Genomic DNA, 57,671 nt, shown 5'->3' with positions numbered 1-57,671 from the left:
CCACCAATCAGCCGCCGCCGCAGGAGTAAAGGCGTCAATAAAAAATAATACGGCACTGACCACTAACACACCGCGCAACGCACCAAATACCAGCCCAAGCAACCTATCTGTGCCAGATAAGCCGGTAGACTGGACGAGTTTGCCAACGACATAGTTGATCAGCGCGCCCACAATAAGCGCACAAATAAATAGAATGGCAATAGCTGAAGCATTACGCAGCGTGGGTTCAGAAATATTTGTGAAAAAACTGGCTAGATGGGGGTAATACGAGCTGGCAATAAAGAAAGCCGCGATCCATACGGTCAAGGAAATAGCTTCTTTTACAAAGCCTCGGACCAGACTGATCACAGCGGAGAGAGCTATGACCGCCAAGATGACAAAATCAACCCAACTCATTTGCTACCAAAGGTTGCCTAACGACGGGGCGCATTCTAACAAATTGCCGACCCAAATAGCTAGGGAATGTTCATAAACAAGTGATCCGTTTGTTTATTACAAACGGAAACAGCTCGTGTCGATCAAACTCAGTTGATTTCCGTAGGTTGATAATTACTGATCGTCAGCTTTGCAATACCGGTTAATTGTTGCAGCTTACCCAGACCTTGCTCTAGACGCTCGCGTCGCACTTCAGGGCCAACAAAAACACTGGTTAACGGCTGGCCATTGCTGTTAGTAATGCTGCGGGTAAAGGTGGCAAAACCGGCTTGTCTTAATTTTGCTTCTAACGCACTGGCGTTTTGCGGATTACTAAAACTACCGACTCGTACCACCCATGCAGCTTGATTAAGCGCTACGGCCGTTTTCGTTGGCGTTGTGCTTGGGGTAGCTTCAACAACTTTAGTGGGCGTAGCGACTTTTTCAGTTTCTGTTGCGCCGGCGGTAACTTGGGCATATTGTTGCGAGGGTAAGTTAGCACTGTCACTGCTATTATCAGCGTCATCCAAGACATCGGCATCGTCTATCGGCTGGCTGTTAGCGGCTTGTTGTTTGGCCGCAAACTCATCATCAGGAAACGGCTGAACCTGTTGTACACCAACGAATTCTGGGCGATCGGGAATGACTTTAAAATCATCTTTGACGACTTGTTTTTCACCATCGAGTAAATCTGGCAAAAAGATAATGCCGGCCAACACCAAAATACTGGTACCCAATAACCGATGTTTAAATTTTGCTATCATTGCCCCTCCTACTGAAGCGCCAATACCGCAGAAACGGTAACAAAAGAGCCGAAAATAACCAAGAGATCCGTAGGCTGCAAGGTACTGACGATAGCCTGATACGCCTGAGCAACAGAGTCATGCTCAATAGCGTTAGATGCACTGGCCTGATCGACACTGGCCAATGCCTGCTGTAATTGCGTACTGCTAGCGCCGCGGTTACCCGGTAAGCTAACAAGATGCCATTGCGTCACACAAGACGTCAAGGGCTGTAATGCTTGGCGCATGTCTTTGTCTTTTAACATGCCAACTAAGGCAATAATTTGCCGATAGCGCGGCTGTAATAATTGTAACTGCGTCGCTAAATAAGCCGCCGATTGCGGATTATGCGCTACATCTAACAAAATAGTTGGGTTTTGTTGCAACTGTTGCATACGCCCGGGCAAGGTTAACGTGCTTAAGCTGTGCTTTAACACGGTTTCGTTTGGCAGCTGCCCTAATTGTTCTAACACCGCTAAACTGGTGGCAACGTTTTGTACTGGCACTTGTGGTAAGGGTAAGTCACTAAACTGCTGTTGGTAGCCTTGCCAATGCCATTGCTGTGCACTAACTTGATAATGAAAGTCGCTACCAACTTGTTTAAATAAGGCACCGAGCGCGGTGGCCACCTCATTCAAACTTGCTGGAGGCAATAACTCGCCGGAAATAGCCACTTTACCCGAACGAAACACGCCGGCTTTCTCTCGACCAATACTTTCACGATCTGGGCCAAGCCAATCTTGATGGTCTAAATCAATTGTGGTGATGACGCTGATAGTCGGTTCGACAATATTTGTTGCATCTAAACGCCCACCTAGCCCAACCTCAATTAAACAGTAATCGGGTTGCTGAGCACGTAAAATGGCAAAAGCCACCAAGGTCGTAAACTCAAAATAACTTAAAGGAACATCCAGCCGTAATTGCTCAACTAACTGAAAAGCGGCCAGCCAATCGGCATCAACCACATCGGTACCATTGAGGCGTAAGCGTTCATTAAACTGCAGTAAATGCGGTGAGCTGTAAACACCGACCGTAAAACCTTGGGCCAGCAGCAAGTGCTCTAAGGTACGAGCGGTGGTACCTTTACCATTGGTACCGGCTATCAACACAACCTTTCCAGGCAGTTGTGCTAAATTACCGCGAGCAGCCACTTGCCGCACACGATCTAAGCCAAGCTCAATTTTATCAATCGGATGACTTTGCTCTATATAACAAAGCCAATCGGCCAGGGTTTGGCACGATTGGCTATTTAATTGTTGGACCGACATAAATCCCTAGGATGCATCACGCTCCGCCACTGGCGCAGGTAGTCGCATAAACTTAGCCATAAGTCGGGCAATTGTATCGCGCATTTCACGGCGGTCAACAATCATATCAATTGCACCGTGTTCTAATAGGAATTCACTACGTTGGAAGCCTTCTGGCAGCTTTTCACGAACGGTTTGCTCAATAACCCGAGGACCGGCAAAACCGATTAACGCTTTAGGTTCACCGATGTTGATATCGCCCAGCATCGCTAAACTGGCAGACACACCACCCATAGTTGGATCAGTTAATACCGAGATATAAGGCAAGCCTTGCTCGCTCATTTTCGCTAATGCCGCACTGGTTTTCGCCATTTGCATTAAAGAAAATAAGGCCTCTTGCATGCGAGCGCCGCCACTGGCAGAGAAACAAACAAAAGGGACTTTATGCTTTAAAGCATATTCGACACCGGCAACAAACTTGGCACCAACTACCGACGCCATGGAGCCACCCATAAACTCAAATTCAAAGGCTGCGGCAACAATAGGGTTACCGTGCAAGGTGCCATGCATGACAACCATCGCATCTTTTTCATTAGTGGCTTTCTGGGCAGCAACAATACGATCTTTGTAGCGTTTGCTGTCTTTAAATTTTAGCAGATCTTGTGGTTCAAGCTCAGCGGCTAACTCATGAGTGCTGCTCGCATCAAAAAAACTTTGTAAACGCGCACGAGCCGATACACGCATATGGTGATCGCATTTAGGACAGACACCTAGATTGCGGTCTAGATCCGCTTTATACAGCACCGCGTCGCAAGAAGTACATTTAGTCCAGACACCTTCTGGAATATTGCGGCGACCAGAAGACGATGTTCTAGGTAGAATCTTTTCTAACCAACTCATAGAGGTTTCCTAATCTGTCATAGTCGATAACACAGGGCTAACGACGGAAAAATACGTTAAAAACACTGATATAGCGTAAATGCAGCTATTAAAACACATATTGAGTACTGTCGAATACAGAAAACTGGTCTTAGTAGTCAGTGCTATCTGCCTAGGTAGCCGGTAAAAACAGCGGCCCTAGTGCCACTTTCGGGATCGCAAACTGCTCAGGGTAATCGACTTCGACTAAATACAAACCACCCGGCTTCGCCGTTGCAGCAGCAAGATTACGATCTTTACTGGCTAACAATTCAGCTAACCAGCTTACAGGGCGGCGGCCCATACCAATTTCCAATAAACTGCCGGTAATATTACGCACCATATGATGCAAAAAGGCATTGGCTTTAATGTCTATGACAATGAAATCGCCTATTCGTGCGATTCGCAGGTGATGCACATTTCGAAACGGCGTATTTGATTGGCACTGCATAGCGCGAAAAGCGCTAAAATCTTGTTCGCCCAGCAAGGCAGGTGCCGCTTGCTGCATTAAGGCTATATCAAGATCTTGATGGTAATGACTCAAACCCGCCCGCAAAATGGCCGGTCGATATTTATGATTATAGATGACATAACGATAACGACGCGCCGTTGCGCTAAAACGGGCATGAAAATCATCAGGAACCTCTTTGGCCCAGCGCACAGCAATTTGATCAGGTAGCTGAGCATTAGTACCCATCACCCAGGCTTTCATATCGCGATCAGCACTGCAATCAAAATGCACGACTTGACCGGTAGCATGCACACCGGCATCGGTGCGACCAGCACAAAATAATTCAATCGGCTGATTAGCCACCTTGGCTAATGCCTGTTCCACTTCTTGTTGCACGCTGTTGACTTCGCGCTGACGCTGCCAGCCATAAAAGCTGGCACCATCATACTCAATACCTAACGCAATTCGCATCACTGGCCCTCTGTTAACTGCGCGGATTATAACGCAGCTAACCGATTATACCTACTCTGCTCTGAGCGCTTTCACTTCAGCTTTTATGTGTTCAGGCGCGTTGGAAGTGAGGATTTCTTCAATCAGCAGTTCTGCACTTTCGGCTTCATCCATTTCTAAGTAAGCGCGAATCAAATCCAGTTTGCCGGCAAAACCTTCATCTTCTTTATCAACGTCCATCTTAGTATGTTCGCCAATAATACCGGCATAATCCTCTAAGCCAACATCCACATTTAATTGATTGAAACGCTGCTCATCTTCATCAGCATGCTCCATGGCAGATAACAAATTATCAATTTCGACAAAGTCATCATCTGAAATGGCCGGCTCATCGCTGATCTCCGCGGCTGTAGATTCGGCATTAGGAATAGCTAAAGCATCGTTAGCCAGCTCAACATCGTTATCTGCTTGGGTAACGTTTTCATCTACCGCTAACTCATTTAATAACGAATCGAACTGACTGTCTTCCAGCTCGGTTAGGTTAAATTCCTCTGGGCTGAGTTCTGGGATAGCATCTTCGTCTTCGTTTTCACTCTGCTCAGCTAAGGCTGCAGCTAATTCTTCATCGCTGAATTCTGCAGCAGACTCATTGGTTAATTGCTCAATTTGCTCGGCAAGCTGACTAAACTCATCGTCATCCGCAGTATCGTCTGACATGGCTAATTCAGGATAGCTGTCCAGTACTTTACTGGGGTTTTCTACAGACAGTGCTGCTTCTGAAGGGCGCGTGACCGAATTATCTTCATCTGAAGCTAAGTCTAGTGATAATTCTGCATCGCCTTCTGGCTCGGCATCACTCTCTAAAGCGACATCAGGGAAATGCTCTGACGATTCCGCTGTTAAAGCATTGTCATCCGCCTCTTCGTCAGCCGATGTGTCGGGTAGGGTTGGTTCTGCCGCAGTTTCATCAGTATCCGTTGTCGCAGCATCATTAAGCGCTGTGGGTTCAGGCTGATCTGCTAAATCATCGGCAGTCGCGTCATCAGGTTCAGTTAATAAGTTCGTAAGATTATGGCTAAACTCGTCTTCTGCCGTTAGCGTCTGGGCAATATCAGACTCCGCGTCTTCGTTCAGCAAATCGGCTATCTGCTGCGCGGATGCCGCGTGCTCTGTGGCTTTTCGAGCAGCGCTGCTTTCGCTGCTATCAGCGGCGGTCTGCTCATTCAGCTGCTCGTCGACAGCAGGTAATGCGGTGTCTTGGGCTAGGCTTAGTTCGTCACTTAACTGCTCAGCAGCGGCGAGCGCCAAGGCTTCATCAAGCTTGGGCTCATCGTCTATTAACGCATCGTCTGCTGCCAAATCGGCTACGTCATCAAGTTCGGGCTCATCGTCAATTAATGCATCATCAGCTGCCAGATCGAGTGCATCATCAAGCTCGGGTTCATCATCAATTAACGCATCGTCTGCTGCCAAATCGGCTACATCATCAAGTTCGGGTTCATCGTCAATCAACGCATCGTCTGCTGCCAAATCGGCTACGTCATCAAGCTCGGGCTTATCATCAATTAACGCATCGTCTGCTGCCAAATCGGCTACGTCATCAAGTTCGGGCTCATCATCAATTAACGCATCGACTGCTGCCAAATCGGCTACGTCATCAAGCTCGGGCTCATCATCAATTAACGCATCGTCTAATGCTAGATCGGTTTCTTCAGGCAGCTCAAACTCTGTCACTAACTCATCATCAGCCGCCTGCTCAGTAATAACGTCATCAACGTCGTCTTGTGCAGCGGTGTCGATTAAATCCATGTCATCGAGCGCTTCACTGGTTAATTCATCGACATCCGCATCGCGGACCTCAGGGGCTGTCGCTTGTGATTGCTCCGCTGCCGCTTGCTCTAAGATATCATCAAGCTCGGCATTCAATTGCTCTTCATCTGCAGACAAGCTGTCTGCATCTTCCGCTTCAATGGATTCTGCAGCCAACTGCTCGGCAAAGTCATCTAAATCAGAATTATCAAAACGGGCTTCTGAGGCTAATAAACGTTCGCGCTCATTATCTAACAGTAACTCGTCAATATCATCAGCATCGAGTTCGTCTGTTGCGGCATCGATTGCCTCGTCAGCAGACCTATCCAACACATCGTCAATCAGCTCTGCGGGTTCGTCTAGCTCATCATCCATTGTCGGCATGGTAGCGTCTGGTTCATCGTCAGGCAGCTCAACTTCAATTTCTTCAATATGATCGTCAAAATCATCTGCTGTCTCACGCTCTGGCGTAGTAGGTTCTGCGGCTAACTGAGCTGTTTCTGCCTCACTCGGATCCGCTAACTCAATAACCTCATCGTCATCATCATCAGCCATTAATAAGGCCGATAAATCCGTATCCGACAAAATATTATCCGGGTCGAAATTTAATTCTTCCGCGCCTTCTAATTGAATATCGTGTTCTTCCCGCACCGGCGTTACAGGATCTAAGGCGTCGTCATCAACATCTAAACGATCATCATCCATGCCATCTAACATGTCCGTGCGCAGTGGATCTGGCTCAACTAACTCGTTAATTAAAATATCGTCACTGAAATCCGGTAATGTATCATCTTCAAGGCTATCATCCAGGGCACTGACAGCACTTGGGCTGGCTTCATCAAAATCGTTACTAAACAGATCGTCATCCATATCGAGCAGGCTTTCGTCAAAATCCTGACTATTGTCGATAGGTGGCACCGGTGATTTATAACCTGCCGAGGTCTGCGGCTCTTTGATCGCATTCGCTACCGCTTCTTCGGTTTGCCGCCCAAGCCGTTTAACCCAAGCGATAAAGCCCATCAATAACAAAATAGCAGGTAACGACGCAGCAAGCGCCCACGTAATAGGATTATTAAGCCAGTTGGAGGCTTCTGCTTCAGCTGCGGCGGCGGCGAGTTGCGCCGCTTCTTCCGCTTCGCGTCGGGCTTGTTGCTCTGCCAAGATTTGCTGCTGTTGCTGCAGCAACTGATTAAGCTGCTGTTGTAATAAACTGTCTTCGGCTAATTGCGCCTTTAAGCCTTCAAGCTCTTGCTCTACCCGTCCTAGCGAGCCACGTAATTGCTGGTTTTCCAGCGCAATGCCTTCAATAAGTTGAATAGAGTCTTGATACTGATCTTTTAAAGCATTTAGCTCTGCGGCGGTTTGTTGCTGCACCACATTAGGCTTATTGGCTTTTTCGCGGGCTTTAGCGCGTGCCGCGGCATCACGCGCGACTTTTTTCGCCCACTCAGCATCATCGCTATCCGCTTTACGCCGAGCGACTTCGGGATCAACCAAACGAATTTCACGCAACTCAGGGACAATTAAGATGGCACCAGGCCGTAAATGATTGAAGTTGGCGTCATTAAACGCGCCAGGGTTTTTCATGAAAAGTGCGTACATCACTTGGAATGTGGTCACACTGTCGCTAGGTTTGACCTGCTCGGCGATACGCCACAGAGTGTCGCTGGGCGTTAAAGGGCCAAATTGCTTTTGCAATAGCACACTATCCGCGTTTTTCGGGCCACGGATCTGCGTCGGCGCAGACTGAGCCAGCACCATCGACGAAAAATTGACTAACAGCAAAAGTAAAATTATACGAACAGGCATCAGGATTCCTTAGCCGAGCACCTAGACTCACGTTAAAGCAAAATCATATGATAATGTTATGCAAGCAGTGTTCCATTATTACTGCTGCTGACTCAACAAATATAATGCAGTTAGCTTCGGCTTACCAGTAAATAGCAACAAGCACTGCTGTTTACCGCCATAAATAACACAGAGCGCCCTAAGGCGCCCTGTGATTTGTGACCTAATTAACCCGCCAAAACGGCGTTATAAATAATCACGAATTAAGTGCTCAGCAATTTGAATACTGTTGGTGGCAGCACCTTTGCGAATATTATCCGCCACAACCCACAAGTTTATGCCGTTTTCATGCGTAATATCTTGCCGTATGCGCCCAACAAACACCTCATCTTTGCCTGTTGCGTTACTGACCTGCGTTGGAAAATCAGCGTTATTTTCAAATAACACCACGCCAGGGGCATCCGCTAAGAGCACTTTAACTTGCTCAACGGTAATCGGCATCCGCGTTTCTATATGTATCGCTTCAGCATGACCAAAAAACACCGGCACTCGCACCGCTGTTGCATTAACACCAATGCTGTTATCACCAAGAATTTTTTGTGTTTCCCAGTGCATTTTCATTTCTTCTTTGGTGTAACCGTTATCCATAAACACATCAATTTGCGGGATCACGTTAAAAGCGATTTGCCGAGCGAAATGGCCCCCCTCTTCTAAAGGCCGACCATTTAATAACTGCGCCGTTTCTTGGGCTAAAGCTTCAACTGCCGCTTGGCCAGCACCGCTTACCGATTGATAAGTCGCCACATTAATACGGCTGATCCCCACGGCATCATGAATGGGCTTTAAAGCGACCAACATTTGGATCGTAGAGCAGTTTGGGTTAGCAATAATATTACGATTACGATAATCAGCAATGGCTTCTGGGTTCACTTCAGGCACCACTAACGGAATATCCGCTTCATATCGATAGTGTGAGGTGTTATCAATCACCACACAGCCTGCATCTGCGGCTTTTGGCGCATAAATAGCTGACACGCTACCACCGGCTGAAAACAAACCAATTTGAGCTTGGCTCCAATCAAAGGTATCCGCATCTAGCACAGTAATTTTTTTGCCTTTAAAGGTAACAGAGCCACCGGCAGAGCGGCTGCTTGCTAAAGGAAATAGCTGGGCAACAGGGAAATCGCGCTGCTCTAATATTTCAATTAAATGTTGGCCTACCAAGCCCGTCGCGCCTAGGACTGCGACATTATATTGTGACGCCATCTGATGCATCCTCTTAAATCTGACTATTAAAGCCCAATTGGCCAAGCCAGGCCGGTACGGCCTGACCGACAAGCTGCAGCGCGCTGTATTCGCGCCGTGCGGGATATGACTTTCTTAGCCAGTCAAACCCATGTTGTTGCAGGTGTTGCCGCAATAAAGCGTCATCACGCCGCACATCATATAACATTCTTGCGACACTTTGGACATCCGGAAGCCCAAAATTAGCAGAAATTTGTAATTTTTCTACAGCAGGCCGAGGTAACAAGGCCGCTAACGCGATTTCTGGCGTGACTCCCAGTAACTCACAACAGCGTTGATACAACATTTCAGTGCCGCGCGCTTTACCTTCAACACTGTGACCAGCAATATGCGCGGTTGCGATATCACAGTAAGGCAATAACGCTTGCAGAATATCAGGTTCTTGCTCCCATACATCGAGGACCAAAGGGCGACGATGCTGTTGCTGTGCCGCTAATAACGCTTGGTTATCAATAACCCCGCCGCGAGAGGCGTTAATCAAGGCACAGTGCGGTTTTAAACTGGCTAGCGTGGCATCATTAAACAGGTGCCAGGTAGCATTGGGCCCTTGTTTTTGCATGGGGGTATGCAGGCTAACAATATCGGCTTGCTGACAGAGTGATGTAAAGTCGGTGTGTGGAAAATCCGGCTCTTGCGCTGCACGTATTGGATCACAAAGTAAAACCGGGATCCGTAAAGCACTTAACGCCTGCGCTAAGCGCCCACCGATATTGCCTACGCCAACAATACCGACCGTTTTATCGGTTAACTGCCATTGATAACGCTCGGCTAAACACCAAATACTGCTGAGCACATATTCCACTACCGACTGTGCATTACAGCCCGGTGCAGCACTAAACGCAATATTTTGACGCTGCAAGTAAGCCTGATCAATATGATCTGTGCCAATCGTCGCGGTACCCACAAAACGCAACTGCTGATTGTCAGCGAGTAGCGTAGGCCCTACTGGCGTGACTGAACGCACTAACAAAATATCTGCCTGACTCAGTTGTACAGCCGTGACCTTGCGCCCATCAAAGGTTGTGACCTCGCCTAACTGCGAAAAAAACTCATGCACTAACGGCATATTTTCATCAGCATAAATCTGCATTCATCGGCACTCCACTGGTTTTGACGTTAAGTGTAACAAAATTACACCGCTAACAAAGCAAAAGGCGCCATCAAGGCGCCTTTTAAATCAACCTATTAGCTTATTTTGCGTCGTTATAACGCTGTAACACTAAGGTCGCATTGGTGCCACCGAAACCAAAACTGTTCGACATCACCGTATTTAATACTGCATCACGTGCTTGAGTCACGATATCTAAACCTTTGGCCGCATCATCTAATTCACCAATGTTGATCGATGGGGCAATAAAGTTATGCTGTAGCATCAGCATAGAATAGATGGCTTCGTGCACACCGGCAGCGCCTAAAGCATGGCCTGTCATGGCTTTAGTTGCACTAATAGCAGGCGTTTTACCGGCAAAGACTTCTTGGATCGCGCCTAACTCTTTGACATCTCCGACTGGAGTACTGGTGCCGTGAGTATTCACATAATCAATGGGTGCGCTAACATCTTGCATCGCCATCTGCATACAGCGAATGGCGCCTTCACCACTGGGGGCAACCATGTCATAGCCATCTGAAGTAGCACCATAGCCGACGATTTCAGCATAAATGGTCGCGCCACGCGCTAGCGCATGCTCTAATTCTTCAACCACCACAATACCGCCGCCGCCGCTGATCACAAAACCGTCACGGTTAGCATCGTAGGTGCGCGACGCAAGTTCTGGCGTATCATTGTAACGAGAAGATAAAGCGCCCATGGCATCGAATTCCATCGCCAGTGTCCAATGCACTTCTTCACCACCACCGGCAAACACGATATCTTGTTTACCCAGTTGGATCAGCTCCATGGCATGGCCAATACAGTGCGCGCTAGTAGCACAAGCTGAACTGATGGAATAGTTAACGCCTTTAATTTTAAATGGCGTAGCTAAACAGGCTGAACAGGTACTCGACATGGTTTTAGGGACAGCATAAGGACCAACGCGCTTAACGCCTTTTTCCCGTAAAATATCCGCCGCTTCAACCTGTGTTTTAGAAGAAGCACCGCCAGAGCCGACGACTAAGCCGACGCGAGGATCTGAGATTTGCTCTAAACTTAAACCGGCATCTTCCATCGCTTCTTGCATGGCAATGTAAGAATATGCTGCAGCATCGCCCATAAAACGCATCGCTTTGCGGTCAATCAGGGTGGCAGGATCCAACTTAATGTCGCCCCACACTTGTGAGCGTAATCCCAGTGTAGCAAACTCTTCCGCCCGGCTAATGCCAGACTTGCCCGCTTTTAACGCGGCTAATACTTCTGCTTTATTGTTACCAATACTGGATACAATACCTAAACCGGTGATTACGGCTCTTTTCATTCTGTCTCCTAGACCTATTTATTTAGGCTCATTAAAAATTTGCGTCTTATTCTACGGCTTTTCCGCAAAAAACTGGTCTGCTTTCAGCGAACAGTTGTACTCTGTTTTCAATTTTGCTTGAGCCTGAGGTAAACTACAAGTTGAATTTTCTGCACAGGCTCCACCATGCAACCTTTATCCAACGCTCGCATTCATTTTAATCAGCAAGGCGCCCCCGTTGCCAGCGACTTCGAAGATATCTATTTTTCTGATGAAGGCGGCCTTGGCGAAACAGATTACGTGTTTTTACAGCAAAATGGCTTACCCGAACGCTGGTTACAACAGAGTAAAACGTATTTTCATGTGCTGGAAACAGGTTTTGGTACAGGTGCCAATTTTTTAGTTTGTTGGCAACGTTTTCAGCAATTTCGAGCCCAAAATCCAAGCGCACCCTGTCAGCGTTTATATTTTAGTAGCGTGGAAAAATTTCCGATCAGTGCCACCGATCTGCAAAAGGCACTGGCTTGTCATCACGAGTTAGCCGAATTTAGCCAAGCATTATTAGAAGCTTACCCGCCTGCGGTTGCAGGATGTCATCGCTTAGTGTTTGCTGAGGGCCAGGTTATTTTGGATTTATGGCTAGGTGACGCTAATGATTTATTACCCCAATTCCCGACAGACCATCAGGTTGATGCCATCTTCTTAGATGGTTTTGCGCCCTCGAAAAACCCTGAAATGTGGCAAGTCAGCTTATTTGAGCAACTCTTTCGGTTAGCCGCTCCTAAATGCACACTGGCCACCTTTACCTGTGCGGGCATTGTAAAACGCGGCCTACAACAAGCGGGCTTTCAGATTAAAAAAGTTAAAGGCTATGGCCGTAAACGCGAAATGCTCACCGCCAGTGTACCGGCAGAGCACCAGCTAGAAAAAGCCCACAGCATAAGCCAGCGAACGGCTGCCATTAGTCATATCACCATTATTGGTGGCGGTTTGGCAGCACTTTGCAGCGCAGCCGCTTTACTAAAGCGCGGTATCAAGGTGCAATTACTTTGTGCGGATGCGGATGTGGCACAGCGTGCCTCGCACAATCGTCAAGGCGCGCTTTATCCCAACTTAACAGTACAACCGACGGCCGCCTCGTTGCTGCACTGCCACGCCTTTCATTATGCCAAACAGTTTTATCAGCATTATCATGCTATCGGCTTAGACTTTCCATTGCAGTTTTGCGGCATGCTTCATCTCGCTACCACAGCGCATTTAGCCACGCGCCAGCAAAAAATGGCCGCGAAGGCGAGCTGGCCAAATAACCTGGTCAATTTTGTCGATGCCGCAGAGGCATCAAGCCTGGCCGGCATCGCCTTGCAGCACAGCGGCATATTCTTGCCAGCAGCAGGCTGGCTGGGCCCTCAAGCATTTTGCCAAGCGTTGCTGGCTCATTTGCAGCAACAACAGGGGTTTGAAGTGCGATTTAATTGCCATGTCACGGCTTTACACCCCTTGGCAACAGGCTGGCAAATCGAAACGGCAGAGCATACTTTTAACGCCGAGCATTTGCTGGTGGCAACCGGTGCCGATATTGGTCAGCTCGCACCACTGGCCGCATTACCCGTTAATCGTGTCCGGGGGCAAGTGAGTCATGTGCAGGCACCAGAGATCAGTCCGTTACGCACGGTGATCTGTCATAAAGGCTATCTCACGCCGGCTTGGCAAGGCGAGCACAGTGTCGGCGCAACCTTTGACCGTGATGGTCAGATCGCTCAAACAACCACAGAAGATGATCAGCAAAACATTGCCGAGTTACAACAGCAACTGGGGCAACCCGCTTGGAGTTCCGCCATAACGGCCATTTCAGCAAAGGCAGCCTTTCGCGCTACCGTACCTGATCGTTTACCTATAGTCGGTCAGATGGCGGCGCTGAAAAACCTATGGGTGATGACAGGTTTAGGGGCTCGAGGCTTATTATATGCACCGCTACTGGCGGAATTACTCGCCTGTCAGTTGTCGGCAGAACCGCTACCGCAGGGCAGCCATGCTATAGCACAACTGGCTGCTAATCGCTTTAACAAAGACTAGTATTGCAAGATAAAGCGAGTAAAGACGCTTTAGTTTAGCTTGGCCTAGGCGTCTGTGCATTAACATAAAAATACTCGCAACAGCCTAATGCCGATCAGTTAAGAACTTTTCAGATCGGTTGACCGATCCAGTGGTTGGTATATAAAGGCCTACAGAATAAACACTGTAGGCTTTTTTTATGCATATTGGTCAGGCTTTGGAAACGGTTTTAGTAAATAGTCACAACGTTAATGTTGAAAGTTTGTCAGATGTTTTAGACCCTGGACTTATTGAAACAGGGCTTAGTATTGCCGGTGTATCTACTATCAGAACTCGCCGTATACCAATGGAGCAGATGGTATGGGCAGTATTGGGGATGGCTCTGTTTCGTAATATGTCCATAAAACAGCTTGTATCTCAGATGGATATATTGCTGCCTGGCAAAGTACCTTATGTTGCGCCAAGTGCCATCGTCCAAGCCAGACAGCGCTTAGGCTACGAAGCGATAGAGCATATATTTAACCTCACCGCCGGACATTGGAATCAGCAAGCTGACCATCCCAATTGGTGCGGATTAACACTATTAGGTGTGGATGGTGTCGTGTTTCGAACCGAAGACACACCAGAGAACAGTGCCGCATTTGCCAGAACAAGGTCACAAACGGGTGAAGCCTGCTATCCGCAAATTCGAATGGTATGTCAGATGGAGTTAACGAGTCATCTGCTCACCGCCAGCCGGTTTGACAGTGTTGAGGCTAATGAAATGATTTTGGCTGAGGACTTAATCCCGCATACCAGTGATAACTCACTGACGTTATTCGATAAGGGGTTTTACTCACTAGGTTTGCTTTATAAATGGCAAAGTACTGGAAAGCAACGCCATTGGTTACTGCCATTAAAAAAGCATACGCAGTATGAAGTAATTCGCTCATTGGGCAAACAGGATCAACTGGTAAGATTGACCACAACGCCTCAGTCACGTAAGAAGTTCGCAGACTTACCGCATACAATTGAAGCGAGATTACTCACTAAAACCATTAAAGGCAAAGAAGTCAAAATACTCTGTTCTTTGGTAGATCCCATGCGTTTTCCTGCAGCTGACATTGTTGATTTGTACTCGACCCGCTGGGAAATCGAACTGGGTTTCAGGGAAATAAAGCAGTCAATGTTGCAGAATACCTACACACTGCGCTCAAGAAAACCAGATATGGTGAAACAAGAGCTGTGGGGAGTATTGCTGGCCTATAATTTGATCCGGTATCAGATGGTGCTTATGGCCGCTTCGTTAGGAAAAGATATCACGCCAAGTCAGCTGAGCTTCAAAGAATCAGCAAGTTACATCGTATTCCAGTTAGCGACATTACCCTACGTTTCGCCGGGAAGAGTTCCAAAAGTGGTGATGAATATTACCGAAATGGCGTCCTACTTCTTACTACCTGGACGCCGAGAGCGATGTTATCCTCGCTGCCTAAAGTCGAGTAAGCAGAAATACCCTGTCCGAAAGAAAAATGCCGGTCAGCTTAACTGACCGGCATTACGCAACAGCCTGTTTGCGCTCGCTAAACCCAGCCGCGCAGCAGGTACCACTGGAAATACTTCATCGCCAGTAGTAGTCAAAGCAGCGGAAACTTTGCTAAGGTTAATCAAGCTATTACTGATTAAACAAGGAAGCCTTATGAGAAGTTGGATTGTCACCTTAGGTTTGCTGCTCAGCGTCAGCGCAGGGCAATTAGCCGCTGCACCGGCTTTTCAGCAGATCCCGCTGCCAAATGATGCGCAAGAAATGGCCCGCCTAGAAACAAAGATGCCGGCGGTATTGCATTATTTTAGCCAACAAACTCAGCAAGACTTGTTGCTGTTTTATATCACCGCTTTAGGTGAGCCTAATCAGCAGAAAACCTTAGCAACGCAAAAGCAATTGTATTTCTTTCGCGAACAGCAGCAGATCCGCGTGGTGATTGCCGAGCGCAATGGCTGGCGTGAAGTGTCTGTGATGGTTCAGGGCCGCTAGGCCCTGCTTAAGGTTTTGCCATTTGTAACACGACACGACGGTTAACCGCCCGGCCTAATGAGGTTTCATTCGCGGCCACATGCCGACGCTCACCGAAACCTTCTATTTGTACTTTATCTTCAGTAACCCCAGCAGCAATGAAGAATTCTTTAATCTTTTCAGCCCGCTGCACCGACAATTGTTCGTTCATCCAACGTCCGCCATAGCTGTCGGTATAGCCTTGTAACTCTATCGATTCGATTTCACTGTCGTACTTAAGATATTCCGCTATCTGGGTTAAACGTCGACGAGATTCTCGGCTGAGTTGATCGCCGCCGCTCTCATAACTTAGTACCGTAAAGGCAATATCATCAAAGCTGTAAGGCAATAATGCTGCGATACAATGACTAAAGGCTTGGTATTGTGCGGGAAACTGCACTGGGTTTAACGCGGCCACCACTTTATCGTAAGGGCTGTACCAATCGGCGTAGTAGAACGTTGGGCTAAACCCCTGCTCTAATTCAGTGAGTAAGGTCCAAGCCACTTTTTTAGGCAGATCACCGTTAAATTGCTTTAACAGTTTCATACTGGCCACCGCTTTGGTTTTTTCACCCGCACGCCATTGCGGTGGTACCGACATCACTTCGGCGAGATCGTAATTATCTGGCAGGCGCAGCATGCTCAATTCAAAATCCATATTCAACGCTTTACCGGCTTGGCTACGAAAAATCGCTTTGCCAAAATTGGGGATCTCATGCTCTAGCTGACACTGCAATGGCGTATTTTTACTTAATAGCCAACTAGACTGCTCAATGCTGGCAGAATATTGACGCCATTGTGTCGACGCCGCCACACAGTTAAACGCAGTCAAACTCAGGCTAGTACAAAAAACATAGGCTAAAGCACGCATAGGCTTAGGTTAATCCCTTTAATTTATCGTTTAATCACAGCAAAAGACGCTTCTGTAGCATAATGTCAAACCGCGCCCTTTGAAAAACTAAGCAAGCATTGTGCCTAACACAAGACCTAAGCCGTATTTTTTGGCATAATAGCGCCATCTTTGGTAATTGACCTATCTGTGAACGCAACGATGCCCGCTCAAACCACTTCCTTATTGGCTCGCCGTTTTCGCGGTTACTACCCTGTAGTTATCGACATCGAAACCGCTGGCTTTAATGCTCAAACCGATGCCATGCTAGAAATTGCCGTAAATTTACTGACAATGGATGAAACGGGCCAACTGCTCCCGGGCGAAACGCTGCATTTTCATGTTGAGCCGTTTGAAGGCGCTAACCTTGATGCCAGCTCGTTAGCCTTTAATGGTATTGACCCTTTTAATCCGCTTCGTGGCGCGGTTAATGAACGCGAAGCCATTGGTGAGATCTGTAAAGCGGTACGCAAAGCCCAGAAAGCCGCAGGCTGCCAGCGCTCAGTTATTGTGGCGCACAACTCAGCGTTTGACCAAGGCTTTTTTAATGCCGCGATAAACCGGCTAAATTATAAACGCTCGCCGTTTCATGCTTTCGTTTCTTTTGATACCACCAGCTTAGCCGCGCTGGCGTTAGGCCAAACCGTATTAGCCAAAGCCTGTGCCCAAGCAGGTATAGCCTTTGATGCGAAAGAGGCTCATAGCGCCTTGTATGACACCGAACGTACCGCAGAATTATTTTGCTATATCGTCAATCGCTGGCAACAACTCGGTGGCTGGCCACTGGCTGACGCCTTAGCTGAAGAATCAACCGATGCTGAGAGTGAGGCCTTAACTGCGCCAACGGACGAAGCCTAAGAGTTAAGACGAAAGATGCAGAGGGATGTGGCAAAAGCAGGTGATTAGCCGCATCGCGAATAACATTGAAGCGGCCAACGAGGCCGCTTCGCATGCAGGCTATTATTCAGCGCTGGTTTCTTTTTGACGCGCGGCCGCGTCCTTGATCAACGGCTGTAATTCAGCACGTTGAAACATTTCTAATATGATATCGCAACCACCCACTAATTCACCTTCTACCCATAACTGTGGGAAAGTTGGCCAATTGGCGTATTTTGGTAATTCAGCCCGAATATCCGGGTGCAGCAGAATGTCCACAAAAGCAAATTGCTCACCGCAAGCTATCAGCGCTTGAGACGCCTGGGCAGAAAAACCACAGCTTGGGAATTTTGGTGATCCTTTCATAAATAACAGGATCGGGTTTTCAGCGATTTGCTGTTTGATTTTATCTAGCGTTTCCATAGTGTCCTCACGGTTTAACATGACTGTGTCAATATTTTACCCTGTATTAGGCCGCCAAGCACTTGAGTTTTTCAGAAAGAACCCAATATCTGCTAGACAGATAATAATGTCCCGGCAGCAGCCGAGTGGCAAAGCCCAATCGCTCAACGAATAAACTTGAGTATTTTAGTCAGGTTTTGTAGTCTAAGCGATGCAGACACATTTAACAACGTGAACGGAGAGCAACAATGGCCTTTGAATTACCAGCATTACCTTATGCGAAAGATGCGTTAGCCCCACATATTTCTGCGGAAACTTTGGAATACCACTACGGCAAGCATCACAATACCTACGTCGTAAAATTAAATGGTTTAGTTGAAGGCACACCTTATGCCACTCAATCGCTAGAAGAAATCATTCGTTCAAGTGAAGGCGGCGTATTTAACAACGCAGCCCAAGTTTGGAACCACACTTTCTATTGGCATTGCTTAGCGCCAAATGCTGGCGGCCAACCAAGCGGCGCATTAGCTGATGCCATCAATGCGAAATGGGGTTCGTTTGATGCCTTTAAAGCGGCATTCAACGACAAAGCCGTGAACAACTTCGGTTCAAGCTGGACTTGGTTAGTGAAAAAAGCTGATGGTAGTTTAGATATCGTCAACACCAGCAATGCTGGCACGCCAATCCAAGATGCGTCAGTGACACCGATCATCACTGTCGATCTGTGGGAACACGCTTACTATATCGATTACCGCAACGCACGCCCAACTTACTTAGACGCCTTCTGGGCCCTAGCTAACTGGAACTTCGCTGCAGAAAACTTCGCTAAATAATTTTTACGCAGTTTTTGCTCAATACCCAGCTTCGGCTGGGTATTTTTTTGTTTATGCTAATTACCGCCTCAGTACAAGCGTTGCATAAACTGTACAAGCTCGTGCAAAATCATTTTTGCTAAATAGGCTAATTTAAACAAAATTTCCTTACTTCTGCGCAAACCCTACGTTTAGTGTCTACCCTTAAAGTAACAGCTGATTGCAGTTTTCCCGATTATAGAGCTGGAGGGTTATATGAGCATATTCGAGCATTACAAAGCACGCTATGAAGCACACAAAGAGGAAGAGCTGACCATACAGGAGTATCTGGCGCTATGTAAAAAAGATAAAAGTTGCTATAGCAGCGCCGCGGAGCGCTTATTAATGGCGATTGGCGAACCCGAACTAATTGATACCTCGCAAGACACCCATCTCAGTCGATTATTCTCCAACCGCGTGATTGCTCGCTATCCGGCTTTTGCCGAATTTTATGGCATGGAAGATGCCATTGAGCAAATCGTTTCTTACCTGAAACATTCGGCGCAAGGTTTAGAAGAGCGCAAACAAATACTGTATTTATTAGGGCCTGTTGGCGGTGGTAAGTCGTCATTAGCTGAAAAACTTAAGCATTTAATGCAGCAAGTGCCGATTTACTATTTAAAAGGCTCTCCAGTACAGGATCATCCACTGTGTTTGTTTGATGTAGATGAAGACGGCGAGCTGTTACAAAAAGAATTTGGTATCTCAAAACGCTACCTACGCTCCATTATGTCACCTTGGGCCAGCAAGCGATTACATGAATTTAACGGTGATATCAGCCAATTCCGTGTGGTAAAACGCACGCCTTCGATTCTTGATCAGCTGGCTATCGCTAAAACCGAACCCGGCGATGAGAACAACCAAGATATTGCCGCACTGGTCGGTAAAGTAGACATTAGACAATTAGAACATTTCGCACAAAATGACCCCGATGCCTACAGCTATTCTGGCGCGCTATGCCGAGCTAATCAGGGTTTAATGGAATTTGTTGAAATGTTTAAAGCGCCTATTAAGGTGCTCCACCCGCTTCTTACTGCGACACAAGAAGGCAATTACAACGGTACCGAAGGCCTATCGGCACTGCCGTTTGATGGCATCATTTTAGCGCACAGTAATGAGTCAGAATGGCAAACCTTTCGCAACAACAAAAATAATGAGGCGTTTTTAGATCGGGTGTATATCGTCAAAGTGCCTTATTGTTTACGTGTTAGTGAAGAGCTAAAAATTTACCAAAAATTGTTAGAGCACAGCGAGCTGACTAAAGCACCCTGTGCACCTGGCACCTTGGCAGCGCTTGCCCAATTCGCCGTATTATCGCGGCTCAAAACCCCCGAAAACTCCAGTATCTATTCCAAGATGCGGGTCTATGATGGCGAAAGCTTAAAAGATACTGATCCTAAAGCAAAATCCTATCAAGAATACCGCGACTATGCCGGTATTGATGAAGGCATGACCGGTTTATCAACACGCTTTGCTTTTAAAATTCTTTCTCGGGTCTTCAACTTCGACAGTAGTGAAGTCGCGGCCAACCCAGTACATTTGTTTTATGTGTTAGAGCAGCAAATCGAGCGTGAGCAATTTCCTGCAGATACCGCTGAACGTTATTTAGAGCACTTAAAAGGGTTTCTAACGCCAAAATATGTCGAATTTATTGGTAAAGAAATCCAAACCGCTTACTTAGAGTCTTATTCCGAATACGGACAAAATATCTTTGATCGTTACGTCATTTATGCTGACTTCTGGATCCAAGATCAAGAGTATCGCGATCCTGAAACCGGTCAGTTATTTGACCGAGCAGCGTTAAATGCTGAGTTAGAAAAAATTGAGAAACCCGCAGGGATCAGTAACCCCAAAGATTTCCGTAATGAAATCGTTAACTTTGTCTTGCGCGCAAAAGCGAAAAATAATGGTAAAAATCCACTCTGGACCAGTTACGAAAAACTCCGCACCGTCATTGAAAAGAAAATGTTCTCGAGTACTGAAGAACTCTTACCCGTCATCTCGTTTAATGCCAAAACCAGTAACGACGATCAAAAGAAACACGATGACTTTGTTAACCGTATGATGGAGAAAGGGTATACCCGTAAACAAGTTCGGCTGTTGTCGGAGTGGTACTTGCGGGTTCGTAAATCTCAATAGCTTCGGAGGTAGTATGGCGCATTTTATTGATCGCCGTCTGAATGGAAAGAACAAAAGCGCGGTGAACCGCCAGCGCTTTATCCGGCGCTATAAAAAACAGATTAAACAAGCAGTATCTGATGCCATTAGCAAACGCAGTGTTACCGATTTAAGCCAAGGTGAAAGTATTAGCATACCGGCTCGCGATATTAATGAGCCGCTATTTCATCATGGTAAAGGCGGTAAGCGTGAGCGAGTGCATCCTGGTAATGATCAGTTTAGCCAAGGCGATCGCATCGAACGTCCACAAGGCGGTGCGGGAGGAAGTGGCCAAGGTGATGCCAGCCAAGATGGTGAGGGTAATGATGACTTTGTGTTCGCGCTTTCAAAAGATGAATATTTAGATTTGCTGTTTGAAGATTTAGCATTACCCGACTTAAAACATAATCAATTAGATAAGTTGATCAGTTATAAAACGGTTCGCGCAGGCTATCGCGCAGAAGGCGTTCCGGCAAATATTGATATTGTTCGCTCATTACGCGGTTCGTTCGCCAGGCGAATTGCGATGACGGCGGATAAGAAAAAACAACTACTCAGTATCGAACAGCAACTTGAAGAGTTAGAAAAAAGTGCAGTGCCGGATGAAGTGTTACGTCGAAGTTTGCTACAACAAATTACTGACTTAAAACAAAAAATTGCTGCAGTCCCTTTTATTGATAGTTTTGATCTGCGCTTTCGTAATTATCAAAAAAGACCCGAGCCCACCAGCAGAGCTGTAATGTTTTGCTTGATGGATGTTTCTGGTTCAATGGATCAAGCCACTAAAGAGATGGCGAAACGTTTTTACATATTACTTTATCTGTTCTTAAGCCGAACCTATAAAAATGTAGATGTTGTCTACATCCGCCATCACACACAAGCCAAAGAAGTGGATGAACAAGAGTTTTTCTATTCACAAGAAACCGGTGGCACCATAGTTTCTTCTGCGTTGAAACTGATGCTTGAGATCATTCAACAACGCTATAGCAGTCAGCAATGGAATATCTATGCAGCGCAAGCCTCGGATGGCGATAATTGGGCTGATGATAGCTTACCCTGCGCCCAACTGCTGTCAGAACAACTGTTACCCTTACTCCGTTACTATGCTTATATCGAAATTACCCCCCGTCCACATCAAAGCTTATGGGAGCAATATCAGCGTTTACTCAGTTCACACCCGAATTTGGCCATTCAGCATATTCGTGAAGTCAGTGATATTTACCCGGTATTTCGTGAGCTATTCAAAAAACAAGCAGCATAACAGGAGGTCATATGAGTATTGTGGTGTTGAAACCTGGCCCTTGTCTGTCCGATGGTCCTGACTGGACCTTTGATTTACTTAAAGACTATCAGCACGAGATCGCCCGCGTTGCTGCAAGTTATCAACTTGACACCTATCCAAATCAGATTGAAGTGATCAGCGCCGAACAAATGATGGATGCCTATTCCAGTATTGGCATGCCCATTGGTTATAATCATTGGTCTTATGGTAAAAAATTCATTCAAACCGAACAGCAGTACAAGCGCGGTCAGATGGGGTTAGCCTATGAGATTGTTATTAATGCCAACCCTTGTATTGCGTATTTAATGGAAGAAAACACCCTGCCCATGCAAGCTTTGGTGATTGCTCATGCTTGTTATGGTCATAATTCATTTTTTAAAAATAATTACTTATTCCGTACCTGGACTGATGCTAGTTCGATTATTGATTATCTGGTATTCGCGAAAAACTATGTGGCGCGTTGTGAAGAAAAATATGGCGTAGGCGAGGTAGAAGATTTTCTCGATTCATGTCATGCGCTAATGAATTATGGTGTTGACCGTTACAAGCGCCCACAGAAAATTTCAATGGAAGAAGAGCAGAAACGACAAGAAGAACGCGAAGCTTTTTTGCAATCCCAAGTTAATGAGTTGTGGCGCACCCTACCTGATAAAGCCATCAGTGCTGAAAAACGCCCTTGCTTCCCAACAGAGCCACAAGAAAATATCTTATATTTCATCGAAAAACATGCCCCTTTGCTACTGCCTTGGCAACGCGAACTAGTCAGGATCGTGCGTAAAATTGCTCAATATTTCTATCCACAAAAACAAACTCAGGTCATGAATGAAGGCTGGGCAACATTTTGGCATTACACGCTGTTGCAGCATTTATATAGCGAGGGACGTGTCAGTGATCGTTTTATGTTTGAGATCCTGCACAGCCATACCAATGTGGTATTACAACCGGAATACCACAGTAAATATTACTCAGGCATAAATCCTTATGCTTTAGGCTTCGCCATGTTTACCGACCTACGCAGTATTTGCGAACACCCCACTGCAGAAGATCATCAATGGTTTCCTGACATTGCGGGCAGTAACTGGCTAGAGACCCTGCATTTCGCCATGCAAAACTTTAAAGATGAAAGCTTTATCAGCCAATACCTCTCCCCAAAAGTCATGCGCGATTTGCGACTATTTGCAATCACTGATGATAGCCAAGACAGCAGCCTTGAAGTTGCCGCGATCCACAATAGCCAGGGCTATCAACAGGTTAGGCAGATGTTATCGGCGCAATATAATCTAAGCCAACTTGAACCGAATATTCAGGTGCAAAGCGTCAACCTGAACACGGATCGCGCTTTAACACTTCGATATATCCCGCACAATAATATCCCCTTAGCGGGTAATATTGATCAAGTCATGAAGCACCTGCATCGACTGTGGGGGTTTGAAGTTAAAATGGAGCAACTACAAGCGGATGGCTATGTAAAGTTGCTTAGCATGTGCCCTAAGACGTCAGACTAAGCCAGCAGAGCAGTTATGTCTCTGTATATAAGGTGACTCGATTGCGCCCCTGCTTTTTTGACTGATACAGCGCTTTGTCTGCAGTTGCAATCCACTGCACATAGGTTTGGATCGCGGAGTTGCGTTCCACCAACCCGAAACTCATCGTCACTTTAATCAGCTGCTGATTATACATAATGTCGAGTTGCTCAATCTTTCGGCGCACTCGTTCGGCTAAATATTGCGCCTGATCGGCGGTGGTATCGAGCAGTAAAATCGCAAATTCTTCACCGCCGTAACGCCCGGCAATATCGGTTGTCCGCAAACTTTTACGAATCACTTCGGACACCCGTTGGATAACCAAGTCGCCAGCGGCATGCCCGTAGGTATCATTCACATTTTTAAAATGATCGATATCACACATAATTAAACTGCTGTGATGTTGCGGATAACGCTGCAAACGATCAAACTCCAGTTTTAAGTGCTCTTCCCAATTACGGCGATTACGTATCTGCGTCAGGTAATCGGTACTGGATAACTCACGAAGTTGCTGATTAGTTTGCTGTAACGCTAATTTGTTTATTGCGGCATCGGTCACATCGTAAATCATAAAACACAGATGGCTCACTTCGCCGCGACTATCCGTGATCGGAAAGATGGTGCTGTTTTGATACATGTAATCAGCATTACCAGTAATGGGCCGATAATTTTTGAAACGAAAAATATAAGGGCGTTGTTCCCAAATGGTAAAGGCGCGATTTTTTAACAGAAACACCGGATCGCACTTGCGTCTTAACCAGTCTTCATCTATTTCGGGAAACAAATCAAACAAATAATGTTCACGCACTTGGCGTGGCGTTAGGCCGCTATGGTTTTCCATAAAACCGTTCCACAGCTGGATCCGATAATCTTCATTAACGATCACCAGCCCGACATCCACAGTTTGTAACATGTCCATCAGCCAATGAATATCTGCTACGCCAGCACTTTGCTCTGTCATAAAACATCATCCATTAAAAAAGCCAGTTTATAATTTAAGGTTTTCAAACTATCCTCAGTAAACAGCAGCAATAAATCACAATTAATATCAAAGTTTTCAATGCCGTAACTTAATTCTACTGTTAGGGTGGTTTTCCAACGCTTTGAATTCGCTTTAATTAAGTCATTAATTGCCGCGTGTTGGCCCAGCACCACCGGGTGGCCTTGGCTAAAGGTAATATCAATTTGCTCGGCAATGCCTTTGAGAACAGCACCAATCAGGATATTCGCAATATCCATCAATAGCTCTAATTCGATAGTGCTATTCATTTCACCGTGATAATTCAGCAAACGCGCAATATCAGCAAAACTCGAGTCAGTGAGAATTAATAACGCTTCACCAGCCACCCCACTGCCGATAAACCCTTGGCAAATAGCCGAGTTTTCACTGTTCGGATCAATCGATGCCAATGCCATCGTCAACTCACTGACTTCAATCACATTGACATTGGGGATCGGTAATTTCACAAACACATTCAGCAAACGCGCCAGTAAATCCCCCGCTTGTCCCATGGCGACGTTGGCGACTTCTTTCATGACATCGCGCAACTCGTCATTCAGTTGTAATGTATCGGCGACTATTGGTGCAACGCGTATTTTGGGTGTTGTCAATAACGCCGCATCGTTAATCGGCAAAAAGGCCGATAACTCAACAGCACTCATGGGTTTTTTTAAAAACGCCTTAGCGCCTAAGGCCATCACCCGTTCGTGCGCCTCAGGTTGCACATCACCAGAGATCACAATAACCTGCACCGGTAATTGCAATGCCTGTAGCTCAGTGAGTACCTGATAGCCATCCATCACCGGCATATTTAAATCGAGCAACAACCAATCAATCGACTGTTTCTTTAAGGTGGCCAGCGCATCAGCGCCGTGTCCGGCAAAATAAATGGTGGGTTGCCAATCCTGTGGTAAGATTCTAGCCAGTTGCTTTCGAGCCAGATTAGAATCATCACAAATCAAAATTGCAGGCGTCATAACTTTCTCGCATTGCCGCAGTTAGTCTTATCATAACGCTGATTAACCATTGGAGCAGCAAAATGTTTTTAAAAACCGTGAATAGTAATAAACTACTAGTTGCACTTTGCCTTACTTTTGGCAGCTTTTCAATTCAAGCCATCGACATCACCGAAAAACTCCCCGCCCGAGTCAGCACCGTAAAAGCCGGTGATCAACAAGTTGTATTATTAGGTAAGCCGTTAATTACGGGTAAAAAAGCGCCTGACTTTAAAGTAGTCGATAATAACTTTAAAAAAGTCAGCCTGGATGATTTCAAAGGTAAAACACTGATGATCAGTGTAGTACCCAGTATTGATACCGGGGTTTGCTCATTGCAAACCAAGCGTTTTAATGAAGAAGTGGCTAAATTACCGGAAAACGTGGTGCTGCTAACCATCAGCGCTGATCTGCCTTTTGCGCAAAAACGTTTTTGCCAACAAGAACAAGTAGAAGCGATGGCGGTGTTATCCGATGCCGTTTGGCGTGATTTTGGCAGTAACTATGGTTTACTGATTAAAGATATGGGCTTGTTAACACGCGCAATTATTTTAATCGACAATAAAGGCAAAGTGGCGTATCAACAATTGGTGCCTGAACTGGCCCAAGAGCCCGATTATGCAGCGGCACTGGCGGCGTTGCAGCAGCTTACGGCGTCTTAATGTTGCGCTAACCAGAGGTAAAATTAAAAAAACCGGCATAGCCGGTTTTTTTATGAGCCACGGAGCAAGATAAGCAATTAATCTAGCAATGTTACCAGTTGCTGACTCACCGCATCAACCGCCTGAGTACCGTCAATATGGTGATATTGCGTTTCACCGCGGGCTGCAGTTTGACGATAATAACCCACTAATAATTCAGTTTGCTCATGGTAAATCGCTAAGCGTTTACGCACGGTTTCTTCTAAGTCATCCACCCGTGTCACTAACTCTTCACCCGTTTCATCATCTTTACCGGTCACTTTCGGTGGATTGTAGACTAAATGATAAACACGACCTGAAGCGGGGTGCACACGGCGACCGCTCATGCGCTCAACGATCACATCGTCTGGCACATCAAATTCAATAACGTGATCCACACTAATGCCAGCATCTTTCATGGCATCAGCTTGTGGAATAGTTCGTGGGAAGCCATCTAATAAGAAGCCATTGGCACAGTCTGCTTTTGCTACACGCTCTTTTACTAAGCCGATAATTAATTCATCTGATACCAGCTGCCCAGCATCCATAATCTTCTTTGCAGCCACGCCGAGTTCTGAGCCCTCTTTAATCGCCGCACGTAACATATCCCCAGTTGAGATCTGTGGAATACCATATTTGCTCATTAAAAACTGTGCCTGAGTTCCTTTTCCGGCGCCAGGGGCCCCTAACAAAATTATGCGCATAGCGATCATCCTCGTCTTTTGGGATCAATTTGTAGTTTTTGTCAGGCTTGATCTTTGCATAATGCGCTCTTTGAAACAAGAAATTTGTCAACTGGTGCTACCTGAAACAGCGGTATGCCTAGCCTTTAGTCGATAGTCTAGCCAAAGCCGCCGTTACAAGGTGTTATTACTGAGTAAGCAGAATAAGTGACAAGGTTTTCAGCGGCTTTCTGGCTATTATCAGACTAAAGTCTGAAACGCTTCACTAATTCTTGTAGCTGCTCGGCGAGCGTGGATAAAGCATCACTGGCCTGTGAAGATTGCTGCACATTCTGGTTAGTTTGCTCTGCCACATCACTAATCGAATGAAAGTTCTGATTAATATCATGCGATACCACGGTTTGCTGTTCCGTTGCGGTCGCTATTTGATGCGTAGTGGCGCTGATCAGCTCAATAGCCTCATTAATCGATATTAAAGCCTGTTCGGCGCGAGTTGCGTTTTCAGCCGTTTTTTGTGCATTGTTTTCACTGTTTACTGTCGCGCTAACGGCTTTCTCTGTGCCTCGTTGCAGTTTTTCAATCATCTGTTTGATTTCAGTTGTAGAGTCTTTGGTACGGCTAGCCAGCGTTCGAACTTCATCCGCCACAACCGCAAAGCCTCGACCACTTTCGCCGGCTCTGGCGGCTTCTATAGCCGCATTTAGCGCCAGCAAATTGGTTTGCTCAGCGATACTTTCGATAACTTGTAAAATACTGCCGATCTGATCGCTATCTTGTTTTAATAAACGAATAATCGCCGCTGCCGAGCTGACTTCTTTTGATAGGTTAGATAAGTCGAGCACGGTGTTACTGACCACTTCTCGACCCTGTTTACTTTGTTGCTCTGCCTGCGTTGCCGCTTCGGCCGCTTGCTGGGTGTTCCGTGACACTTCTTGCAATGTACTGGTCATTTCATTCATGGCAACCGCAGCACTGCTGATTTCAGTACTTTGTCGCTGCATACCGTCGGTGGTGTGTTGATTAATTTGCGCTAACTCAGTGGCTGCTGCCGCAACCTGATCAGAATAATTTCCTACTTCACCGAGCATTTGCCGCAAGCGTTGCTGCATCGTGGCGATAGACGCTAATAAACTGCTGTTATCACCTTGGCTCAGTTGAATTGACGCAGTAAGATCGAACTGTGATACCTGATGCACCATTGCTGCGGCATACTCAGGCTCGCCGCCTAAAATGCGAGTTACCCCTTTTACAATAAAAATACAAATAAAGGTCGCGATGACCATGATGAACAGTGCGCCCATTAGCAAGGTGTATAGCATATTGTTCACTTCGGCTAAGGCTTCTTGTTGCCGGCTTTCTAGCACTAGGCTCCAGCCAAGCATGGGAATGTATTGATAGCTACCAATCACGGCCGTTCCCGCCGCATTTTGGTAGAGCCCGGTGCCACTTTGCTGTTGTCGGGCGGCCGCTGCGGCCTGCGTTTGTAGCGGATCTTTAGTGTTAATTGATGCCGCCGGCGATAAAGCTATACCGGCCGTATCGAGCAAATATATTTCGGTGTGATCGTTAAGCTTAAGCTCATTGACCTTACTAAAAATGGCTTCTAGCTTAACGGCACCGCGCATAACCGCCACAATTTGATTATTTTGCCGGATAGGAATAGCAACCGTACTGACGGTTTGGCCGGTAGCACGGGATACCACAGGCTGTGAGAATACATCCTGGCCGCCAACCGCTTGTTTAAACCAAGCGCGATCAGCCACGTTAAACGCGGCATTTTCAGCCGCCGATAACACCTTGACTTGGCCATCACTAAAACTGACACCCGCCTGACCGATACCGTCTAATCCAACCACAAAGATGGTGTCATATACACCCGAGTTTTGTGCCAGTTGTTGCATCAGTTGCGTGGCTAACGCTAAATCTAACTGTTGTATACTCGGCAAAGTAGCCAACAAGCGCATCTCATCTTGGCGCACTAATAACCAATCGGTAAAAACGTCTGCGTTCGTGCTAGCGGCACTGCTTAGTGCCATGATCTCATCAGTGGTTTTTGAAGATTTATATTTCACAAAGACCATACTGCTTAACGAGACAATCGCAATAAAAAACACACTAACAATAATGACCGTTAAACGTACACCTAAGCCGAAACTGCGCCAAAATGCTGTCATATTACACCTATAAGCTTTCTATTTTTTATGGCTGTAAGTATAGCTGTAAAAACCGAAACTTTCTCAATAACAATAAGCTAAAAAAAATGACCGCCTAAGCGGTCATTTTAAACGAGCATATCACAGTGGTTACTTTGCCAACGCTAACAGTAACCCGTTTAAACGGGTTACGAAGCCCGCTGGGTTTTTCAAACTACCCCGTTCGGCCAGTAAGGCTTGATCTAACAACACCTCGGCCCATTGCTTAAACTGTTGTTCATCTTGCTCTTCCGCAATATGCTTCACCAGTTGATGCTCTGGGTTTAACTCGAAAATGGGCTTCACTTCCGGTACTTTTTGGCCAGCAGATTCCATCAATTTAATCATCTGCGTGCTCATGTCATACTCATCCGTTACCACACAGGCTGGGCTATCCGTTAAACGATGACTGACTTTCACGTCTTTAACTTGATCGCCTAAAGCTGCTTTAAAACGCTCCGCTACCGTGGCGAAGGCTTCTTCAGTTTGTTGTTGTGCCTGCTTGGTTTCTTCATCATCTAACTTAGATAAATCTAAACCGCCTTTAGCGACTGAACGCAGCTTCTTACCATCAAATTCAGGTAAGTGTTGCACCAACCACTCGTCAATACGATCAGAGAGTAATAAAACTTCGATACCTTTTTTTCGGAACACTTCCAGATGAGGGCTATATTTCGCAGCTTCAAAGCTATCGGCAACCAAGAAATAAATGTCATCTTGGCCTTCTTTCATTCGAGCCACATAATCGGCTAACGCCACGTTTTGCTCACTGCCCTCATTTTGAGTAGAGGCAAAACGTAACAAGGCGGCGATTTGCTCTTTGTTGTTATGATCTTCAGCCGGGCCTTCTTTAAGCACTTGGCCGAACTCACTCCAAAAACTTTGATATTGCTCGGGATCTTTAGCCAGCTTTTCTAACATCTTCAAAGCACGGCTGCTACAGCCTTTGCGCAAGCTTTGGCTGACTTTATTATCTTGCAGAATTTCACGAGATACGTTTAACGGCAGATCGCTCGAATCTAACACACCTTTAATAAAGCGCAGGTAGCTCGGCATAAATTGTTCAGCATCGTCCATAATGAACACGCGCTGCACATAGAGTTTTAAACCATGCTTAGCTTCACGGTTCCACATATCAAAAGGAGCTTTTTTCGGCACATATAACAAGCTGGTGTAATTCGAGTTACCTTCAACTTTATTATGGCTCCAGCTTAATGGCTCACTCCAATCGTGTGAAATATGCTTGTAGAACTCTTGATATTCTTCATCTGAAATATCAGATTTATCACGTGTCCATAACGCAGTGGCTTTGTTAACCGCTTTCCAGTGGCCAGGCGTAGCCGCGATGGTTTCACCGTCTTCTTCACGCGCTTCAGTACCCTCTTCCCACATTTCTACCGGAATAGAAATATGATCAGAGTACTTAGTTACCGTGCTTTCAATTTTCCAACGGCTTAAAAATTCGTCTTCACCTTCGCGTAAGTGTAAGGTAATTTCAGTACCACGTTCATTTTTAACAATGGGCGCTAAGCTGTATTCACCTTCGCCTGATGACTCCCACTCTACGGCACTGTCTGCAGCCATGCCGGCCTTACGGGTACGCACGGTTACTTTGTCCGCAACGATAAAAGCAGAATAGAAACCTACACCAAATTGACCAATTAACTTCGAGTCTTTGCTTTGATCACCCGACAGTTTAGAGAAAAACTCTTTAGTACCTGATTTCGCAATGGTACCCAGGTGTGAAATCACTTCAGCTTCATCCATACCAATGCCGTTATCGCTGATGGTTAGGGTACGTGCTTTCTCGTCAAAACTGATTTGTACGCGCAGCTCGCCGTCATTTTCATACAGGCTGCTGTCTGAAAGGGCTAAAAACCGCAGTTTATCTGCCGCATCCGAGGCATTTGATACCAATTCGCGTAAGAAGATCTCTTTGTTTGAATACAGCGAGTGGATCATCAGTTGCAGCAGTTGCTTAACTTCCGCCTGAAAGCCATGGGTTTGTTTCTGGCCAGACTGGGTGGCAGTGGTATCAGTCATTTGGTGAGTCCTCAACAAAAATAATGTAAGTGTGACAACAAGTACGAAGTACCTGCCTTTTCATCAAGGGATATGGGGGTTAACAGTAGGAATTCAAGCGCCGATTTTTAGTCTACTTAGCCACACTAACGGTTAAGTAGACTCTTTACGCTGGATTAAAAGCTTTTACGGCCACTAAAGGCGTGCGCCAAAGTGGTACCGTCGATATATTCTAACTCACCGCCAAAAGGCAGTCCTTGCGCTAAACGCGTGACCTTACAACCGTATTTCTGGCACAGCTCAGCAATATAAAAAGCTGTCGCCTCACCTTCAACCGTGGGATTGGTTGCCAAGATTAACTCAGTGAGTTTACCTTCAGCTAATTGTGCTGCTAACGCATCTAGGCCTAACTCTGCTGGGCCAACGCCATCTAAGGGTGACAGGTAGCCCATTAATACAAAATAACGCCCTTGAAACTGCCCAGTGTGTTCTATTGCCAGTTGATCTGCAGCAGACCCCACCACACACAGCACATCGGCTTGTTGTCGTTTCACATCACTACAGATGGCGCACAGGCTATGCTCAGAAAAGGTACGGCATTGCTGACATTGCCCTATCCCTTCCATCGCGGCCACTAAAGCTGTGCCCAGCCGAGCGCCACCGCTACGATTACGCTCGAGTAACTGAAAAGCCATGCGCTGTGCCGATTTTGGCCCAACACCAGGTAAAACGCGCAAGGCTTCAATCAGTTGCTGTAACAGGGGCGTTAACTTCGCCATAGTTAGAACGGCATCTTCATACCTGGCGGTAATTGCATGCCACCAGTTACTTTCGCCATCTGCTCTTTATTGTTTTCTTCAACCCGGCGCACGGCATCATTTAATGCTGCAGCCACCAAATCTTCTAGCATTTCTTTATCATCACTCATCAGGCTGTCATCGATAGTCACTCGACGCACATTGTGATTACCCGTCATGGTCACTTTAACCAAACCCGCGCCTGATTCACCCGTGACTTCCATTGTGGCGATTTCAGCTTGTACTTTCGCCATTTTTTCTTGCATGGCTTGCGCCTGCTTCATGATATTGCCCATGCCACCTTTAAACATACTCTATCTCTCTATTTTGTGGATGTGGAAATTGCTGGCGACAAGATAAATACTCGCTCAACAAATTACAAGGTTAATTCACCTGCAAGGTGTCAAGTTGCAGCTCTGCACTAAATATCTGTTGAATGGCTTGCAGCTTGGGATCTTGTTGCAACAAGCGGCTGACATAGTCTTTGCGTTCATGTTCTATACGCTGCTGAATGGCTAATGGACTGGCATTAATCTCTGCCAAGTATTGAATGTCTAACTGAAAATTGGCAGGAAATACCGGGCTAATTGCCGCATACAGCTTTTCACGAAAATCGCCCTTGTCTAAATGTTGCTGCGTTTGGGCTACCTGCAATTGCACTTGTAGGCCATTTTGCTGCATAGCACTGTGTAATAAATATAAACGTAATAACCCCCCTATCGATAGCTGTTCGATCAAGCGCGACCAGGCATCGACCTGAGCAGCATAACGAATAGAAAAACGCTGCTCGTCAAGCTCATCGGTATCATTACTGGGTAAAACATCAAATTGCTGTTGCTGCCACCAAGCTTCCGTTAACGCTTGTTGCTCAGCGAAACTAACGGTGTCATCTGCAGTGGCGCTATCTTCATCGTCATGTTGGTGTGAACGGGGATATAACTCTGCAGCAGGCTCAGGTAATACCGCAGTTGCTTCTGGGGGTTTTGTTATAGCAGCCATCGCGGATGGCGGCGTATTTAAACGTCGAGGTAATTCAGGCTGAGGCGGCGCCATCGGGCGCTCAGGCTTTTTTCCTGCGACTGTCTCCACCTCTGGCGGAGCTGCCGTCACTTGCACCCCACGCCGAGCCATAATACGCGCGGTTCCCTCATCTATCGCCGATGCTACTGGGGTGGCGCTATGCCTATCAGGCGAGGTAATCGGGTTGTTGCTCAAAGCCGTGTTAGGTATTGCAGCATTGGCGCTTAACGTTTCTGTCGGCGCCGAGGCTATTGCCGCCGCCTCAGTGGGTTGGTGTGGTTCAGCTGCCGCAGAGGTTACCTGACTTGGCGCGCTAACGGGCGCCATAGCGTGTGGAGCAATTGGCGCAGCCATAACGGCTGGGCGTGCCTGAGGTGTCGAGGCGGCTGGTGTTGATAGCGCTTGCGTTGGCGCCGGACTTTGCGGCTCGGTGCGGCTCGCGGGTACAAAGGCCATGGCGCGTAATAACGCCATTTCTAACCCGACCACCGGCTCTGGAGCAAAAGGGAGCTCCTTTTTGCCACTAATTAACAATTGATAATACAACTGTACCGCCTCAGGCGCTAAATGCGCAGCCCAGTAACGGATCATTTCGGCTTGTTCAGATAAGTCTGCCGCAGCAGGCTGCAGTTGTGTTAGCGCGGTCAGATGCAACAGCGACAACATATCATCTAACACCTGCTGATAATCAGACTGTTGACTTAACAGTTCTTGTAACGCCTGCTGCAGCTGCGCCATATCGGCGGCTAACAGCGCACTCAGTAAACTTACAGCAAAACGGGTATCTAATAAGCCCAACATCTGACGCACGGTTTCGACGGTAAGATTGCTATTACTTAGCGCAATGGCTTGGTCGGTTAAACTTAACGAATCGCGTAAACTGCCTTTGGCCGCCTTGGCTAAGGCGGTGAGCGCAGCCGCTTCAAACGGGATCTGCTCGGCAGCGAGCACTTCTGCTAAATGCTGCTCGATTTGCACCGGCGTCAGGGCTTTTAAACTAAACTGTAAACAACGCGAGAGGACCGTGATGGGTAACTTTTGCGGATCAGTCGTTGCGAGCAAAAATTTGACGTGCGGCGGAGGTTCTTCCAGGGTTTTCAATAAAGCATTAAAACTATGCCGCGACAGCATATGCACTTCATCAATCAGGTACACTTTAAAACGACCACGACTGGGTGCATATTGCACGTTATCCAGTAGATCGCGGGTGTCTTCAACCTTAGTTCGAGAAGCCGCATCGATTTCGAGCAAATCAACAAAGTTGCCGGCATCAATTTCTTGGCAAGCACTACACTGGCCACAAGGCGTTGCGGTAATGCCCGTTTCACAATTTAAACTTTTGGCAAAAATACGGGCGATGGTCGTTTTACCGACACCACGGGTGCCGGTAAATAAATAAGCATGATGTAAGCGACTGCTGGTTAGGGCATTCGCCAACGCGGTTTTTACATGCTGTTGCCCCACCAACTCACTAAAATGACGTGGCCGCCATTTTCTTGCTAAAACCTGATAACTCATGCCCGCTTTCCTGCACCTAACATCACAGTGCCTAGCCTAAACTTATTCGCCTTGATACTCAACCAAACTGCAAAGTTTCAAGCCTAAGGCTTCAAGTCTTGCCACACCACCTAATTCAGGTAAGGCGATAACAAAGGCCGCATCTTCAACCTGACCGCCTAAACGACGCACTAATTGCACGGTAGCATCGATAGTACCGCCAGTGGCTAGCAAATCATCAACCAATAACACTTTATCACCTGCAGCGATGGCGTCAGCATGTAATTCCAGTGCATCTTGGCCGTATTCTAAGGTGTAAGCCTGCGAGATGCGTTCGCGAGGTAATTTACCTGGTTTACGCACAGGCACAAACGAAATACCCAACGCATAGGCCAAAGGCGCCCCAAAAATAAAACCGCGAGACTCCGTACCAATAATCTTAGTAATACCTTGCTGCTGATAATGCGCCGCAAAAGCATCAATCACTTTTTTAAAACTGGGGCCATCTTGCATTAAGCTGGTGACATCCCGAAAAGTAATGCCAGGTTTCGGGTAGTTTTCTACCGTTTTGATCACGCGCTTTAATTCAGTTGCTAATGCTTGATAATCCATTGCTTTACCCTTGTATTAAACCGATAAAAAAGCCGCCCGAGTGGCGGCTATCTGGCAAATGCAAAACTGCATTAACCCAATAACTGTACCCAGCGTAAAATTGGCACTAAACACAGCAAACTTACAAAAACAATTACAAATATCAGTATCTGTTTTGCATTCAAAGAGTCTTTAAAGTTTTCGTCAGCCATTTATTTCTACCGCGCAAAAGTTGATTCAAATCAAAACTGGCGCTTATGGTAATGAATTTATGCCTATTTGAAAAGCATTAGGCTTGAATAATCACAAAAGAAAAGCCCCGCAAAACGGGGCTTTATTCAAACTATTACTAATTAGCTAGCGCAAAATTAGAAATCGTAAGACATGTTCAAGAATGCACGACGGCCAATGAACTCATACTGAGAGTACAGTATAGAGTTACCCGCAGTACGCACACCTGCTGGAGAACCTTGTGGTGGCTCTTTGTCGAACAAGTTAGCAATACCGAAGGTCACATCTACACCATAGATATCTCTTTGTACTGAAGCAGAGTGTAGGATGTAAGTGGGTGTTTCAGCGATGAACGTTGAAGCCTGACCACGGTAAGTCGTCTGGTTACCATTCGCGAAGTATTTGTAATCGTCTGTGCCTGAAACATAACGCATGTTCCAAGTGTAACGCCAGCCGTCACGATTTAACGTGGTGCTTAACGTACCTACGTGCTTCGGATCACCTATGTCACCAACATATTGCGAAGGTATACTGTCAGGGAACTGCTTGAATGAGCGCTCAAACTGAACAGTATGGTCTAAGCGGATACGTAACGAACCGAAATCAAAGTCATCTTGGTAAGTGAATAAGAAGTCGGTACCACGGACTTTTTGTTCCGCTACGTTAACATAACCACCGCGAACGGTATCGATACCGTAATCACCTGCAGTGCCGTTACGACGAGTAAACTGATTACAGAATGGGTCATTCGGGAAGTTTTCTGAACGGTAACATAAGCCTAATACTGTACCGCCACCAATGTTAGATACTTGGCTGCTGATAACTACATCGTAGTAATCTGCTGAGAAACCAAATTTATCTTCCGGGCTCTTCCATACTAAACCGATACCTTGAGAAATCGAGGTTTCTGCTTCAAGTACGCCAGCACCACCACCGGTGATAGAAGTCATAGAGCTACCTGGAGTAACATAAGTTGCTGGCACACCATCCGCTTCACAGTTAGCTGCGACGCGCTGATCTAAGGTACCTTCAGCTAAACGGCCAGCCCAGTTTAAACATGGATCGTTGCCTGTTTGGTTCAAGAAGCCAGTTTGGCCTTCTAAGAACAATTCAAACAAGGCTGGTGCACGGAAAGATGAACCACGAGAAGCACGAACCTGGAAACCATTACCAATTAACCAGTTAGCTGAAACTTTGAACGTAGAATCTGAACCATATGTTGATACGTCAGTCCAACGGCCAGAAGCGGTGATATCCAAACTTTCGGCTAAGAACATATCACGTAAAACTGGCACAAACACTTCACTGTACACTGCGCGAGTATTAGCTGAACCTGCGGTAATACCAGCACCAGTAGAACCCCACAAGTTGCCGGCTAAAGTGGCTTCGCCTGGCACGTCATTAATCGCATCTTGCTGGAATGAAGCACCGACTGCAGAACTGATCATACCGGCTGGCAATTCAAACAAATCACCGGTGATATAACCGTCAACTGTTGATTGACGATAAGTTGTTACACCGTAATCGACATCAAATAAGAAGTCTTTAACGGCTTGTGACTGATTACCATTGATGTGATCAGCGCCTAACCAATCTACCGGAGTACAAGCTTTACCAGAAACTGGCGATACTGCACCGACACATGGGCCACCGTATACGGCATTCTGCGCCATAACCATTGCATCATTTAAGATGATTTTGTTATCGTAAGAACCTTTGTTGTAACTGTTCTGGAATGACACATCCCAAGACCAATCACCTAAAGAACCTTCTAAGCCTAACACGTAACGATTGTAATCAATCGTTGTTTCGCCACCTGAGTGGTTAGTCATGGCAACAGGCATATAACCTACAGCGTCGCCACCCCAACCTGCTACTGTACCACCACGAATATAACGGCTACCTGCTAATTGTGCTGTCCAGAATTGACGGAAGCTGTTAATTTCAGTCTTACGTTGGCTGAAAATAAATTCAGAGTAAGCTGAGATATTGTCAGTTAAATCGTAATCACCCATCATAAACACAGAAGCGACTTCGCTTTCTGGGATCATAGTCTGAGCATTTTGAAACGGGTGATCGGCATCAGCCCAACCGTCGGAATCTTTGTCGTAAGAAACAGGGTACCAACCGTTTGGCACAGAAATGTTGTTAGGACCAGGTGAAGTAATTAAACTGTTAAAAGTTGGGCGGTTAGCCGCCGCGAAAAAGCCGTCGTAGTCATACTGTGCTTTTACACCAGTACGGAAGTTTGAGGCACCTGGTGCGTAGTTGAAAATCCATACACCGTATTGCGAAGCACTACAGTGGTAATCACCAGTACGTGGATCGATAGGATCAGTACGCTCACCTGGGTTAGCTTGGCTGTAGAATAAACGCTGGTTACAATCAAAGAAATCACGATCGCCACGCGCTAACTCTGTTTGTAAGTTATAGTCAGCTACGACACGGAATGAACCACGGTCAAATGTTTTGCCGTAAGTTGCATTTAAACGATAATTTTCACCGCCAGATTCAAATGGTTGGTCAAGGTTAACAGTAACGTTTGAACCATCGCCTTTTTTAGTAATGATGTTAATTACACCGGCTACTGCATCAGAACCGTATAAAGAAGAAGCACCGTCTTTTAATACTTCAATACGCTCTACCGCAGATAAAGGAATTGAGTTCAAATCGAAAGCAGCAACTTGACCGCGAGTACCCGCAGGGCCAGCACGACGGCCGTTTAATAATACTAATGTGCGGTTAGCACCTAAACCACGCATAGAGATTGATTCGTTACCCGCACCACCGGCAGTGACGAAACCAACAGATAATGCAGAAATTAATTGGCTTGAGCCAGCAGCAACAGTAGAAGTACGCAGTAATTCACCTAAAGTACTTAAACCTTGGTCTTTTGCTAATTCAGTGCTGATAATAGTAATAGGAGAAGCGCTATCTAAACCATCAGTGCGGATGCGCGAGCCGACAACCTGAATGCGTTCAGTTTTTTCATCTTTTTTTGCTGTTTCGTCTTCTTCAGTTTCTTGCGCTGATACAGAACCGGCAAATGCCAATGTTGTTGCAGCACCGAAAACCATTGCTAGCCGAACTGCTTTGCTTAGCTTGTTATTGGTGAACATATTTAACTCCCTGGATGACTCTTCAGAGTATCTCGTTGTTTTTTGTAGTCAGTCACATCTTTATGTGTGTCTGCTGAGAATCGCCCGAATACAATCTCGGTACAACACAGCCCGATAATATGCAGCAAAAAAATTCAGGTCAAGATTAAAAGCATGTTATTAGTCGCAAAAATTGAACTTTTTGACACTATTTCTTTTTATGTGTTAATAAAACAATACAGCTTAAAAAAGTTAAATAAATTAAAACAACATAAGCTCATTTACTTTACATTAAGCGTACTTAACAGTGTTTTTTGCTACCTGTTTTATTAGAAAGATTTAGCGAAGGTTTCTAAGTAAAAAATAAAATCAGCGCTTAGTTAACTCATCGTCAACCTTGCAGATAGCTTAACAAGTACCCACTGCCGTCATTCGCTTAATAAACATGATGTTTTTTCATTGTTGCAAAAAAAAACCTCTGACAATTGTCAGAGGTTTTTATTAACCGAGTAACTTACGCAATATTAATATTTCAGAGAAATACCAAAACGGTAAGTACGGCCTAACATGTCATAGTAACCTGGGAAAGTGTTACCGTTGTTAGTTGCAGTGCTACCTGCTTCGCCACCAACGACTGGTGCGTCACGGTCAAACAAGTTATCCACACCGAAACGGATAGTCAGGTTTTCAGAAGCAACATAGCTTGTGGCTAAGTCGAAGTAGCTGAATGAACCAATTTGACGGAAGGCTTCAAAAGTACCTGCTTGTTGCGCAGTTTCACGCTCGATTGAACCTAAGTAACGCCATAATAGTGATACAGATAGGTCATTCATGTTCCAAGTAGTACGTTGAGTACCTTTGATTTCATGCTGTGGTGCGCAGTTAGTACCATAGAAACCGTTACAATCAATCACTGCTGATACTGGCGAGCTTAAGCTCTTCACTTCAAGATACTTGTTGATATTACCCGCGAAATCCAACATACCCATGTCGCCTAAATCAAAGCCGAAGTTGAAAGCCGCTTCAACACCACGCGTTTTGATGTAAGACAGGTTAGTGGTATAGGCTTCAACACCCGCACCAGGAATGTTCAATGAACCACCGATACGCGTGATTTGCGCACACTGTGCGGCAATACCAAGCTCATAACAACCGTCTAAGATTTCTTGAGCAGAGTTTTCACCAATGTATCCATCAATATTAATGTCGTAGTAATCAACAGAGAACATTGCACGTTTAACAGAGTCAAATTCTGGACTCCACACAAAACCTACAGTTGTAGTATTGGCGGTTTCTTCGTTTGGTAAACTGTTCGGGTTAGAACCTGACAGAATGTTGATCTGACCAGAAACGATATCATTTACCTGACCAACTTGTGCAGCAGTTTGGCCTGTTGAAATACACAGCGCACGTAATGTAGCACTGATGTTCGGGTTAGATAATGAACAAGGGTCTAAATCAGCGTTATCTAAGTTAGTGGTTAATGGTGCATACAACTCGCCAACGTTAGGCGCGCGCGTTGCTTTTTGCTTCATTACACGCACTAACAACTCGTCAGTTGGACGGTAAGCTAAACCTAGTTTCCAGCTGCCTGTTGCGCCAACAGTATCATAGTGAGAGTGACGGTAACCGAACTCTAACTCAAGCAGATCAACCAGCTCTTTGCCTTCAACTAAAGCAAGTTTACCTTCGCCGTATAGTTCATTTACTTTGAACGAACCACCAACCGGTAATGAGTTACCACCTGCGCCACCTAAACAGCTAGATGGAGCCAACTTTAAACACTCATCTGGGTTAAAGAATGCCGACTCTTCGCGGTATTCATAACCAAAGCTCATAGCTAATGGTGTATCAGCAAATGGAGAAACCACAGCATCAATTGGACCATCAATTACTGCTGAAGCAACACGTTGTTGATAAGCAGTTGTAGAGAATGCCGTTGCTGATGCATAAGCAGCCATTTCAGGGGTGATAGTACCGAAACCGCCAAACAGGTTAATTGGCACGCAAGTTGAGCCACCAACATTACATGTAGTGGTGCTGCTTGCATTTAAGGCATTCGCGATGTTAGCAACGTTGGTATAACCCGCGTTAGTGTTTACACGGTTAGTTTCGCCGTGTTGTAACGATACATCATATGCCCAAGAGTCATTGATAAAGCCTTTTACACCACCCACTAACTGGAACTGATCGGTATTGAACTCAGTTGAACGGGGGCCAAGCTCTACAGTACGACGGAAGATAGAAAGTAACAATGAGTCAGGGGTATCAACTACACCGTTGTTGTTGCCATCAATCCAGGTGGTTAAACCAGGACCGTTTAACTGACTGATGCTGTTATTAGCCGCAGTAACTAAAGCGTTACGCGCTTGATCAGAGAAGAATGGGTTAGCAACCGGAACCATAAAGGTATTACCAAAGATACCTGAAGGTGCTACTTGCTGTGCTACGTTCGTGTCAGTGAAGTTGAATGAACCGTAAACGGTTGTATCATCATTAACGTCCCAATGCGCAATAGCAGTACCGCTGAAACGCTTAGACGGTGTTTGATAATAGTTGTATGGGTTGAAGTTAAAGGCAGAACATGTTGGGCCAATAACTAAAGAACCATCATCACGGAACTGACCGCTGGTGCCAGTGGCGCCAACGATACCAACACGAGTTGGGATAGTTGTACCACTACCGCCACCTGGCGCTACTACGTTTGGCGCATTTTGGCCACATAATGCGGCTGTTGGTGGAATAGGCGCGATACCTTGTTGGAAGTTAGATAAGTTACCGCCAGTTGCAGTAGAAATACCATAATTACCTAAAGCACGTTGACCTAACAATAATGGGTCACGGTCATAGTAACTGAAAGAAACAACGGCATTACCTTTATCATCGTCAAAGTTGCCACCAATGGTTAAGGCAAGGTTGTCAGTGAAGGCATCAGCTTCAGCCGTTCTTGAATGGCCTGCGTCTAATTGCACACCTTCAAAATTCTTCTTCATGATGAAGTTGATGGCACCAGAGATTGCATCAGAACCGTAAACGGCTGAAGCACCACCAGTAACCACTTCTACACGGTCGATTAATGCAGTAGGGATAGTAGAGGTATCTACGCTACCTGCAGTGTTGAATGGTACAACGCGCTTGCCATCAACCAAAATAAGGTTACGGTTTGAACCTAAGCCACGTAAACTGATGGTGGCTGCGCCGCCTGTACCGTTGTTCACGTTACTGTTATCACCTGGGACTGCGCCAGGTAAGACACGTAATACGCGTTCAATTTCAGGTTGTTGTTGTTTTTCAATTTCTACAGCATCAATAGTGTTAATTGGGCTGGTAGACATTGCGTTTGCACTTCTGATACGGCTACCCGTTACAGAAATACGTTCAACTTTTTCTTCTGCTGCTGGTGTTTCTTGTTGAGCGAATGCAGTACCAGAATACATAGCAACTGATGATGCACTCAAGAACAAAGCAAGACGCACTGAGCCCGAAATTTTATTAGTGGTAAACATGGTGTTCTCCCTGGATCACATTGGGTGTGATTCTGTGTATAAGCTTTATCCTGACCTTCGAAAAAGTTCAAGAAATCGTTGGAATTATTATTCCACGTCTTGATAATAAACATAACAATCGGGCTGGTCAATCATGTCAACCAAACAAAGTTGTTCAACATTTGTATTTTTTAACCGCCAAAAGCATTAAATACCTTTACTATACAAATCAGATACATAGTGATGCAAAAGTAACTTTTGACGTGTAAATGTAAAAACTAAGAAGATTTTAAGATGCTAAATAACGGTACAAAACAACAGATTAGGCAAATACATCAACAATTAAAACAACAATTGCCTAACTACCAGCCTCGGCCCACGCAGAATAAATTGATTGCAGAAATAGCGAATATCGTTGCAGGCCAATACGATCGCTACGATCGCATCGGTTTAATTGAGGCGGGTACCGGTACGGGCAAATCTTTAGCCTATCTGCTTGGCACCCTGCCTTATGCCTTAAGTCAAAAGAAAATAGTCGTGATTGCGACGGCAACGGTGGCACTGCAAGAGCAGCTAGTGAATAAAGACTTGCCTTTTTTTCGGCAACACAGCGGCTTAGAGTTTGATTACAGTCTGGTGAAAGGCCGACAGCGCTATGCCTGTATTGAGCGTTTACAACAACGGATACAACAACCTACGCTGTTTAGTCAGGATGCACCTGATGCCCATCAACAAGCGTTATTACAACGTTTGTTAGACGCTTGGCAACAACGTAGCTGGCTGGGCGACCGCGATACGTTACCCGAGTCTGTTACTGACGAGCTCTGGTATAGCTTACAAGCCGATGCCCACTACTGCAGTAAAACACAGCGTCGACATTTACACTGTCCTTTTCACTTAGCCCGTGCTGAGATCAGCAATGCACAAGTGTTAGTGGTCAATCACAGTTTACTGTTATCAGACTTATTAAACGGTGGCGCGGTATTGCCCGAACCGGAAGAAACCCTTTATGTGATTGATGAAGCACATCATCTCGCAAGCTGTGGCAGAGAGCTACTTAGCGCCAGCGCACAATTAACGGAAAATGGCCCTTGGTTAGAGAAATTTCGGAAGACGCTTACGCAACTCCAAGCCGTTTTACCCGATACCGCATTGCGCGATTGCATGCGCTTAGACGATGCGGTGAGTGATTTTAACGTCGCGCTTAAACCGATTCAGCGCAGTGTGCAAGAATTTCTACCCAGTTGGTTTAGCAGTAAACAGCAAACCGAATATCGTTTTAAACACGCGGCTTTACCCAAATTGTGGCAGCAACAAGCTGAGGTTTTGGCACAAGCAGCGCAAAAAGCCACTCACCTGTGCGATAAGTTGTTAACCGAGCTACAGCAAAAGCTTACGGAAAACAGTAAGATCCCTAAGCTATGGTACACGTTATTACAAGAGCTGGCTTATGCGCGCCAACGCTTTGAGCAACAGCAAGCCCTGTGGCAATTATTACAACAAGAGCAAAAAGAACCCGCTTGGCAAGCGCGTTGGTTACAGCGGCGTGCTGATACCGATCTTTTATTTATGCACGCCAGCCCCTTGGCTGCCGGCTTACAATTAGAACAGCTGTTATTTAGCCAAGCCTTTGCGGTGATCCTTTGCTCTGCCACACTGACCGCCTTAAACTCGTTCGATTATGCAAAAAAGGAATTAGGGTTAAATGCCCATACTGGCTTGCAATGTTTACAAGTCGATTCACCTTTTGCTTATCAACAACAAGCTGAAATACTGCTACCCAAAACACGATGTGAACCTACTGACAGCGCTTTTACAGCTGAACTGGTACGCTTGTTACCTCAATACCTCAATACCCCTGCCGGATCTTTGGTGTTATTTGCGTCTTATTGGCAAATGCAAGAAGTGGCCACTGAGCTTCGCAAACAAGGTTTTACGCTACTAGTACAAGGCGAGGCTTCGCGACAAGCTTTGCTGCAATTACATGCAGACAGGGTGAATGGCGATAACGCCAGTATATTATTTGGCACACAAAGCTTTTCGGAAGGGTTAGATTTACCCGGAAAATTACTCACCAATCTCATTATTACTAAATTACCCTTCGCAGTACCCACCTCACCACTGGAGGAAGCCTTGAGTGAAGCCATCACCGCCCGTGGCGGTAATGCTTTTTTACAATTAAGTATTCCGGCTGCGGCGAAAAAACTGGTGCAGTCTTGTGGTAGACTGCTGCGCCAAGAGCAAGATGAAGGGCGTATCGTTATTTTAGATCGCCGACTGGTAAGTAAAACCTATGGTAAAGCCATGCTTGATGCACTGCCGCCATTTCGCCGAAATATAGAATACTGACAGGAACTCAACCGTTATGCCCGAGCTGGTTCTTACGACAGAACTGCTGCTATTACTCTGCAGTGTAGCCTTTATTGCCGGTTATATCGACGCTATCGCCGGCGGTGGCGGTTTATTAACGGTACCGGCTTTGCTTACTGCGGGTTTGCCACCGCATGTGGTGTTAGGCACCAATAAACTGGCCGCGACCTTTGGTTCTTTTACCGCCTCGCTTACTTATTATCGCAAGCGTCTATTTGACCCACGTTATTGGCGCACCAGCCTGATTTTTACCGCCCTAGGCGCATTAATCGGTACCTTGGTCGTCGATCAATTAAGTACCGCATTGTTAGAAAAACTGTTACCCATCCTCATTCTTTTTGCTGCAATTTATACCCTATTTAACCGCATGCAGCCCGATGATCGGATGACATTACCGACACCGAGTAAAAAATTGTTTTGGCAACAACGTCTGCAGGGGTTCACTTTGGGCTTTTATGATGGCGTAGCCGGCCCGGGTACTGGCGCTTTTTGGATGGTGTCGACCATGGCAATGTATAAAATTAACTTACTACTGACCAGTGGTGTCGCCAGAACCATGAATTTTGTCAGTAATGGGTTTTCATTGGCCGCTTTTATTGTGCTGGGCCATGTGCATTTTACCCTGGGTTTCGCCATGGGTTTTTGCTTGATGTGCGGTGCTTGGTTAGGTGCGCACTCGGCCATTCGTTTCGGCAGTAAGTTTATCCGGCCCGTATTTATCAGTGTAGTCATTGCCATTGCGGCACGTTTAGCGTGGCAGGCTTGGAGCGCTTAAGATGAACAGCTTAACCTCGGAGCAACTGCGTCAGTTACAAGCACAATTGCAACAATTATTAAGCTGGGCGCAACAACTTGATCGGCAAAGAAAACCCGGTAAGCCGGTGCACTGGTTCGATTCTGCCTTGTTTAGTTGTCATTCACCGGATCTGGCAGATTATGTGCAGGATAGCGTGCGTAATCTAAACCGACTGCAACAACAGGCGGATAACTTATCTACCACAGCCAAACAACGGATTACTGAACGCTTAAATGAACAAATTTCAGCGTTAACCCAGGCATTTCGGCTCAATCAAGTGCGCCAACAACATCAGCATGTCGCGGCCCCTCGTACTAAAGCGGCGGTGCAACAACTTGCGGTCACAGGTCAGCAGTTGTATCAACAGCTAAGTGAATACCAGCAATATGAAAGCCGCTTATTAGACATGGTGCGACAAGCCGAGCGGGAAAGTGATGCAGAAGCAACCAACCGCACTTTGACGCTACATGGTCGCTTGGGTCGCTGTCGAAAAGCAATTTATGAAGTTGAGTTAGCCATTCAAAAACTGGAGGCAGGAAAAAACCGATGAGCCAAGCGTTACCGCCGCTAATTTATCATCCTTGTTACAGCGAATTGGCTTTACCCGAGCGCCATCGTTACCCGATTGGTAAGTATCGCGCTTTGCAACAAGCACTGCTCGCTATCGGTGTACCCGACGCACATTTTACCGCAGCGCCCGCTGCCCTACCCGCCGAACTCAGTTGTATCCATGCCAGTCACTATGTTGAAGCCTTATGCAGCGGCACGCTGGATGCCAAAGCCATGCGCCGTATTGGTTTTCCGTGGTCTGAACAACTGATTTCACGCTCATTGCAATCGATAGGTGGCACTTTACACACCGCAGAATTAGCGTTAGCACAAGGTTTAGCCGTGCATCTAAGCGGTGGTTATCATCACGCTTTTCATGATTTTGGCAGTGGCTTTTGCCTGTTTAATGATTTGGCTTTCACCGCCAAAACGCTGATACAACGGGGTGTGGGTCCGATCTTAATTTTTGATCTGGATGTGCATCAAGGCGATGGTACCGCGCTGTTGTTAGCCAACGAGCCAGAAATTATCACTGCTTCCATTCATTGTGAGAAAAACTTTCCGGCACGCAAACAACACTCTGATTGGGATATTGGCGTAGCAACGCACTGTAGCGAACACGAGTATTTAGAAACCGTGCAGCAAAGCTTAGACAGTTTATTAACGTGGTATCGCCCTGAACTGGTTTTGTACGACGCAGGCGTGGATGTGCATAAAAACGATGATTTAGGTTTATTATCGATCAGCACGGCGACTATCGCCCAGCGCGATCAGTTAGTACTTGAACGCTGCCGCGCCAAACAGATCCCGGTCGCAGCAGTCATTGGCGGAGGCTATCAACGCGATCTCGCCGCACTCACTGCGGTGCATCTGCAGTTATTTAAAGCGGCGTTCAACGTCTTTGGCTCAAGCTTGGGGCGCGAAATAAAAACCTAACTGCCGTTTGATCGCCGTGGGTAAGGCCGGTAAAGCTGACTTTGGCAGTAAAAAGGTTGCCATAGTGAATAAATCGGTGAAGATACGATTCTTCTCAGTAGTGCGCTTTAAATAATCATGCCCTGACGAGCCGCCGGTGCCTATTTTACTGCCCAACATCCGTTGTACCATCATGGCATGCTTGTAACGCCAGATCGTCAGTTGTTCATCAATCTCTGTTAAACAGGTTAATAACTGAAACGGTAAATTAAACAGCGGCTCTTCTTGATATAAGTTGATAAACAAGGCCGACAGCATGGCTTTTTGACTTAACCGAAAACTACCTTGCTGTTGTAATTGCTGATATTTCTCCGGATCGAGTAAGGCCGAAAATTTTTCACGCGTACGGGCAATTTCTTGCAGCTGGAGATCACGCTCGGCATCCGATATCTGCTCAATTTGCGAAACGATACTCTGATCATTTTGCAGCATCTGTTCGGTTGCTTGTTGGTACATTTGCCAAAAACTAAAGTCTTCAAATTGTAAGAACGGCATGCGCTCTAACCACTTTTCAATGCGCTCAAACAAACTTGGCGCCTGTTCTAAGTTTTGTAAAAACTCACGATCGGTGGCATTTAACCGACTGTAAAATGAATTTTTGTCAAAATCGATGCGAAATTCGCTTTTTAAACCCAAACCAATTTCAAGCATTTTAAATTGAATGCTCTGAAAACCGGAGGCCGGCACCAAGTAATCGCGAAACGCCATAAAGTCTTGCGGTGTCATGGTTTCGATGACCGCAATTTGCTGATTAAGCAGTTGCTGAATACTGATAATGCGCTTTAATTTATGCACCATACCGGTTAATTGTTCATCTTTGACTTCAGCTTCAGCAAACACCGCCATCACAGCGCCAAGCTCATGCAAAATTTGTTTAAACCACAGCTCATAAACCTGATGCACTATAATGAATAAGGTTTCATCATGTGCTTCAGCGCCATAACGCTTACTTTCTGGGGCTTGGGCGGTTAAAAGCTTGTCGAGTTGCAAGTAATCGCCGTAGTAACATGCTGTTGTATTTTTTTGCATACGTTTAATAACCACTTATCGCTGTTCAGCGCATTGTAACAAGGCGCGCGACTAACTCAATCTTTCAGTAGTCTTTTCGAGCAAAGCTGATTATGCTTAAAGCACATTTATCAGGAGAAACGCCATGACATTGGATAGCGATATTCATAATTTTTATGAAAAATTATTGTTAGATCATATTGTTGAGCTGGGATTAGACCAAGAAAAGGAAAGCGAGTATCTGGCTGATCTATGCTGTATCTCTTTAAACTTATTACCCCCCCGATACATTCGCTATGAAGTGGACATGTCTTTTTACATGCCACAAAGCGAGCGCTTTGAAATGCAAATGAAAGTAAAAGAGGCGGTTAGCCGTGCCCGTAGCTTTTTGGATAATCAGTAATGTCATCTCTTGAGCAAGCACCCGACCATGTCAAACTGGCCGTTGATCTTATTGTGTTGCTAGAGCAACAGCAATTACCAGCAGCCACCTTGCTCGCGGCCTTAAAATTAGTCGTCAAAGATACTGAGAACAAACTGGTCGCAGCTTCGCAATAAGTGCTGAGTAGCGAACATCTCACAAGCTTCGGTCAAGCTTGGCAAGCTTCGGGGTCAGATACCTAGACCCCTTAACGTTTTCGCCGTTGGCGAGATACTTTCTTTTGCGTCGCCAAAAGAAAGTATCCAAAGAAAATGCGACCCTACTTCCGCTCGAAAGCCCAACTGCTCATGCGCTGTCCAAGGCGAAAACGTAACTCGCACGGCGCTACCGTCGCCGCACTCAAACACCCGTTTTCTTAAAACCTTGGCCAACGATGTTCAGTCGGCTCGCTGCAAAGGGGGGAAACCTTTCAGGTCAGATACAAATCTTTTCGACAGGTTGCTCGGCTTGCAACGTAAGGGGATTAACAGCAAAAAAGCTATGACTTTTTGCATTCTCTTGGATTTATGCGAGGCGAGTTAGCAGCGAAGTAAACTTTGGCTGGAGACGTCTTTTTCAGGGATGAAAAAGAGGAGCGTACAGGGAGGTATTTACCGCGTGCTCCAGCCAAAGCTTTACGCAGCGCTTAACGTTTTGCAGGCTTCTAGCTTCAGATACCTAAACACTTAACGTTTTCGCCGTTGGCGAGATACTTTCTTTTGCGTCGCCAAAAGAAAGTATCCAAAGAAAATGCGACCACACGTTGCGGCGAAAGCCCGGCTCAACCTAACACAGCCAAGGCGACGAGGTAACTCGTTCGGCACTACCGTGCCTCGCTCAAACACCCCTCGTCTTAAAACCTTGTCCGCGCGAGGTTGCCCGGCTTGCAACGTAATGGGATAAAAAGCACAATCACTTCGAATTGATGCTGGGCGAGTTAATAGCGAAGTAAACGTTGGCTTAAGACGTCTTTTTCAGGGATGAAAAAGAGGAGCGTACAGGGAGGTATTTACCGCGTGCTCCAGCCAAAGCTTTACGCAGCGCTTAACGTTTTGCAATCTTCTAGCTTCAGATACCTAAACCCTTAACGTTTTCGCCGTTGGCGAGATACTTTCTTTTGCGTCGCCAAAAGAAAGTATCCAAAGAAAATGCGACCCCACTTCCGCTCGAAAGCCCAACTGCTCATGCGCTGTCCAAGGCGAAAACGTAACTCGCACGGCACTACCGTCGCCGCACTCAAACACCCGTTTTCTTAAAACCTTGGCCAACGATGTTCAGTCGGCTCGCTGCAAAGGGGGGAAACCTTTCAGGTCAGATACAAATCTTTTCGACAGGTTGCTCGGCTTGCAACGTAAGGGGATTAACAGCAAAAAAGCTATGACTTTTTGCATTCTCTTGGATTTATGCGAGGCGAGTAAGCAGCGAAGTAAACTTTGGCTGGAGACGTCTTTTTCAGGGATGAAAAAGAGGAGCGTACAGGGAGGTATTTACCGCGTGCTCCAGCCAAAGCTTTACGCAGCGCTTAACGTTTTGCAGGCTTCTAGCTTCAGATACCTAGACACTTAACGTTTTCGCCGTTGGCGAGATACTTTCTTTTGCGTCGCCAAAAGAAAGTATCCAAAGAAAATGCGACCCTACGTTGCGGCGAAAGCCCGGCTCAACCTAACACAGCCAAGGCGACGAGGTAACTCGTTCGGCACTACCGTGCCTCGCTCAAACACCCCTCGTCTTAAAACCTTGGTCGCGCGAGGTTGCCCGGCTTGCAACGTAATGGGATAAAAAGCACAATCACTTCAAATTGATGCTGGGAGAGTTAACGGCGAAACAGCAGCTTATGTCAGCGTTTTGAATAAAATAGAGTGAACAACGAGGGGTTTGGGTGGCAACTCCACCAGCCACATCCCGGCACATACATCATAAACTGTGGCTGCTTCCTTCCGGACCTGACCAGGTTCGCCTACTAGTATTGCGAGAGGACCAATGGAGTTACCATGGTATTGCCTTAACGGCAGCGCGCATTATCCGCAAAACCGTTCGGGGTTGCAAGTGCTAAGCAGCAAGCTGCAACCCTAACGCTGATAAAAACAACAGTTTAATTACCTAAAGCTTGCTGATAGGTCTGCAGCACCGCTTTTAAACGACGTTGTTGCGCCGGTGATAAGCGTAATAGTTGTTTCTGCGCTTCAGGTAACGCCTCTAACTGCGGATCAGCGTAAATATACATGACCGAAGGGCGGATTAATTCGGGCTGACTCGACAGCTCTGGCGTAGCCAGCAATAGATTAATCGTTTGACGTAAACGCTGTTCAAAACTCATGTCAGGATAGCCTAGCTCAGCGAAAGCCTCGTCAAGCAAGGGTTGATAACGCGCTTTCAAAGCCAATAACTGTCTTGCTGGTACGCTTTCTAACAGCTGAATATAAGGCTCATAGCGGGCGGCATTCGCAGCAGCCATCCGAAAGCGATCCGGGGCCACTTGCTCAACTAAAAAAGCGTCAGCCGGTGCAGATAATACAGCATGGCCTGCGACTAATCGGCCTTGCGCTAAATTATCAACCGTGACCACAAAATGCCGCACCATATCTTCACGATTAAATAGCGATGCCATACCCGCTTTCCAGTTCAGCGCTAACAGATCGTCGCTAATCACTTTATCAGAGACATTTAACGGTGGTAACGGCGGTAGCTCGGGTTTTACTTCGGCCACGGGTGTTTCAATGGTTGTTATCGGCTCTGGCATAACGGCAGGTTCGTTAACGGCTTCAGGTTGCATTTGCTCAGCTTGCTCTACTGCGGCCACTTGTTCGGGTTGCGGTAATAATACCGGTGGCAGCGTGACGGTTTCGGTCGGTTCGGCCGGCCCTTTGAATAAAAACCATAATGCAGCGATAATGATTAATACTACGCCTGCTAAACCGGCATAATAAACGGACTGTCCACCACCTGAAGCTTGTTGTGACATAATGATTTACCTGTGCTTTTGAAATAAATTGCCCTTTAGGGCGTCTAGCATTGCATTAATCTCAATTATCAGCAATATACTAATTGAAGAGTTCAGGTTGTAAAAAAAGTTCAGTGAAGGATGTTTAACACCTTATTATGCAAACAGACCCCACAGTAACATCTAGCAAGACCGCATTAATGTTAACCGGTGGTGGCGCACGAGCGGCCTATCAAGTTGGTGTGCTTAAAGCGATTGCCAGTCAATATCCACGCAGTAGCCCACTGCCATTTAAGATTATCAGTGGCACTTCTGCTGGCGCCATTAATGGTGCAGGCCTTGCCTGCTATGCCTCTTGTTTTCATTTAGGGGTGAAAAAAATTGAATCGGTCTGGCGAAACTTTCATACCGCGCAGGTGTATTACTCTGATTATCCTCGGCTAATTCGCCATCAAATTCGGAATGTTTACAGTGCCTTTCAAGCAGACTACGCCAATAAAAAACCGGTCAGCTTACTGGATAACAAACCGCTTAAGCAGTTATTGAACAAAATTCTCGACTTGCAACGCATTGACCAAAATATCATGCGCGGTTATCTATCTAGCTTCTCGGTAACCGCCTCTTGCTATAACACCGGCGATTCGATTAGCTTTTTTCAATCTGATACCGCAGAAGAATGGCGCCGAGCCAAACGTTGTGGCCAACGCACCCTGTTAGATGTGCATCATTTAATGGCTTCTGCGGCGATACCGCTGCTGTTTCCCTCGGTGCGTATCCATCAACGCTACTTTGGTGATGGCTCTGTGAATCAATTGGCTCCCCTTAGCTCGCCGATCCATTTGGGGGCTGATAAAATTTTGATTATTGGTGTCGACGACCCACGCCGAGGTGCTTTTCGAGAGCGCAGCTTACACCACCCGGATTTAGCCACGGTGGCAGGGCATTTACTTGATACGGTATTTACCGACACGCTGAACTCCGATTTAGAGCGAATGCAGCGCATCAATAAAACGGTTGAGCTGTTAAAGCAGCACAATATTGAAACGGAACTCAAGCCCGTGCAAAGCTACATGATTAATCCAAGCCAAAATTTTAATCAATTAGCCAGTGAATATTTTTTGTGTTTACCGATCGCCATTCGCACCCTACTGCGCGTTACGGGTATTCGGCAACACTCTGATTCAAGCTTAGTCAGTTATCTATTATTCGAACAAAAATACACGCGCCGTTTAATTGAATTAGGCTATGAAGATGGTATGCAGCAGATGGATCGCATTATGCAATTTCTTGCCGCACCGTAAAATTAATGCCGTCAAAAAACCGCCAACCTTAAACAAAATTAAACTTAACTGCATAAAAACAATGACTTAAAAAACTGGCCTAACATTTGCTTTATCCTTATCAGTGCAACAATAAATTCTGGTAAGGTGAGCATATGTGGCAAGAATCAAGCAACTTAACTAATGCGTTTGGTGACTTATCCATCGGCAGTATTTGGCAAGAAACTCCAGACTGCAGTGAAAGCAGTTTAGTCAGTCAATTACAAACCACCTTAGATTTGCAGCAACAATTGGATATTTTCTCCATGAGCGCAGGTCGTGTTTTGCCTTTGTGCGGAATGACTTTAAATACCCACTCCAGCAACTTGCAAGCCCGCGGTTCAAAAAAAGGGGCTTACCAACACCAATCAAAATTGGTGTTAGAAAACCAAGTTTTAGCTGAAATTAGTTATGATTCGGCGCACGCGTTTACGCCTTTAGTGCAACGGCAATTGCTGTTGTTAGAATCAGAGTGGCTATTTGCATTGCGTAATGCCCTACTGGTCAGCCGCTTGCAGCAAATGGCTTTGAAAGATCCATTAACCACGTTAGGCAACCGTCGCTTTTTTGACGATAGTTTTGTCAAAGCCGTGCAACTGGCTAAACGCCATCAACTGCCCTTTACGTTATTGTTATTAGATTTAGATAACTTTAAACAAGTTAATGATAACTCTGGCCACTATGTGGGTGATGAGGTGTTGATCGCGGTAGCAGATTGTATGCGGGAATCGTTAAGAGCCACTGACAGTTTGTTCCGCTTTGGTGGTGATGAATTTGCAGTATTACTCTCTGATAGTGATGCAGAGCATGCGGATGTGGTGGCTGAGCGTTTACTGCAAAGCATTGATACAAATGCTTTTCTAGCGAGCCATAACGTTGGTTGCAGTATCGGTATGGCGCGGTTATCGGCTGAACAACAACCGCGTGATTTATTTCATGCCGCCGATGAAGCCTTATATCAGGCTAAATCATCAGGCAAAGGTCGGGTCAGTCAATATAATGGCGGCCGCGTTAAGTTGCTCGAAAAAGCAGCTCATTCTCTGTTGGCTGCCAGCTAAGCCACGCTTTAGCTTGTTCATCGCTGTAGCTACTGGCATAACCGGCGACTAACACCAATTTGCCCTCCTGCAGCAGCAACGGTATTTGCCCTCGCTGCCAAGGGGGCAATTGCCATTGCTTAAACCACTGCTTTAAAGGCTTAGTCTGCTTCCCTGCCGGTTTAAAAGGCAAATTTAACATACCAAATACCACTTGATACTGCTGTGACGCTTCAGCTAATGCTAATGATCCCGCTACCTTGGTTTTATGCCAGAGTAACTGCCCCAGATCCTCGGGCAGCTGACAAGCTTGTTGCCAAGTTAATACGCAACTCGGTAAGGCTTGCCGTTGAGAATCGTTATTCAGTAAATAAAGATGCTGTTGATAACGGCGAACCAGCAAGCGGCCGGCCACTAATTGCGGCTGAGCATCGGCTTGCGCCGCGATAACTTGCTGTTTTAACGTTAAAAGCCACTGTGTTTCTGGATTAAAGCCGGCAGCATATAACCAACGGCGTAACACCAAGTCTTGCTGTAACGGATGCTGCTGACTCAGTGCAATAAGATCGAGCTTATCTGGCGTGGCACAACGCGCTAGCGCTTGTTCGGTATAATATTCCGCTAAACTGGCGGCATCTTGCAGATGTTGCACACTGCGCCCTACCGTACTGAGCCACTGCGGCCAGCGCTGTTTTAATACCGGGCTCACCGTATGTCGCAGAAAATTGCGCTCAAACTCGGTGTTCTGATTACTTTCATCTTCTACCCAAGACAACGCATGGCGAGTGGCATAATCCACTAACTGTTGGCGACTGATGGCCAGTAACGGCCGCCACAACTGACCCTTGGCAAAATGTCGACGGCTTGGCATGGCGGCTAAACCGTTTAAGCCGGCACCGCGCTTTAACGCTAGCAGTAGGGTCTCGAATTGATCATCGGCATGATGTGCGCACACTAAGCTCGTTTGAGGCTCAGTAATGTAATCCGCGAGTACCTGATACCGAGCGCGGCGTGCTTGTTGCTCAATATTGGTATTAGACGGCAGGTGTACATGGCAAAGCTCAAAAGGCAGGTTAAGCTGTTGACACTGTTGCTGGCAAAAACGGGCCCAGGCATCGGCTTGCGGGCTTAGCCCGTGATGTACATGCACCACTTGCAAGGGAATGGCGTGTTGTTGGCATAAAGGCCAAAGTAAATGCAATAAAACTTGTGAGTCTAAGCCACCGCTATAAGCCAACACCAGCCGCGAGGGCTGGTGTTGATGCAGTTGCTTGAGCAAATACTGGCTTAAGTCTGTTCGGTGCAAAGCTGGCCTATCCTCAGCTAGCTATGCTTAACAATAACCGTAAGACATTAAACGCTTGTAGCGTTTTTCTAGTAATTCTGCGGTGCTAAGTTTTTGTAGCTTCTCTAAGTCACGCAGTAAAGCCTGCTTTAAGGTGCTGGCCATTTGCTCTGGCGAGCGATGGGCGCCACCTAGTGGCTCAGTAATTACTTCATCAATTAATTTTAGCTCTTTTAACCGACCGGCAGTAATACCCATAGCATCAGCCGCTAGTGGCGCTTTTTCAGCGCTTTTCCATAAAATAGAGGCACAGCCTTCTGGCGAGATAACCGAATACGTGCTGTATTGCAACATATTCACTTTGTCACCCACGCCAATAGCTAAAGCACCACCAGAACCACCTTCACCCACTACCGTACAGATCACCGGCACTTTTAAACCGGCCATCACTTTTAAATTACGGGCAATGGCTTCAGATTGACCGCGCTCTTCAGCGCCGATACCTGGATATGCACCTGGCGTATCAATAAAGGTAATGATCGGTAATTTAAAGCGTTCGGCCATTTCCATTAAGCGTAAGGCTTTGCGATAGCCTTCCGGTCTTGGCATACCAAAGTTACGACGGATTTTTTCTTTAGTATCGCGACCTTTTTGATGGCCGATGACCATCACCGCTTGCTCACCAAGACGGGCCGTTCCGCCGACAATCGCATTGTCATTAGCAAAAGCCCGATCGCCACACAGCTCATCAAAATCGGTGAACATATGCCGAAGATAATCAAAGGTATATGGCCGACGAGGATGGCGCGCTAATTGTGCAACTTGCCAGGCACCTAATTCCGCAAAAATCTTTTTGGTCAGCGTCAGGCTTTTTTCTTTTAATTTGTTAATTTCTTCTTCTAACCCAAGATCATAATCGCCATTGCGACTGACATTGCGTAATTCGTCTATTTTTGCTTCCAGTTCAGCAATAGGTTGCTCAAACTCTAAATAATTCAGCATCATCGACTATCACTACCTAATTAATTAAATTCCAATTCTATTGTTGCCATTTGTCGTAACTGATGCAACAAAGCGTCTGTGGGCGTGACCCACCATGCTGTCCCTAACTGCAGTCTAACCTGCCCTTCCTCGCGTTGATACCAAAGATGTACTGGCACGGTGCCAGCTTGATACTCGGCTAACGCCCGTTTTAACTTTTCCAGATAATTCTGATCAATCTGCGTCGATTGTACAGTGATATTCAGAGATTTCAGCGATTTTTCTCGCATCGCGGTAATTTCGCTGACATCGCGGCCGGACATTGTAAGGCCACCGTTAAAATCATCAAAGCTGACCTGTCCATTCACCAGTAAAATTCGGTCTTTTTGTAGCAATTGCTCGAAAGTTTCCAGCTGTTCTGGGAAAAATCGTACATCTAAGCGGGCAGATTTGTCATCTAAGGTCACAATAGCCCAGCGCCGACCTTTTTTGTTAATCATAACTCGCACAGACACAACTAAACCTGCGACTTGCACGCTTTGATCTTTTTTCGTTGGTTGTAAATCGACTAAGCGACAACTGGTGTAGTGCTTAATTTCATCAAGATAGCGATTTATCGGATGGCCGGTTAAATATAACCCCAGCGTCTCCCGCTCGCCTTCTAACCAGACTTCATCAGACCACAGCGGCACCATTCTCAGGCTTTGTGTACCGGGTTCATCTTCGGCGCCACCGAGTAAACCAAATAAATCATCTTGGCCAACCGCTTGCGCTTTAGCATGTTGCTCGGCGGCTTTCATGGCTTCTTCCAAATTAGCCATTAAAATAGCGCGTTGCGGCCCAGGATGTTGTTTAGCTCGCGTCGGCCCTAATTGATCCATAGCACCGGCTAAAATTAATTTTTCCATCACGCGTCGATTTAAACGCTTCAGATCTACCTTAGCACAAAAATCAAACAAATCACTAAATTCACCGTGTTCACGCCGGGCCTCGATAATGGCTTCAATAGGGGCGGCTCCGACACCTTTGATGGCGCCAATACCGTACACAATGTGACCTTGCTCGTTCACGGTAAACTTATGTTGGCCCGCATTAACATCAGGTGGGATCAAGGTCAGCTTCATTCGCTCACATTCATCAACCAAGGTCACAATCTTATCGGTGTTATCCATATCGGCTGACATCACCGCCGCCATAAATTCGGCGGGATAATGCGCCTTCATCCATAACGTTTGATAAGAGACTAAGGCATAAGCGGCAGAGTGCGACTTGTTAAAACCGTAGCCGGCGAACTTCTCTACTAAATCGAAGATTTTTATCGCCAATTCCGGATCAATGCCATTTTTGGCGGCACCTTCTTGGAAGGTATCGCGCTGTTTCGCCATTTCTTCCGGTTTTTTCTTACCCATGGCGCGGCGAAGTAAGTCGGCGCCGCCCAATGAGTAACCCGACAGCACCTGCGCGATCTGCATAACCTGCTCTTGGTAGAGAATAATGCCGTAAGTCGGTTCCAAAATAACTTTTAACGAATCATGCTGCCAAGTGGCATCGGGGTATGAAATTTCTTCACGACCACGTTTACGGTCAATAAAGTTATCAACCATGCCCGATTGCAATGGACCAGGGCGGAATAATGCCACCAAGGCAATCATATCTTCGAAACAGTCAGGTTGCAGGCGTCGGATCAGATCTTTCATCCCACGCGATTCTAGCTGGAATACCGCCGTGGTATCAGCTCGCATCAGCAGTTGAAAGCTGTAGCGGTCATCCAGTGGAATACTATTAATATCGACCAGCGCACGTCCTTCTTTTTGCAAACGGGCGTTGGCCATATTGACCGCCCATTGCAGAATAGTCAGGGTACGTAAACCTAAGAAGTCGAACTTCACTAAACCGGCATATTCCACATCGTTTTTATCAAACTGGGTGACCGGGTTTTGACCGTGCTCATCACAGTAAAGCGGTGAAAAATCAGTAATTTTTGTTGGGGCGATAACCACACCACCCGCATGCTTTCCGGCGTTACGGGTTACCCCTTCTAACTGCCTTGCCATATCAATCAGATCACGAACTTCTTCATCTG

Annotated in this window: 44 protein-coding genes and 1 other RNA gene (2 of these 45 only partly in view); 17 read left to right on the top strand and 28 right to left on the bottom strand. The window is 46.3% G+C overall.

What is annotated here, in order from left to right:
- The 9 genes from LMJ53_RS07790 to fabB all read right to left on the bottom strand — a co-directional run.
- Nucleotides 1-396, bottom strand: partial view of a CvpA family protein gene (locus LMJ53_RS07790; protein ID WP_226749780.1) — the 5' portion only. 93 nt of this gene lie to the left of the window's left edge; 396 of the gene's 489 nt are visible here — the first part of the coding sequence; it begins with the start codon at nt 394-396; its stop codon lies beyond the left edge, outside the window.
- Between the two features lie 128 nt (nt 397-524).
- Nucleotides 525-1,178 (bottom strand): SPOR domain-containing protein, encoded by a 654-nt coding sequence (locus LMJ53_RS07785; protein WP_229585536.1) that lies wholly within the window; start codon nt 1,176-1,178, stop codon nt 525-527.
- An 8-nt stretch (nt 1,179-1,186) separates the two neighbouring features.
- Entirely contained in the window at nt 1,187-2,464 is a 1,278-nt protein-coding gene (gene folC, locus LMJ53_RS07780) for a bifunctional tetrahydrofolate synthase/dihydrofolate synthase (protein WP_229585535.1), read from the bottom strand.
- 6 nt (nt 2,465-2,470) lie between these two features.
- Complete coding sequence (accD, locus tag LMJ53_RS07775) at nt 2,471-3,343, bottom strand: acetyl-CoA carboxylase, carboxyltransferase subunit beta (RefSeq protein WP_226749777.1); 873 nt, start codon at nt 3,341-3,343, stop codon at nt 2,471-2,473.
- Nucleotides 3,344-3,494: 151 nt separating this feature from the next.
- Nucleotides 3,495-4,283 carry a tRNA pseudouridine(38-40) synthase TruA gene (gene truA, locus LMJ53_RS07770; RefSeq protein WP_226749776.1) on the bottom strand — a complete coding sequence of 263 codons (789 nt, stop codon included), beginning with the start codon at nt 4,281-4,283 and terminating at the stop codon, nt 3,495-3,497.
- Between the two features lie 51 nt (nt 4,284-4,334).
- A complete protein-coding gene (locus LMJ53_RS07765; RefSeq protein WP_229585534.1) occupies nt 4,335-7,880 on the bottom strand; it encodes a FimV/HubP family polar landmark protein in 3,546 nt (1,181 codons plus the stop codon).
- Between the two features lie 225 nt (nt 7,881-8,105).
- Entirely contained in the window at nt 8,106-9,125 is a 1,020-nt protein-coding gene (locus LMJ53_RS07760; RefSeq protein ID WP_229585533.1) for an aspartate-semialdehyde dehydrogenase, read from the bottom strand.
- Between the two features lie 13 nt (nt 9,126-9,138).
- Nucleotides 9,139-10,254, bottom strand: a complete 1,116-nt coding sequence (locus LMJ53_RS07755) for a 4-phosphoerythronate dehydrogenase (protein ID WP_229585532.1) — start codon at nt 10,252-10,254, stop codon at nt 9,139-9,141.
- A gap of 100 nt (nt 10,255-10,354) precedes the next feature.
- Nucleotides 10,355-11,575, bottom strand: coding sequence for a beta-ketoacyl-ACP synthase I (gene fabB / locus LMJ53_RS07750; protein WP_229585531.1), 1,221 nt, complete (start codon nt 11,573-11,575; stop codon nt 10,355-10,357).
- A 165-nt stretch (nt 11,576-11,740) separates the two neighbouring features.
- Between fabB and mnmC the strand changes: the two genes are divergently transcribed.
- From mnmC to LMJ53_RS07735, 3 genes are all read left to right on the top strand, one after another.
- The gene (mnmC, locus tag LMJ53_RS07745; protein WP_229585530.1) at nt 11,741-13,627 is read left to right on the top strand and encodes a bifunctional tRNA (5-methylaminomethyl-2-thiouridine)(34)-methyltransferase MnmD/FAD-dependent 5-carboxymethylaminomethyl-2-thiouridine(34) oxidoreductase MnmC; all 1,887 of its coding nucleotides are present in this window, start codon (nt 11,741-11,743) and stop codon (nt 13,625-13,627) included.
- A gap of 178 nt (nt 13,628-13,805) precedes the next feature.
- Complete coding sequence (locus tag LMJ53_RS07740; RefSeq protein ID WP_229585529.1) at nt 13,806-15,134, top strand: IS4 family transposase; 1,329 nt, start codon at nt 13,806-13,808, stop codon at nt 15,132-15,134.
- A gap of 147 nt (nt 15,135-15,281) precedes the next feature.
- A complete protein-coding gene (locus tag LMJ53_RS07735; protein ID WP_229585528.1) occupies nt 15,282-15,617 on the top strand; it encodes a hypothetical protein in 336 nt (111 codons plus the stop codon).
- Nucleotides 15,618-15,624: 7 nt separating this feature from the next.
- Here the strand turns inward: LMJ53_RS07735 and LMJ53_RS07730 are convergent, their stop codons facing one another.
- A complete protein-coding gene (locus LMJ53_RS07730; RefSeq protein WP_229585527.1) occupies nt 15,625-16,506 on the bottom strand; it encodes a flagellar protein MotY in 882 nt (293 codons plus the stop codon).
- A gap of 180 nt (nt 16,507-16,686) precedes the next feature.
- On the opposite strand from LMJ53_RS07730, the gene rnt reads away from it, so the two are divergent.
- On the top strand, nt 16,687-17,382 hold the full coding sequence (rnt, locus tag LMJ53_RS07725) for a ribonuclease T (RefSeq protein WP_229585526.1): 696 nt from the start codon (nt 16,687-16,689) through the stop codon (nt 17,380-17,382).
- A gap of 102 nt (nt 17,383-17,484) precedes the next feature.
- Here rnt and grxD read toward each other — a convergent pair whose 3' ends face one another.
- A complete protein-coding gene (gene grxD / locus LMJ53_RS07720; RefSeq protein WP_229585549.1) occupies nt 17,485-17,823 on the bottom strand; it encodes a Grx4 family monothiol glutaredoxin in 339 nt (112 codons plus the stop codon).
- 227 nt (nt 17,824-18,050) lie between these two features.
- On the opposite strand from grxD, the gene sodB reads away from it, so the two are divergent.
- The 4 genes from sodB (at nt 18,051) to LMJ53_RS07700 (ending at nt 23,597) form a co-directional block, all read left to right on the top strand.
- On the top strand, nt 18,051-18,635 hold the full coding sequence (gene sodB, locus LMJ53_RS07715; RefSeq protein WP_229585525.1) for a superoxide dismutase [Fe]: 585 nt from the start codon (nt 18,051-18,053) through the stop codon (nt 18,633-18,635).
- Nucleotides 18,636-18,869: 234 nt separating this feature from the next.
- Nucleotides 18,870-20,792, top strand: a complete 1,923-nt coding sequence (locus LMJ53_RS07710; RefSeq protein ID WP_229585524.1) for a PrkA family serine protein kinase — start codon at nt 18,870-18,872, stop codon at nt 20,790-20,792.
- Between the two features lie 13 nt (nt 20,793-20,805).
- Nucleotides 20,806-22,071: a YeaH/YhbH family protein gene (locus LMJ53_RS07705; protein WP_229585523.1), complete on the top strand. Its 1,266-nt coding sequence runs from the start codon at nt 20,806-20,808 to the stop codon at nt 22,069-22,071.
- A gap of 11 nt (nt 22,072-22,082) precedes the next feature.
- Nucleotides 22,083-23,597, top strand: coding sequence for a SpoVR family protein (locus LMJ53_RS07700; protein WP_229585522.1), 1,515 nt, complete (start codon nt 22,083-22,085; stop codon nt 23,595-23,597).
- A 13-nt stretch (nt 23,598-23,610) separates the two neighbouring features.
- Here LMJ53_RS07700 and LMJ53_RS07695 read toward each other — a convergent pair whose 3' ends face one another.
- Together LMJ53_RS07695 and LMJ53_RS07690 are read right to left on the bottom strand one after the other, a co-directional pair.
- Nucleotides 23,611-24,576 (bottom strand): sensor domain-containing diguanylate cyclase, encoded by a 966-nt coding sequence (locus LMJ53_RS07695; RefSeq protein WP_229585521.1) that lies wholly within the window; start codon nt 24,574-24,576, stop codon nt 23,611-23,613.
- On the bottom strand, nt 24,573-25,592 hold the full coding sequence (locus LMJ53_RS07690; RefSeq protein ID WP_229585520.1) for a response regulator: 1,020 nt from the start codon (nt 25,590-25,592) through the stop codon (nt 24,573-24,575). Before LMJ53_RS07690 ends, LMJ53_RS07695 begins: the two co-directional genes overlap by 4 nt.
- A gap of 62 nt (nt 25,593-25,654) precedes the next feature.
- Here LMJ53_RS07690 and tpx point away from each other — a divergent pair, with 62 nt between their 5' ends.
- Nucleotides 25,655-26,272: a thiol peroxidase gene (gene tpx / locus LMJ53_RS07685; protein WP_229585519.1), complete on the top strand. Its 618-nt coding sequence runs from the start codon at nt 25,655-25,657 to the stop codon at nt 26,270-26,272.
- Between the two features lie 77 nt (nt 26,273-26,349).
- Here the strand turns inward: tpx and adk are convergent, their stop codons facing one another.
- The 9 genes from adk to LMJ53_RS07640 form a co-directional block, all read right to left on the bottom strand.
- Nucleotides 26,350-26,994: an adenylate kinase gene (gene adk, locus LMJ53_RS07680; RefSeq protein WP_229585518.1), complete on the bottom strand. Its 645-nt coding sequence runs from the start codon at nt 26,992-26,994 to the stop codon at nt 26,350-26,352.
- A gap of 224 nt (nt 26,995-27,218) precedes the next feature.
- On the bottom strand, nt 27,219-29,147 hold the full coding sequence (locus LMJ53_RS07675; RefSeq protein WP_229585517.1) for a methyl-accepting chemotaxis protein: 1,929 nt from the start codon (nt 29,145-29,147) through the stop codon (nt 27,219-27,221).
- A gap of 129 nt (nt 29,148-29,276) precedes the next feature.
- On the bottom strand, nt 29,277-31,208 hold the full coding sequence (gene htpG, locus LMJ53_RS07670) for a molecular chaperone HtpG (RefSeq protein WP_229585516.1): 1,932 nt from the start codon (nt 31,206-31,208) through the stop codon (nt 29,277-29,279).
- Nucleotides 31,209-31,363: 155 nt separating this feature from the next.
- Entirely contained in the window at nt 31,364-31,966 is a 603-nt protein-coding gene (gene recR, locus LMJ53_RS07665; RefSeq protein WP_229585515.1) for a recombination mediator RecR, read from the bottom strand.
- A 2-nt stretch (nt 31,967-31,968) separates the two neighbouring features.
- Complete coding sequence (locus LMJ53_RS07660) at nt 31,969-32,295, bottom strand: YbaB/EbfC family nucleoid-associated protein (RefSeq protein WP_226749759.1); 327 nt, start codon at nt 32,293-32,295, stop codon at nt 31,969-31,971.
- 73 nt (nt 32,296-32,368) lie between these two features.
- Nucleotides 32,369-34,522, bottom strand: a complete 2,154-nt coding sequence (gene dnaX / locus LMJ53_RS07655; protein ID WP_229585514.1) for a DNA polymerase III subunit gamma/tau — start codon at nt 34,520-34,522, stop codon at nt 32,369-32,371.
- Between the two features lie 42 nt (nt 34,523-34,564).
- A complete protein-coding gene (gene apt / locus LMJ53_RS07650) occupies nt 34,565-35,113 on the bottom strand; it encodes an adenine phosphoribosyltransferase (RefSeq protein ID WP_229585513.1) in 549 nt (182 codons plus the stop codon).
- A 347-nt stretch (nt 35,114-35,460) separates the two neighbouring features.
- Entirely contained in the window at nt 35,461-38,442 is a 2,982-nt protein-coding gene (locus LMJ53_RS07645; RefSeq protein WP_229585512.1) for a TonB-dependent receptor plug domain-containing protein, read from the bottom strand.
- Nucleotides 38,443-38,945: 503 nt separating this feature from the next.
- A complete protein-coding gene (locus LMJ53_RS07640; protein WP_229585511.1) occupies nt 38,946-41,927 on the bottom strand; it encodes a TonB-dependent receptor domain-containing protein in 2,982 nt (993 codons plus the stop codon).
- A gap of 273 nt (nt 41,928-42,200) precedes the next feature.
- Between LMJ53_RS07640 and dinG the strand changes: the two genes are divergently transcribed.
- Genes dinG through LMJ53_RS07620 form a run of 4 tightly spaced genes read left to right on the top strand, consistent with a single transcriptional unit; the run spans nt 42,201 to nt 46,557 of the window.
- Nucleotides 42,201-44,255 (top strand): ATP-dependent DNA helicase DinG, encoded by a 2,055-nt coding sequence (gene dinG, locus LMJ53_RS07635; RefSeq protein WP_229585510.1) that lies wholly within the window; start codon nt 42,201-42,203, stop codon nt 44,253-44,255.
- Between the two features lie 16 nt (nt 44,256-44,271).
- Complete coding sequence (locus tag LMJ53_RS07630) at nt 44,272-45,051, top strand: sulfite exporter TauE/SafE family protein (protein ID WP_229585509.1); 780 nt, start codon at nt 44,272-44,274, stop codon at nt 45,049-45,051.
- A gap of 1 nt (nt 45,052) precedes the next feature.
- Nucleotides 45,053-45,622 carry a primosomal replication protein PriC gene (gene priC / locus LMJ53_RS07625; protein WP_229585508.1) on the top strand — a complete coding sequence of 190 codons (570 nt, stop codon included), beginning with the start codon at nt 45,053-45,055 and terminating at the stop codon, nt 45,620-45,622.
- A complete protein-coding gene (locus tag LMJ53_RS07620; RefSeq protein WP_229585507.1) occupies nt 45,619-46,557 on the top strand; it encodes a histone deacetylase in 939 nt (312 codons plus the stop codon). Before priC ends, LMJ53_RS07620 begins: the two co-directional genes overlap by 4 nt.
- On the opposite strand, the gene LMJ53_RS07615 is transcribed toward LMJ53_RS07620, so the two are convergent.
- The gene (locus LMJ53_RS07615) at nt 46,528-47,625 is read right to left on the bottom strand and encodes a tryptophan 2,3-dioxygenase family protein (protein WP_229585506.1); all 1,098 of its coding nucleotides are present in this window, start codon (nt 47,623-47,625) and stop codon (nt 46,528-46,530) included. The genes LMJ53_RS07620 and LMJ53_RS07615 overlap by 30 nt on opposite strands.
- Before the next feature lie 124 nt (nt 47,626-47,749).
- Between LMJ53_RS07615 and LMJ53_RS07610 the strand changes: the two genes are divergently transcribed.
- A complete protein-coding gene (locus LMJ53_RS07610) occupies nt 47,750-48,007 on the top strand; it encodes a late competence development ComFB family protein (protein WP_229585505.1) in 258 nt (85 codons plus the stop codon).
- Nucleotides 48,007-48,162: a DUF2496 domain-containing protein gene (locus LMJ53_RS07605; protein WP_229585504.1), complete on the top strand. Its 156-nt coding sequence runs from the start codon at nt 48,007-48,009 to the stop codon at nt 48,160-48,162. The genes LMJ53_RS07610 and LMJ53_RS07605 overlap by 1 nt, the downstream gene beginning before the upstream one ends.
- A 1,749-nt stretch (nt 48,163-49,911) precedes the next feature.
- Here LMJ53_RS07605 and ffs read toward each other — a convergent pair.
- Nucleotides 49,912-50,008, bottom strand: an RNA gene (gene ffs, locus LMJ53_RS07600) — signal recognition particle sRNA small type.
- Between the two features lie 109 nt (nt 50,009-50,117).
- Nucleotides 50,118-50,987, bottom strand: a complete 870-nt coding sequence (locus LMJ53_RS07595; RefSeq protein WP_229585503.1) for a DUF3014 domain-containing protein — start codon at nt 50,985-50,987, stop codon at nt 50,118-50,120.
- A 137-nt stretch (nt 50,988-51,124) separates the two neighbouring features.
- Between LMJ53_RS07595 and LMJ53_RS07590 the strand changes: the two genes are divergently transcribed.
- Complete coding sequence (locus LMJ53_RS07590; protein WP_229585502.1) at nt 51,125-52,267, top strand: patatin-like phospholipase family protein; 1,143 nt, start codon at nt 51,125-51,127, stop codon at nt 52,265-52,267.
- A gap of 134 nt (nt 52,268-52,401) precedes the next feature.
- Nucleotides 52,402-53,343, top strand: a complete 942-nt coding sequence (locus LMJ53_RS07585; protein ID WP_229585501.1) for a GGDEF domain-containing protein — start codon at nt 52,402-52,404, stop codon at nt 53,341-53,343.
- Here LMJ53_RS07585 and tilS read toward each other — a convergent pair.
- The 3 genes in view from tilS to dnaE are tightly spaced (at most 27 nt apart) and all read right to left on the bottom strand, a layout consistent with a single transcriptional unit that may run on beyond the window.
- Entirely contained in the window at nt 53,297-54,628 is a 1,332-nt protein-coding gene (tilS, locus tag LMJ53_RS07580) for a tRNA lysidine(34) synthetase TilS (RefSeq protein WP_229585500.1), read from the bottom strand. The two genes, LMJ53_RS07585 and tilS, sit on opposite strands and share 47 nt — an antisense overlap.
- Before the next feature lie 27 nt (nt 54,629-54,655).
- Nucleotides 54,656-55,612: an acetyl-CoA carboxylase carboxyl transferase subunit alpha gene (accA, locus tag LMJ53_RS07575; protein WP_226749743.1), complete on the bottom strand. Its 957-nt coding sequence runs from the start codon at nt 55,610-55,612 to the stop codon at nt 54,656-54,658.
- Between the two features lie 17 nt (nt 55,613-55,629).
- Nucleotides 55,630-57,671, bottom strand: the 3' portion of a protein-coding gene (dnaE, locus tag LMJ53_RS07570) for a DNA polymerase III subunit alpha (RefSeq protein ID WP_229585548.1). Its footprint extends 1,459 nt past the window's final position; 2,042 of the gene's 3,501 nt are visible here — the last part of the coding sequence; the start codon falls outside the window, past its right edge; it ends in the stop codon at nt 55,630-55,632.

The sequence above is a fragment of the Rheinheimera sp. UJ51 genome (genome assembly GCF_020819615.1).
Lineage (GTDB): Bacteria > Pseudomonadota > Gammaproteobacteria > Enterobacterales > Alteromonadaceae > Alishewanella > Alishewanella maricola.
The sequence above is the reverse complement of the archived record's forward strand: the minus strand, read 5'-3'. Positions and strand labels throughout refer to the sequence as shown.

What these genes read in the sequence shown, in the direction of transcription:
- LMJ53_RS07785 (WP_229585536.1), bottom strand. Translation starts at nt 1,178, where the DNA reads ATGATAGCAAAATTTAAACATCGGTTATTGGGTACCAGTATTTTGGTG.
- folC (WP_229585535.1), bottom strand. Translation starts at nt 2,464, where the DNA reads ATGTCGGTCCAACAATTAAATAGCCAATCGTGCCAAACCCTGGCCGAT.
- accD (WP_226749777.1), bottom strand. Translation starts at nt 3,343, where the DNA reads ATGAGTTGGTTAGAAAAGATTCTACCTAGAACATCGTCTTCTGGTCGC.
- truA (WP_226749776.1), bottom strand. Translation starts at nt 4,283, where the DNA reads ATGCGAATTGCGTTAGGTATTGAGTATGATGGTGCCAGCTTTTATGGC.
- LMJ53_RS07765 (WP_229585534.1), bottom strand. Translation starts at nt 7,880, where the DNA reads ATGCCTGTTCGTATAATTTTACTTTTGCTGTTAGTCAATTTTTCGTCG.
- LMJ53_RS07760 (WP_229585533.1), bottom strand. Translation starts at nt 9,125, where the DNA reads ATGGCGTCACAATATAATGTCGCAGTCCTAGGCGCGACGGGCTTGGTA.
- LMJ53_RS07755 (WP_229585532.1), bottom strand. Translation starts at nt 10,254, where the DNA reads ATGCAGATTTATGCTGATGAAAATATGCCGTTAGTGCATGAGTTTTTT.
- fabB (WP_229585531.1), bottom strand. Translation starts at nt 11,575, where the DNA reads ATGAAAAGAGCCGTAATCACCGGTTTAGGTATTGTATCCAGTATTGGT.
- mnmC (WP_229585530.1), top strand. Translation starts at nt 11,741, where the DNA reads ATGCAACCTTTATCCAACGCTCGCATTCATTTTAATCAGCAAGGCGCC.
- LMJ53_RS07740 (WP_229585529.1), top strand. Translation starts at nt 13,806, where the DNA reads ATGCATATTGGTCAGGCTTTGGAAACGGTTTTAGTAAATAGTCACAAC.
- LMJ53_RS07735 (WP_229585528.1), top strand. Translation starts at nt 15,282, where the DNA reads ATGAGAAGTTGGATTGTCACCTTAGGTTTGCTGCTCAGCGTCAGCGCA.
- LMJ53_RS07730 (WP_229585527.1), bottom strand. Translation starts at nt 16,506, where the DNA reads ATGCGTGCTTTAGCCTATGTTTTTTGTACTAGCCTGAGTTTGACTGCG.
- rnt (WP_229585526.1), top strand. Translation starts at nt 16,687, where the DNA reads ATGCCCGCTCAAACCACTTCCTTATTGGCTCGCCGTTTTCGCGGTTAC.
- grxD (WP_229585549.1), bottom strand. Translation starts at nt 17,823, where the DNA reads ATGGAAACGCTAGATAAAATCAAACAGCAAATCGCTGAAAACCCGATC.
- sodB (WP_229585525.1), top strand. Translation starts at nt 18,051, where the DNA reads ATGGCCTTTGAATTACCAGCATTACCTTATGCGAAAGATGCGTTAGCC.
- LMJ53_RS07710 (WP_229585524.1), top strand. Translation starts at nt 18,870, where the DNA reads ATGAGCATATTCGAGCATTACAAAGCACGCTATGAAGCACACAAAGAG.
- LMJ53_RS07705 (WP_229585523.1), top strand. Translation starts at nt 20,806, where the DNA reads ATGGCGCATTTTATTGATCGCCGTCTGAATGGAAAGAACAAAAGCGCG.
- LMJ53_RS07700 (WP_229585522.1), top strand. Translation starts at nt 22,083, where the DNA reads ATGAGTATTGTGGTGTTGAAACCTGGCCCTTGTCTGTCCGATGGTCCT.
- LMJ53_RS07695 (WP_229585521.1), bottom strand. Translation starts at nt 24,576, where the DNA reads ATGACAGAGCAAAGTGCTGGCGTAGCAGATATTCATTGGCTGATGGAC.
- LMJ53_RS07690 (WP_229585520.1), bottom strand. Translation starts at nt 25,592, where the DNA reads ATGACGCCTGCAATTTTGATTTGTGATGATTCTAATCTGGCTCGAAAG.
- tpx (WP_229585519.1), top strand. Translation starts at nt 25,655, where the DNA reads ATGTTTTTAAAAACCGTGAATAGTAATAAACTACTAGTTGCACTTTGC.
- adk (WP_229585518.1), bottom strand. Translation starts at nt 26,994, where the DNA reads ATGCGCATAATTTTGTTAGGGGCCCCTGGCGCCGGAAAAGGAACTCAG.
- LMJ53_RS07675 (WP_229585517.1), bottom strand. Translation starts at nt 29,147, where the DNA reads ATGACAGCATTTTGGCGCAGTTTCGGCTTAGGTGTACGTTTAACGGTC.
- htpG (WP_229585516.1), bottom strand. Translation starts at nt 31,208, where the DNA reads ATGACTGATACCACTGCCACCCAGTCTGGCCAGAAACAAACCCATGGC.
- recR (WP_229585515.1), bottom strand. Translation starts at nt 31,966, where the DNA reads ATGGCGAAGTTAACGCCCCTGTTACAGCAACTGATTGAAGCCTTGCGC.
- LMJ53_RS07660 (WP_226749759.1), bottom strand. Translation starts at nt 32,295, where the DNA reads ATGTTTAAAGGTGGCATGGGCAATATCATGAAGCAGGCGCAAGCCATG.
- dnaX (WP_229585514.1), bottom strand. Translation starts at nt 34,522, where the DNA reads ATGAGTTATCAGGTTTTAGCAAGAAAATGGCGGCCACGTCATTTTAGT.
- apt (WP_229585513.1), bottom strand. Translation starts at nt 35,113, where the DNA reads ATGGATTATCAAGCATTAGCAACTGAATTAAAGCGCGTGATCAAAACG.
- LMJ53_RS07645 (WP_229585512.1), bottom strand. Translation starts at nt 38,442, where the DNA reads ATGTTCACCAATAACAAGCTAAGCAAAGCAGTTCGGCTAGCAATGGTT.
- LMJ53_RS07640 (WP_229585511.1), bottom strand. Translation starts at nt 41,927, where the DNA reads ATGTTTACCACTAATAAAATTTCGGGCTCAGTGCGTCTTGCTTTGTTC.
- dinG (WP_229585510.1), top strand. Translation starts at nt 42,201, where the DNA reads ATGCTAAATAACGGTACAAAACAACAGATTAGGCAAATACATCAACAA.
- LMJ53_RS07630 (WP_229585509.1), top strand. Translation starts at nt 44,272, where the DNA reads ATGCCCGAGCTGGTTCTTACGACAGAACTGCTGCTATTACTCTGCAGT.
- priC (WP_229585508.1), top strand. Translation starts at nt 45,053, where the DNA reads ATGAACAGCTTAACCTCGGAGCAACTGCGTCAGTTACAAGCACAATTG.
- LMJ53_RS07620 (WP_229585507.1), top strand. Translation starts at nt 45,619, where the DNA reads ATGAGCCAAGCGTTACCGCCGCTAATTTATCATCCTTGTTACAGCGAA.
- LMJ53_RS07615 (WP_229585506.1), bottom strand. Translation starts at nt 47,625, where the DNA reads ATGCAAAAAAATACAACAGCATGTTACTACGGCGATTACTTGCAACTC.
- LMJ53_RS07610 (WP_229585505.1), top strand. Translation starts at nt 47,750, where the DNA reads ATGACATTGGATAGCGATATTCATAATTTTTATGAAAAATTATTGTTA.
- LMJ53_RS07605 (WP_229585504.1), top strand. Translation starts at nt 48,007, where the DNA reads ATGTCATCTCTTGAGCAAGCACCCGACCATGTCAAACTGGCCGTTGAT.
- LMJ53_RS07595 (WP_229585503.1), bottom strand. Translation starts at nt 50,987, where the DNA reads ATGTCACAACAAGCTTCAGGTGGTGGACAGTCCGTTTATTATGCCGGT.
- LMJ53_RS07590 (WP_229585502.1), top strand. Translation starts at nt 51,125, where the DNA reads ATGCAAACAGACCCCACAGTAACATCTAGCAAGACCGCATTAATGTTA.
- LMJ53_RS07585 (WP_229585501.1), top strand. Translation starts at nt 52,402, where the DNA reads ATGTGGCAAGAATCAAGCAACTTAACTAATGCGTTTGGTGACTTATCC.
- accA (WP_226749743.1), bottom strand. Translation starts at nt 55,612, where the DNA reads ATGATGCTGAATTATTTAGAGTTTGAGCAACCTATTGCTGAACTGGAA.